Below are 57671 nucleotides of genomic sequence, written 5' to 3' on the forward strand. Positions count from 1 at the left end.
CATTAAAGGAAGCTTTAACATTACTGCTTTAAAGCCAGAATTAATTTTAAATGAAGCGAGTTGGACTGCAGATACCTTAGTTTTTAATAAAGAGAAGTTAGTTGATTTAGTGCTGAGGTTAGAAAAGAAGTACGATTTGAAGATTGAAATCCGCAGCGAGAAATTAAAAGAAAGGCGTTTTAGTGGTACTTTCACAACAGAAACCATTCACCAAGCTCTGGAAGCATTGAAACTATCCTATCCTTTAACCTACACCATTACTAACCGTTTGGTAATTATCAAGGATCAAGGATGAAGAAAATATTACTCTTTACTTTCGTGTTTTTGGGTTGTTTTACGGTGTTAGCACAAGATCGAAAGTTCACTTTACAAAAGGAAAATATTCCTATACAATCGTTATTTAAGGAAATTCAAAAGCAGTGCGGTTACACCTTTGTTTACAGCGATGACGTTGTTTCTGATACGATGAACGTTGCGGTAAATGCCAATCGTTTACCAGTTTCTGAGGTGCTGAAAATGATACTTCCAAGCAAAAAACTCTTCTATCAGTTACTCTCTGAACGTATGATTGTAATTGGCGGTGAACGTGTTTTGGTTAAAGAAGACGGAGTTTCGAAAAGCTATTTAACAGGAGAAATTATAGGTGCCGATGGAGAAATTGTGCCATTTGCAACTGTTACACTTTTAGAAAATGAAGTGCAGGTAAATGGTGCAATCGCTAACGAAAAAGGGGTGTTCCAATTTTATCATCCGCTTCAGCTCAATGCTACCTATGTGTTAAAAATATCATCTATGGGTTACGAAAATGCTCAGGTTAACTTTGTCCAAACAGCAAATCAGCCGCTGCAAAAATCATTTGGGAAGTTAAAATTAAAGCATAAGGCAAGAACTTTAAAAGAAGTAAATGTAAGCGGGGCACAAAAGGTAATTGAGATGGATGGCAGCAATATTATCTTTAACGTAGCCAGAAGTTTAACGGCACAGGGTACCAACGCTTTGGATTTATTGGGCCGAGCACCTGGTGTAACCGTAGGAACCGACAATAATATTTCTCTGAACGGAAAAGGTGGAGCGGCAATTTTAATAGATGGCAAACAAACCTATCTTTCCAATCGGGAGGTTGCAGAATTGTTGAAATCTATGTCGGCTTCCGAGATAAAAGCCATAGAAATTATCAGCAGTCCAAGTGCCAAATATGACGCTGCGGGTACGGCTGGCGTAATTAACGTAAAAACGTTAAAGTCTAATGTTCAAGGCTTTTCGGCAGCGTTAACCAGTGGTTTAAGCTATGGCGTTTATCTCAGAAACAATCAGGATGTGGCATTAAACTACAGAAAAAATAGGCTCAACGTTTTCGGCAATTACAGCCATTTTATTGGTTACTACTCGTATTTATATGGTGGCGATAGAATTCAGGCTGGCAAGTTCTACAACAGTTTTACCGATGATGTAGATAAAAGGAACAAGATGGGTTCTCGCTTAGGTGCTGATTTTGCCATCGACAAGAAAAACACCATCGGTATTTTGCTGAACGGAAACTTTATTTTTGGAGGCGGAATTACTGATACCCAAACCGACATCGGCATTGCCCAAACCAACCAGATAGACCAAACACTAACCGCCATTAACGATTATTATCAGCAAAAAACACAGCGATACAATGTTAATTTAAACTATAAATACGAAGATACTTTAGGAAGGATTATCAATTTTGATGCAGATTACGGTGACTTTACCAAACGTGCTGGCAACTTGCAGACCAATAAATACACAGCAAGTGATGGAATGGTTTTAAGCGATAATTTGTATCGGTCGTTAAACGCCATTGATATTGGTTTGCGAGCCATCAAGGCTGATTATACCACCAAACTTTGGAAAGGAAAATTGGAAACTGGACTTAAGTTTTCTTCTATATCTGCAGATAACGACTCTAGATTTTTGGAGGTTTTGCCAACTGGCGAATTTCGAGATCCAGACCGTTCTAATAGGTTTGTTTACCAGGAGGAGATTGCAAATGCTTATGTGAACTATCAGAAAGCTGTAGGCAAATGGCAATTACAAGGTGGCTTAAGGGTAGAAAATACGGCTTCGAAAGGTGAATTGGATGAAATTTCTATTGTAGCAGGAAACATGAAAATGACCGAAAGAAATTACACCAATTGGTTTCCATTTTTTTCTGCAACCGTAAAACCATCAGCAAATCATAACTATTCGTTAAGTTATTCTAGAAGGATTGACCGACCAGCGTATCAAAACCTCAATCCGTTTATTTATTTGTTAGATGAGCTTTCGTTTTGGCAGGGAAATCCGTTTTTGGCACCACAGCTAAGCCATCGTTTGCTACTACAATACGTTTATAAAAGCTCGACAATTATTGGCTTAAGCTACACCCATACCGATAAGTTTAGTGTGGAAGTAACAGACAAGGTTGATGATAGCAAAATTGTGATGACACCCCGAAATTTGGGCGTGCAACAGCATTTGGCTTTAACGCTAACCCAAACATTAAGTCCTGCAAAGTGGTGGAATATCACTTTTAATGGCGTTTTATTTGGGCTTAATAATGACATTGATTTTGGAGGAGGAAGAAAGTTGGATTTGCAACAATTTGCAGGTCGACTAAATTTACAGCAAAGCTTTAAACTGCCTTACCGATTTAATGCCGAATTGGTTGGTATATACAATTCGAGGAAATTAGCTGGGGCAAACCAATTCCATAGAGCTACGGGGCAAATAGATTTGGGCTTGCAGCGTAATTTGATGAACGATAAGGCCACGATTAGATTGATATTTGCAGATATCTATAAAGGTATCCAAGGTAATTCAGTACAATCTGTTGGCGATTTGTACATTCGTAACTTTAGCTATTTCGAAACTCGACAGGTAAGGCTTAATTTTAGTTACAGGTTTAGCAGCGGCAATTCTAAAGGGCCGAGAACCCGAAGTTCGGCATTGGAGAATGAGCAGGGTAGGATTAAGTAATACTCTTTATAATTCTTGGGTTTTAAACCAAGGGGATAACTAATAGAATAAATTTAGACACGGAAAGACCTCGTGGAGGTTAAATGTTTATAGTGCAAGTTTTTAGTCGTGTTCGACCTCGACGGGGTCGTATTATGTCAAGGTTTCATGCTTTTTTTCTGTTTTTATTTTAAAGCGTATCGTCATTGCGAGGTACGAAGCACCTGCGAAGCAAGCTTGAATACCTCTGAAAACAATATATTGAGAAATGAAAAATCTTAAAGCGTAAGTTTTGTTGCCATGCCATAGTTGTAGGATTGCCTCGTTCCTGTAATGACGTATTAACGTCCATAACTTAATTTGGTTAACATACTTGGTATAGATTTTAGATGTATTTCATATAAATTAAAACTTTTTGTGGCTTTAGATGATTAGGTAATTGATAACTAATCATCATAAAAATGGAAAATCAAGATCAATATAATTCAGAACAACAAGGGGATCACGTAGATAAGCAAATCGAAAATGCGAAAGCTGAGATGGACCAAACGAAGGAAGCAACACCGAGAGTTGAAATCAGATCTCAAGAAAATGTGCTTTCGGGTTTAAGTGATAAGGAACGTGAACAAGCGGCAGAATTAGATCTCCAAGCTTTAGATCATTCAGGGAATGACATGGACACCTCGGCAAGTGGTACGGTGAGCGGTGGTTTGTCTGAAAAAGAAAGAGCAGACGCCGCAGAAGCAGATGGCAAGATAGGCGACGAAAACAAGGGCGGTTTAAGCGAAAGAGAACGTAGAGATGCTGCCGATGAAAGTTGGTAGTTTAGCCTAACTATGCTAATTGTCAGTCTGAGCTTCTCGAAGACTCTTTGAATGATGTTTCGACAAGCTCAACATGACAAGGCGCATAAGACTTACGAAGTTTTCAAAACTTCGTAAGTCTAAATCTTATAAAAACCTCTCTGCCTTTCAGGCATCTATTAATAGTTGTTTATTGATTTTTGTATTAATGAACTCGCTGTGCTTCGGTTCTCCTTAAAAAGGAGAGAGTAGCGAAACGCTAAGCTAATAGTACCTTATCTGGTGTAATTGGTAAATCTCTTAACCTTTTACCAGTAGCATTGTAAATGGCATTAGCAATTGCCGCTGCAGTGCCAATAATTCCAACTTCGCCTAAACCCTTAGAACCTTGCGGATTGATATTTGGGTCTGGTTTGTTAATGAATGCTACTTCAATAATTGGTGCATCTGCGTTAACTGGGAAGTGGTAACCTGCAAAATCATTGCCTACTAAAGTGCCCAAACGTTCATCCGTAAGTTGTTCTTCCATTAAAGCCATACCAATACCGCCAACTGCTGCGCCCGACATTTGGTTAGCGGCAGCTTTTTCGCTAATAATTTTACCGCCATCAGAAACCGTTACCAACCTTTCAATCTTCACTTTTCCAGTTTTTCGGTTAACCCTCACTTTGCAGAAATGTGCTGCCGAAGAACAGAAAGCAAATTTTTGTCGCTCTGCACCTGGGCCAGAACTGGCTTCTACTTCTAAAATATTCAGGTTGTTTTTCTCCCAAAGGGAAGTGTAACTGATGAAATGATTATTTGTCGTTTTAAATGAAACTCCGGTATCAGATAACAAAATATCAGCTGCTGCTGCATTTTTAAAAGCTTCGTTTTGCATAGTGGCGTATTCGGCTATTTTTAATTTTAATGCACTAACGGCTGCCACTACAGCACCACCAATAGAAGATAAACCATTACTTCCACCCTGACTAGGAGCTGGAGGAAGGTTCGAATTACCCAACTCAATTTTGATTTTACTTTTAGAAATACCTGTACTTTCGTGGGCTATATTCTGCATCGAGATACCAGTTCCAGTTCCAATGTCCGTCATCGCCGTTTGTACGGTAATGGTGCCATCTTTCTGCATTTGAATGCCTGCACTTGCCGTTCCTCTACCTGCGTTCCAGGCACCAACCGCCATACCGTAGCCAATGCTCCAATCGCCTTCAATAGTTTGCGAATGTGTTGCCTTTCTATCTTTCCAATTAATCATCTGCGCACCTTTCTCAATGCACTCGTTAATGTAGTTGGTAGACCAAGGCAAACCATTGTCAGGATGTTTTTCTAGTGCCAAGTTCTTCATCCTTAAAGCCACAGGGTCCATTTTAAGTTTGTAGCTTAACTCGTCGATGGCACTTTCTATGGCAAAATCACCCGTACAGTCACCCGGCCCACGCATCCATGTTGGTGTAGATAAGTTTAATGGAACTGTTGCTGCTTCTGCCTTTAGATTATTGAAATGATAAATCAGTCGGGTTACGCGGGTAATGCCTTCGTTGAAGTTTTCGTAAACAGAAGTACCGTTTTTAGCTTGATGATGGATGCCTACAAACTTGCCATCGGCATTGGCGCCTAATTTTATTTTTTGCCAAGCCGCAGGGCGATAACCCACCGAATGAAACATCTGCGGTCTGGTCAACATCAGTTTTACTGGACGTTTAACCAATTTTGCAGCCATGATACAGGCCAACGCATGAGGCCAAACTCGTAAACCAGAGCCAAAACCACCACCTACAAACTCGCTAATTACCTCGATGTTATCTACAGGAATATTAAAAAGTTTGGCAAAAGTGCGCTGTACGTTGTTTACGCCTTGGTTTTTATCGAAGAGTTTAAGTTTGTCATCAGCTTTCCATTCGGCAATGGTAGCGTGCATTTCCATAGGGTTGTGCACCTCTGCTTTAATGTTGTATTCTGCTTCTACCGAATGAGGAGCACTGTTTAACGCCTCAATATTTCCTCTGTCTTTTCCGGCCGGAGTAAGTTGGATATTTTTAAGCGCAAGTTCGAAATCTAGCTTTGCAGGTTCTTTTTCATATTCGGCAGTCACTAACGATGCCGCATAAGTGGCGTCTTCCAAAGTATCGGCAATCACCAAAGCAATGGGTTGTCCTTTAAAAAAGATTTTATCCGTATGGAAAACGGCTAAACCCAAGCGAGCTTCCTTAATTTTGGCTTCATCGGCAAGCCCGGGAACGAGCGGCTTCTCTAGATGAGTAATGATGCCCAACACGCCTGCTACTTGCTTTGCGTTATCTAAATTAAAACTTTTGATCTTGCCAGCGGCGATGGTGCTGCCCACTAAAACAGCATGGCAAAGTCCGTCAACTTTATATTCTGCTGCGTATTTGCCGCCACCAGTTACTTTGGCAACACCTTCTACACGGCCATCAGCGGCGGTCGGTAAATCATACGGTTCGTCAAAAAATCCCATATCTTTTTAATTATGGATTTAAACATTGTTGTAATGCGGTTTCAATGGCACCTTTTAGCATCAGTACTTTAAAACCATTGTGCGATAGGGGTTTTAATCCTTTAATGGCGATGTTGGCCGCAGCTTCAAAATTTGCTGCATTGGCGGTTTTGCCTTTCAAGAATTGTTCTGCTTCAAACCAACGCCAAGGCTTGTGCGCTACACCACCTGATGCCAATCTGGCTTCTACAATCTGATTTCCTTTTAGGTTAAGCGCTGCTGCTACAGAAACCAATGCAAAAGCATAACTATCTCTGTCGCGAACTTTCACATAAGCACAGTTCTTTGCAAAAGAATTTTCGGTTAACTCTATGGAATGGATGAGCGCATTTGCTGGAAGGTTATTGTCTTTTTCGGGCGTAGTTCCTGGTAGGCGATGAAAACCTTTAAATGCAATGGATTGAGTTTTGCCGCTTTTATCTTGGGTTTTTACCGTAGCATCTAGCGCAGCCAAAGCCACACATAAATCTGAAGGATGTACCGCCACGCATTGTTCGCTGTAACCTACAATGGCATTCATCCTGTTTTCACCATGAATAGCACTACATCCCGAGTCGGGTTTGCGCTTGTTGCAAGGAGTGGTTACATCGTAAAAGTACGGACAACGAGTGCGCTGCAATAAATTACCGCCAGTAGAGGCCATGTTGCGTATCTGAGGAGATGCTCCCGCTAAAATGGCTTTGGACACCAAGGGAAATTTTGCCATTACTGTTGCATCATTTGCTAATGCCGTGTTGCGCACCATTGCCCCAATTTGCAAGCCTTTGGCTGTAGGTTCAATCTTAGCAGACAAAGTCGATGTAATATCTACCAAGCTTTCTGGTTCGGCGATATTTTTCTTCATCAAATCTACCAAGTTGGTGCCGCCTGCAATGTATTGCGTAGTATTGTTTTTCTTCGCTAATGCCTGATTAATGGCCGATGATTTTGAAAATAGAAATGGTCTCATTGTGCAGCAACTTTTTGAATAGATTCTACAATTCCGTTATAAGCACCACAACGACAGAGGTTGCCACTCATAAACTCCTTTATTTCTGCTACCGATTTGGTATGACCTTCTTTTACGCAAGCCACTGCCGACATGATTTGCCCCGGCGTACAGTAACCGCACTGAAAACCATCACATTCTATAAAAGCCTGTTGCATGGGGTGAAGTTGATCGCCATTGGCCAAACCTTCTATAGTAGTTACTTCTTTCCCCGGAACGGTTGCAGCTAAAGTTAAGCAACTCAATACACGTTCGCCATCTATGTGCACGGTGCAAGCGCCACATTGCCCATGATCGCAACCTTTTTTAGCTCCCGTGAGGTTCAAATCTTCTCTAAGCAAATCCAATAGGGTTGTACGGGTATCCGCCTTGATGGCGTAACTTTTTTTATTGATGGAAATGGTTAAGGGCAATTGCTCCTTTTTAGGAACAATAAAGTTTTTGACCTCTTCATAAAATGCTTTTACACCTTTCGGGATGAAAGCCAAGGCACCAAGTGCCGACGAGGTTTTAAGGAAAAACCGTCGAGAAAAATTGTATTCCTGCTTCATAAATGATGGCTATCGTTTAAGGCAACGGATTTATTAATGAAATTGTTTTGTTTATAAAAGATGATGTTCAGGTCATCTTCTAAATAAAAGTAGTAAAAATAGTGGATTGGTTAAGATGGTTTCTTTTTGAAGGCAGAAATGTTACACTTAGCACGTCAGCTGAAAGCTGTTTTTGCTTCTTATGCTTCAAGGTTGTATCTTTCCAATGAAGGAAATCCAAAATGACAACCAAAGCTCTAGAAAAGGAAATATCAACAAAAGATAGGATCAAAGCCATAGTAGGAGGTTCTATCGGTAATTTGGTAGAATGGTACGACTGGTATGCCTACGCAGCTTTTGCTATTTATTTCTCGGGCTCATTTTTTCCAAATGATAATCAAACGGCTCAGTTACTTAATACAGCAGGCATTTTTGCAGTTGGTTTTTTAATGCGCCCCATTGGCGGCTGGCTTTTCGGTACAGTTGCAGATCGTATTGGTAGAAAAAAAGCAATGACAGTTTCCGTTTTGTTAATGTCTTTCGGTTCGTTACTTATTGCTTTAACCCCAACTTATGAAACTGTAGGTATTTTTGCTCCCGCGATGTTGCTTTTAGCCCGCTTGTTGCAAGGCTTAAGTGTAGGTGGCGAATACGGTGTTTCTGCAACCTATTTAAGTGAAATGGCCACCAAAGATAAAAGAGGTTTCTACTCTAGTTTTCAATATGTAACGTTAATTGGCGGGCAGCTTACAGCACTTGGTATACAACTCATTTTACAGAAACTTTTTTTAACCGAAGCCCAGCTACACGAGTGGGGATGGCGCATTCCTTTTGTTATTGGCGCTGCCTTATCTGTTATTGCACTCTATTTAAGGTCTAGCTTGCATGAAACAGAATCTTTCGAAAAAACTACAGCAAAAACAAGTACAGAGCAACGTAAAAAAGGTTCTATTAAAGAGCTGTTGAAACATCCGAAAGCCTTAATTACGGTTATAGGTTTAACATTGGGAGGTACTTTGGCATTTTATACCTACACCACTTACATGCAGAAGTTTTTGGTAAACACTGTGAATTTAACGAAGCAAGAAGCTACTTTAATTTCCTTTTTATCGCTATTAATCTTCGCAATTATACAGCCACTTTTTGGACTGTTGTCTGATAAAATTGGTCGCCGACCACTGTTGCTAGGCTTCGGTATTACTGGTACATTATTTACCGTTCCTTTATTGAATGGTCTTAGCGGGGCATCTAGCATGTGGGAGGCATTTGTTTACTTGATAATTGCCTTGCTTATTGTTTCGGGCTACACATCCATCAACGCTGTTGTAAAAGCCGAACTATTTCCAACGCATATTAGGGCTTTGGGCGTGGGTTTGCCTTATGCTATAACCGTAGCTGTTTTTGGTGGCTCGGCAGAGTATGTTGCGCTGCTATTTAAAAAGCAAGATGTAGAGCACTATTATTATTGGTACATCACCGCTTGTATTGCTTTTTCGCTTGTAGTTTACATCTTTATGAAGGATACAAAAAAGACTTCGATGTTAAACAAAGATTGATGTTTATTGGCAAAATAAGGCTGAAATTTAAGGTTGAGATAATATTAATTGTAAATTAGTGCAAGCTAAATTAACATGGAAGATCAATCACTAATTGCCGAAGATATAAATATTGAAAAAGACGAGCAGGTCGAAGTACAATATATTATCAGTGAAAACAAATTTATATTCTTATCCATAATCTCTGTAGGTCTATATCCGGTATGGTGGTCATTTAAAGCCTGGCGATTTTACCAACAGAAACAACGGCTAGATATTTTTCCTGCATTGAGGGCAATATTTGGCATCTTATTTTTGATTTCTCTCTTTGAAAGAATACTAAAGTTTGCAAAAACTAAAGGCTACAAATCTAGTTATTCTCCTATACTATTATTTTTAGGGATTATTGCTTTTAGCTTGTTATCATATCTTCCTGATCCGATGTGGTTAGTCTCGGTTTTAATCGTGGCTTTTTTTATACCACCGTTTAATGCGTTTAATTTTGCCAGACGTAACTCGACAGACTTAGTGGTAGTTGAACAAAAAGCATTTAATGCAAAGCAATATATCCTCATTGTAGTTGGGACAATAATATGGGGTTTGTTTCTGGTAGGAATATATCTAGAAAGATCGGGGTATTATTTAACATATTAAACTAACCATAATAAGTAAACTTAAATTGAGCGATACAGAACAAAATATCACCTTAACGAAAAAACTACTGCCCATAATTTTGGCAACCTCAATTTTTATGCAAATGTTGGATTCTACCATCCTCAATACATCATTGCCAACTATTGCCGAAGATTTGAACGAATCGCCGCTGAATATGCAAAATGCGATTATCAGCTATGTGCTTACCTTGGCGCTGTTTATGCCGGTTAGTGGTTTTTTGGCAGATAAATTCGGTACTAAAAAAATCTTCATCGCATCGTTGGTCTTGTTTGCCTTGGGATCTTTGTTCTGTTCCCTTTCGCAAAATTTAACCCAGTTGGTGTTTGCGAGAGTTTTACAAGGTATAGGTGGTAGTTTAATGACGCCGGTAGGGAAGTTGGCGCTTATTAGAACTTTCCCGAAAAACGAATTGCTCAAAGCGATGAATTTCGCTATTATTCCGGCATTGATTGGTCCAGTTTTGGGGCCTTTGGTGGGCGGTTACATGGTAGATTATTTGTCTTGGCACTGGATATTTTTAATCAACATCCCGATAGGACTATTAGGTATTATTTTGAGCATAAAGTTTATGCCCGATTATAAGTCTACCATCATAGATTTTGATTTGAAAGGTTTTCTGATTTTTGCTGCGGCATCATTGCTTTTGTCCATTGCTTTGGAGATGTTTGGTAACACAGCCCATGTGACACCGGTGCTGTTGGCATTTTTTCTAGGCTTTTTAATGCTGTACTTTTATTATCGTCATGCAAGCAGAGACAGAAACCCGATTTTTCCATTAAACCTGTTTCAGGTACGAACTTTTAGGGTAGGTATTGTGGGGAGTTTGGCCACGAGGTTGGGAATTAGCTCGGTTCCATTATTGTTGCCTATGATGATTCAAATTGCATTTGGGCAGTCGGCAGTAACTTCTGGGTGGATTGTTGCTCCGATGGCACTTACGGCAATGTTGGCTAAATCTAACGTCATCAAAATACTAAATAGGTTTGGCTATAGGCGTACACTGATGTTCAATACTTTTATGATTGGTTTGCTGATTTGTTGCATGGCTATTCCAGTAATTGACACTTCTATTTATTGGTATATGCCAATCATCGCCATGCTAGGTTTCTTTAACTCGATACAGTTTACTGCAATGAATTCTATTTCTATAGCCGATTTGCGCCATTACCATACCAGTAGTGGCAATTCGTTAGCGTCGGTAAACCAACAATTGGCTATTGGCTTTGGTGTGGCTTTTGGTCTAATAGTTTTAAAGGTTTTTCAGGGCGATGTAAAGCTGATACACAACGAAATACACAATGCTTTTCGCTACACTTTCTTGGTTATTGGCGGTTTAACCATTCTATCGGGATTTGTTTTCCGCAGGTTACACTTTAAGGATGGGGAAAATATGAGGACGACGGATTAGTTTAGCCACACATGCACAGATGATTTTAAGATTAGATATTATAGCTTTCTCTATCTGTGCATCTGTGGCAAAAAAACCTTAGCTGTTTTTCAATGAAGCCATGTCAATTACAAAACGGTAACGCACATCGCTTTTTAGGTTACACTTTAAGGATGGGGAAAATATGAGGACGACGGATTAGTTTAGCCACAGATGCACAGATGATTTTAAGATTAGATATTATAGCTTTCTCCATCTGTGCATCTGTGGCAAAAAAAAACTTAGCTGTTTTTCAACGAAGCCATGTCAATTACAAAACGGTAACGCACATCACTTTTTAGCATACGTTCATACGCTTCGTTAATTTCCTGCATCTTGATGATTTCGATCTCAGAAACAATACCTTTTTCTCCACAGAAATCTAACATTTCCTGAGTTTCGGCAATACCGCCAATAACAGAACCAGCTACCGATTTACGTCCTAAGATCATTGGAACAGTATTCAAAATTGGTTCTAAACCTCCTAAGTAACCTACCAAAACTAAAGTTCCGTTAATGTTCAACGTAGCTACATAAGGATTTACATCGTGTACATAAGGCACAGTGTCAATAATTACATCGAACTGTCCACGTACCGCTTTCATTTGTGCTTCGTCTGTAGAAATGACTACATGGTCAGCACCCAATGCTTTTGCGTCTTCAGTTTTGTCTGGTGTTCTAGAAAACAAAGTTACATCAGCACCTAAGCCTTTAGCTAATTTGATGGCCATGTGACCAAGACCACCTAAACCAATTATTGCTACTTTGCTGCCTTCTTTTACGTTCCAGTGTTTTAATGGCGACCAAGTGGTAATACCGGCACATAACAAAGGAGCTACCGCTGCTAAATCAAGGTTTGTTGGTATAGCTAATACAAAATCCTCCTTCACCACTACTTTCTCAGAGTAACCTCCAAAGGTTTGTCCACCTAATTGTAAATCTTGCCCGTTGTAAGTGCCAGTAAAGCCGTTTAAGCAGTATTGTTCTAAATCTTGCTGACAACTGCTACAAGTTTTGCAAGAATCTACAATACAGCCAACACCTGCTAAATCGCCGACTTTAAATTTAGAAACCGCACTACCAACTGCAGTAACTTTTCCTACAATTTCGTGGCCCGGTACAGCAGGGTAAATAGAGCCGCCCCAATCGTTGCGGGCCGTATGTAAATCTGAATGGCAAACGCCACAGTATAAAATCTCGATTTCTACATCGTTTGGTTGTACTGCTCTACGGTTAATGCTCAAAGGAGCTAAATCTGCTTCGGGCGCCGTAGTACCGAAAGCTTTAACACTTGTTGTTTGCATATTATGATATCTAATAGTAATTCGAAGTAAAGGTATTTGTTATCGTAGGAATTCTACAAATTCACGTATCTTGTTTACAATAAATAAATAAACTTGGCAATGAAACAACACTTTATAATGCTTTTTGTCGTGCTCACAATTTTGATGTCGTGCAAAGAAAAATCAACTCCTCAAACAAATGCAGCAGAAGTTCCGCAAGCACTTTCTGATAAAGATACTGGAATTGAATATAGTTTGAAGAAAGGCAGATACGATTTGTTAGAGATGCTATATGATGAGTTGTTGCAGAAAGATGCCAATCTTAAGAACATAGAAGATGAAATAACGAAAGTTAAAAGCAGTAAGTTCGATTCGTTGAATAAATTTCAAGGTTTTAATGGAAAAAATGAAGCTTACTTCAGTGCTGCAAAATTCCAGGCAGATCAAATCACAGATTCGGTGCTGAAAAAGCGAGTTCAGCAACTCATCACGGAAAAACAAGCGGCGTATGAGACAAAAATAGCAGGGCATTTAGTATTGGTGGATACCATCGATGTTAAAGATAAAAAGATTTCCGACTTGCACCGTTTGTTGAAGATCACCAAAACTTTGCCGTTAATTGAGCAATATCAAAACAAATTGCCAAGTACAAAAGCGATAGAGAGCTATATAAAGAACCAGGAGAGAGTAATACAATTGCAAAACGGGGCTATCAAATAGTAATGTATGTTGAGAGAAACCTTCTTTGTGCTGGCAAATAGTTATTCCGATAATTTGTTATTGATTGAAGAACTTTGGCATGAAATTGAGCAGTCGTACAGCGGAAAAGATAGGCACTACCATAATCTGCAGCATCTTTCTCATTTGCTCACACAAATTACTGAGGTAAAAGAACAGTTTCTACAATGGAATGTGGTTTTGTTTTCGCTATACTATCATGATGTCGTTTACAAGGCGACAAAATCAGACAATGAAGCTAAAAGTGCTGCGCTGGCGGTAAAAAGGATGGGGAAATTAGGTGTGCCCAACGAAATGATCGAAAGCTGTGAGAAGCAAATATTAGCTACCAAATCGCATCAACTTAGTGACAATAGCGATACCAATTTATTTACAGATGCCGATCTATCTATCTTAGGTACGAATTGGGAAGACTATGTTACGTATTACCAGTCTGTGAGAAAAGAGTATGCGGTTTATCCAGATTTTATGTATCGTCCAGGACGAAAAAAGGTGTTAGCACATTTTTTGAAAATGCCGAAGATTTATAAAACTGATTATTTCTGTGAAAAGTTTGAATTACAGGCTCGGCAAAATATGGAAAGAGAAATAGCTGTGCTTGCGTAATGCAATTATTCGGATATTTAGAAGCTATTTAAATGATAATAATAAGGCGGGTGAGGACACCCGCCTATAATTGAAAACTTAAGTTTGGTGTACAAGGAAACTCAACCTTAACCAACGCCTAGTTGTGCCTTCGCACCAATGATATGGTTTTCATCTTGCGTTTCAATGGCGAAGAAACCATAAGCCAAAGGAGCGGCGGCGGCACGTTCTAACGTTTGCTCAAATAGTTTGTCCCAAACCTGTCCACCTTGTGTTTGATATTCCAAGATGAGTTTTTTCAAACTGTCTTCACCAAAAATGGATACGTGACCAGAAAAATCTTGGGAAATGTCGCTCACTTGTGCCGTTGACCAATCGATTAAGCCAGTAACATTACCTTCTCCGTTGGTAATAACATGACCAGCATATAAATCGCCGTGAATAAAGCGGGTGAAGTTGGGCCAAAGCAAATCGTTGTCGAGCCATTTTTGGTAGCGGTTTTCGAGCTCTTTGCTAATTCCCAATTCTGATTTTACCAATTGCAGCCTGTCGGCAATTTCACTTCTTAGATCTATTGGCTTCATCACCTTCAAATTGTTTTGTGCCGCTTGGCTCTCTGGTATACTATGTAATTGAACCAAAACTTTGGCAAGAGAAGAAACGTAGTTGGGATTATTTTTGTTCATGTTCCAAGTCACTTCGTATGTTTTTGCATCGAATGTAAGTGTAGGTTTGCCATTTAACAAAGGATAAGCGACCAGTTTTTCAGTAGCGATCTTCCAGTTTGGAACTTCTACGGAAAGATGCTTGCTAACGAGATCTAAAATACGTTTCTCCGTCGCAATTTGTTCTCCTAAATTGTCACGGCGTGGAATGCGTAAAAGCCATTGGTTTCCGTCTAAGTCGGTAGCAAAGCCAACTTTAAAATCTATACCCATTTCATTGAATTGCATTTCTTCGCTAAGCAGCAAGCCATGATCTTTGGCAAGCTGTTGAATATCTTTAATTTTCATTTTAATCTTTTTAATGTAAACATTTAACTAATTGTTTTTAATCTGCGTTTTTGTTTTTCCAAGTCGCTTTAACGAGGGGGTGCAGAAAGAGATAATGCCGATAGCGATTACTAAGCCTCCACAGATTAAGAAGGCATTATTAACGCCTATCTTCTCTGCAATTAATCCAGTAAAGAGCAGTCCGACTACGCTTGGCAAAACTGCCACGCTGAAGTAGAGAGAGAATACGCGACCTAGCATATTGGGACTTACTTCTATTTGCAATACAGTGGTAAAGCAGGCAGAAAAAATAGATAATGCAAGCCCACCAAAAGTGGTTGCCAAAACAAAACCTATAAACCATTCTGATGGGAATGCACCACATAACACGAATGTTAGCCCTAATACCAAGTGCATTGAATTGATCAGCACAATTTTTGATAATTTAACTTTAAATATCCCTAAAACACTGCCGCCAACTAGCATTCCAATTCCCCAAACTATTTCTATTAAACTCATTTCCCATTTTCCGCCTTGGTAATGCCCTATGGTAAGCAAGGGGAACATAATTGCTGCTGGCATAATGAAAAAAGTGATCAGCATAGCGTAAAGGAACAAGAAACTTAAGCCTCTGTTTTTTAGAACTGCATTACATCCATCTTTAAGTTCTTGTAAAACAACGCTAATTGAAGATTTTGTTGTTGCCTTGAGATGAGGAATGCTGACAAATAGTAAGGATGAAATTGCTACCACAGCTCCAATGATATCTAGATACAGCACATTTGAAATAGAAAGGTAGGTAATGGCTAATGTGCCAACTGCTGGTCCGCCGATGCTGCTTACCGATTGCAAAACCTGATTAATGCCTGAAAGCCTAAGCAATTGGTCTTCTGGAACGATGAGTGGGGCCACAGCTTGGAGGGCAGGTGCATGAAACGCGTTACCTACCGAGCGTAAAGCTAGCATTACATAGATCCATACGAGGTTAACTGTCTCATTTCGAAGAATAAATATCATCGCTAAAGCGCATGTGGCTATAAACGCATCAGAAAAAATCATTACTTTTTTTCTGTTCCAGCGATCTATAAATACACCTGCAAAAGGGCCAATTAGGGCTTGAGGTAGCATTCCAGCAATGCCAGCGTAAGCCAAAACCTGTGCAGATTCGTATTTTAAGCTAAGCCAAATTATAATTGCAAACTGTACAGCATAGCTGGTAAGCATTGATACGAACTGCCCAGTCCATATATACAAATAGGTTTTTAACCATTTGTTATTATCCATAAAATTTGATTGAAAAAATTATACAACAAACAAGAAGAGCAATTGAAAAATTGTCTTCGAAAAGGATGTGGAAACTATGAAGTTGCCCTTATAAGGTGAACCAAGGCTTTGCCATGTTGTACTTATTTTGATTAGTGTATGGAATAAAAGTAGCAAATTATGTTTCGTTTAAAGAATTTTGTTTTCATTTTCTAGCTGTGATACGCTCTTTTTTTGCGCCATGCTTGTTGGTTGATCGCAGTGATTTAGGTTGAATAGCCCTGATTGAACGGAATAGCCAATTGGCCTGTGCGTGGAAACTATGGAGAGAAAGCAGGACTATCGGAACTTAAAAGCTTGTGCAACTGCGCTTCAAATGCTAAGCAATGAAATGACAAAACAAAAATTACAAAACAGAAGTTATCTATAAAAAACAAATGTATTATGGATAATCGAAAACCAGCTAAAGACAAATTGCACGCTAGCGATTTGGGAGAAACCAAAGATTTTAACGAATTGTCTTACGATAAGGATAAAAATAGTTTCGAGTTTGATGTAAAGGGCGAGGAAAAGGATTACGATCATCCGCTACCTTATGATACTTCGGCGCCAAATGGCGAAGACAGCATATCTACTTACGATGAGGCCAACCGCTATGCGGGCAAGGATTATAGTGATGATGAAGAGGTTGACGAGCAGTTGGAAAGCAACGCCATGCATATTGATGAAAGTGGCGAAAGTGTGTTGCTAGACCCAGCAGATAAATTATTGGCGCAAACCGAAGAAGATTTAAGGGACGATTTGGATGAGGAAGGGTATCCGAAAAATGATTTGCCGCGTTAAGGCAGTAAATCCAAATTAAAGCGTTTGCGGAACTCTTCTAGCTGCGGATTTTTTTCTACCAAATAGGCATACTTGTCTTTGTTGGTGTAAATTCGGTCGCTTAGCTTAGGTTCTATACGTTTGGTCACAATCTGTATGTCGAAATTTTTGAGTTGCGACCTGATAAAGTTAAGCAACTCAATTTTTTCATCTTGCAAAGTACTTTCGAGTGCTATATTTTCTATAGAAACAATAATATCGAAGCCATCTAAAACAGGTTCGTTGCTGCTTAACAAGGTAAATAAATGAATTTTATCTTCATTACTTGCCTTTTGAATACACTGTTTCCAAACAGCCATAAACTGTTCTTGCGTAAAAGCTTGCTTATCGCTTCCACTAACATATTGCGGACCTTTATCGTCGCCGTCTAAATTGCCATTATTGCTAAAATCTGTTAACGAAGGAATTAACGAGCCTCCAATATTCTTAGCTAAGGGCTGTATCTTAATAGGGGAGGTAGGTGGTGCGCTAGCTGTTGGTGCTTCTACTTTGGGAGGCGCTACTTGTGTAGCTTGTGGGGCTACCACTGCTGACTTTTCTACAGGCGCTGGGCTACTAACTTTCGGGCTTTCAACTTTTGTTTCGCTTTGGTCTTTAGTCTTTAAGCTTTCAGCTTCTCCAGAACTAACTAAAGTTTTTTTTTTATCCTGATCTTGGTCAGTTGCTGTGTTGGCGAGTTGAATTACAGATGGGATGTGGCACATTTTAATGAGTGCCAACTCTACTTGCAACCGTTGATTTTTGCTGTTCTTGTAATTAAGATCGCATTGGTTGGCTAAATTCAACGCAGTTAAAATGAAACCTAAATTGGCACCGTTACTTTGTGCCAGGTATTTCTGCTTAATGTTTTCGCTTACTTCTAATAATTGTATAGTCTGGTTGTCTTTTCCAACCAATAAATTCCTAAAGTGACCAGCTAATCCGTTAATAAAGTTATTGCCATCAAATCCGTTATTCAATATTTCATTGAAAAGTAGGAGAGTATTGCTTACATCGCCGCTGGTTAAAAAATCGGTCAGCTTAAAGTAGTAATCGTAATCTAAAATATTCAGATTTGCAATTACCGCTTTGTAAGTTACATTTCTATTGGTATAGCTAACAATCTGGTCAAACATCGATAGCGCATCACGCAAACCACCATCAGCTTTTTGTGCAATGATATGCAAGCCATCGTTATCTGTAGCAATGCTTTCCCTCTCGGCAATTTTAGCCAAGTGATTAGAAATATCATCAACCTGAATTCTGTTAAAATCAAATATCTGACAACGAGATAAAATAGTAGGTAATATTTTATGTTTCTCTGTAGTTGCTAAAATGAAAATAGCGTACGGAGGTGGTTCTTCCAATGTTTTCAAAAATGCGTTAAAAGCACTTGTAGATAACATGTGAACCTCATCTATGATATAGATTTTATATTTTCCAGCTTGTGGCGGTATCCTAACTTGCTCAATCAAACTTCTGATGTCATCAACAGAGTTGTTAGATGCCGCATCTAGTTCGTGAAAGTTAAAAGAATGTCCCGATTGGAAAGATTGGCAGCTTTCACAAGTGCCGCAGGCTTCCTGTTCTGGTGTTAAGCTGGTGCAGTTAATGGTTTTCGCCAAAATACGGGCGCAGGTAGTTTTACCCACACCTCGCGGTCCGCAAAATAGAAAAGCTTGCGCCAGCTGGTTGTTTTTAATGGCATTTTTTAAAGTTCCGGTAATATGCTGCTGACCAACCACGGTTTCAAACGTAGCTGGGCGATATTTACGGGCAGAAACAATAAAATTTTCCATCGGCACGAAAATAAGGAAATTTTATGGAGTTGAAATGTGGGAAAGCTGGAATGTTGAAAAAATGGGTTAATGTGCTGTACACTAGTTTTATAGCTTATTGAAAATAAAACGCTAAATTAGTTTTACTACTTATTTGAAATAAACCCCCTATGATTTACAGAAAGTTTAATCCCTGTGATAAACTGCATTCATTTATAGAATGTTATTACCTCTGGGAAATAGATTTACCTAAAGGAGAAAGCATGGTAATCGAGTCGCCACCGAACGGATTTTGTTCTGTAGTATTTAATTTAGGCGATTGCTATTCAATTGAGAACAAAAAGTATGACAGGCTCAAGGTACCTCAGCAATTTATTGCCGGCCAATCTATTTATAGCTACAAACTTCATATTTCTGGGCATTTAAATGTAGCTGGAATTGTGTTTAAGCCTGCTGCATTGGCTTCGTTGTATCATTTGCCAATTTATGAATATACAGAAGAGCGGATGCCACTTTCAAATGTATTTGAAGAGGCCTTTTTAAAAAATTATGTTGATGGGTTGCAACAGGCAGAAACCGCAGTGCAAAAGGTAGAGCTTTTGGAGAAATTCGTTTTAGCAGAGATTAATCTTAAAGATATAAAGCCAGATATTATAGATGCCGCTGCAAACAAAATTGTTGAAGCTAATGGTATTATACAAATTAACGACTTGATGAAAACAGTTTGTATGTCTAAACGGAGTTTTGAGCGTAATTTCTTCAAGAAAGTTGGCTTAAGTCCTAAATATTTTGCCCGAATTAGACGCTTAAGTTTTTTAGCCAATTTAGTTGCGGGCAAGAAAAAAGTAGATTGGCAGCAGGTACTAACAGAATGCGATTATTATGACCAATCTCATTTTATTAAAGATTTTATTGAATTTACAGGCCGAAGTCCAGAAAAATATTTGCAGGATAATGTAGAACTGGCAAATTTCATTAGTAAACCAAAACCAGAAAATTTAACATAGATGTAATTGACGTTTTTTTACAATTAGCGCATACCTCTTTTTGCAATATTTGGTTATAAATAAATCTCTTATGGAAACAAACATTAAACAACAGCAGACCATTAGTTTTAAGAACATTTGCGTACAATTTATGCTTTCTTACCAGCAACAAAACATAGCGAAAATGCTAAATTGTTGTGATGCGGAAGGTTTGATAGATTTTATCCCTTTGGGCGAGAGTGGTAAGGGTAAAATTCATGAGCTTGGTAAAGCAATTTGGTCTATGTTGCTAGATAGTTTTCCCGATTTAGATAATACACTTGATGCAGCAGTTGCCGATGATAAAAATACAGTTCGTTGCCAGGTTGTTATTCGTGGTACGCAGGCCAAGGATTTTGCAGGTATCGAAAACAAAGGAGAAAAATTCGATAGTGACCACATTTTTATCTTTCGGATTAGTCAAAATAATCTCATCGATTACATCTCCGTAAATTGGAACCATGCAGATTTTGCAAAGCAACTAGGAACTGTCATCTAATAAAATATCTACTGATGTTTAAAAAGGCATTTATTGTGTTGGTCAATATCTTTTTGGTGTTGGCGCCAACTTTTCCAATTTTGGAAAACTTCTACTTGATTGTAGATAACACTAATTTTTCTGGTTATTTAATAGGCTGTGCTGTTATTTCTGTAATCCTTTTGTTGGGTGCTTTGGTTGTCAATGCTCAAAATCAGAAATCAGGAGTATATGATTCTGCTGTTGAACGAGCTGCCTGGCTACTATTTGCATTAGGCATTTTGGTAATGATTCCTTTGCACATGGGGCCGCCTAAAGAAGGTGCAGTGTTGTTGCAGGCTGCAGCGTTAGAGAAATTTAGATATGTGATTTTACTTGTTGCAGTAATGGTTTTTGCTGTAGGAGTAATTACATTGATCAAATCATTTTGGGCGAAGATGAGTGTGCTACAGAAAGGTATAATAGTTCCTTTATTGATAGCCATACCTATTGCAATTTGGGATTATTATGACTCTTTCACTTTCAGTGCGCAACTCAATCAATGGGTAAATGATGGCAACAATGTGAACGATTTTTTTTCTAATTATAATTTTTACCATCACTGGAGAGCAGTTGGCCGTATTTTACCCTATATAATTGCGGCTTGGCTAGGTATTGTTTTGTATCAACAGGCTATAATTAAAAAGTGGGTTGCAGTAGCATTAAGTCTGTTTTGCTTAATCGGTATCGGTTTTTGTGTGGCATGTATGGTTAAAGGCTTTCAATTCTATTTTCCTTTTATGGTTCCCGCTATTGCCTTATCGCCTGCTTATTGGTTGGGTATAGCCTTATTAAATAAATCAGTAATCACTACTAAAAAGTAATAAAATGAAAAAAATAATCATCGGAATTCTTGTATTTCTTTGTCTAGTAGGTACATCTGTTTCAGCTCAAAATAAATTATTCGAAACCCATACCGACTCTGCAAAATTAGTTGATAATGCAAACTTGTTAATTAAACAGTTTATTGTTGATGTAAATAAAATAAAGCCAGATTTAAAACTGAAAACTACAGGTGTTTTAAATACCAAACCTTTCTTAATTTTTTACAATTCAAGGCAGGATGTGGTAAATCTACCACTTTGGAGCCAAGTTATTGCCCCGCAAAAAGATTTCTTTTACAAATTAGCAGGAAGCGAAAATGAAGGCGTAAAGGTATTTGGCTTGCTATTTAATGGCTTTTATTTAGCTCACGAATTAGGTCATGCAGCCCAAACATCTGCTCAAAAAACTATAGCAGATAAATATGATAATGAGTATTTTGCTAATGTAGTTGCTGTATTGTATTGGAAAAAAATAGGGAAACGCAAAGAACTTGATGCCTGTTATAAATACGCTAAAATTATCCTCAAGCAGCTAAGCAACCCTGTACCAACTGGCGAAGATGAACGAACTTATTTTACTGCAAACTATGCTAAACTAAGTGTCGATCCTTATAAGTACGGCTACTTCCAATTTAGTCAACTGGTAAAAATTTATGAAGATAAAACGCTGCCAGATTTCGACACGTTTATAAAGGAAAAAATGTAATTGTTGTTTTTTTTGTTCGCTTTTTGTAAATGTGGTGGTGCTTGCGCAGCATGACCATGGAAACAAGCCTTCTAGTGTACAATGTGCATAGCCATAGTTTATATCAGGTTTACAAAGAAAAGGGAAATACCGCCAAAGCCAAAGAATATGCCGAAGCCTTAAATAAAACCACAGCTTTTGGAGATAAGGGGCTTTACAAGTTGTAAACTGTCAACTGAAAACTGTCTACTATATAATCGATTTCAACTCCTTCCTGTACTGCGAAGCACTCTTCCCTGTAAACTCCTTAAATATCTTATTAAAATGACTGAAATTGTGGAAGCCGCTTTCGTAGCTAATATTGGATATGCTGGTAGGTTTTTCGGCCAAAAGTTTCGAAGCATGAACCACTCTATATTCATTCACAAACTTGGTAAAAGTCTTTTTGGTCATCTTTTTAAAGTACCTACAAAAGGCAGGCACAGTCATGCTGGCCATTTCAGCAATCTGGTCTAAGCTAATTTCTTCTGTAAAATGATCTTTAACGTAATTGAAAACCATGTTAATCCTATCATTGTCTTGCGCCTGCATTTCCAAAGAAAAGTTTTGGGCATTTAAAAGTTTGTAGTCTGGCGCTTGCTCCAGTTCACGGAGCACACCTAGCAGTGCCATTAACTTTTCAAAGGGCCACATATTATTCATTTTCTCTAAAATAGGACCAACAAGTTTAATGGTGTCAGCACCAAAGGCAATTCCATACTTTGCTTTCTCAAATAAATTAGCAATGCCCTTGGTTTCTTTCAGTTTCAAAAATGAACTGCCTAAAAAATCAGGCTTCATCTGTATTACCACTTCATTAATGTTGCCTGTGGTTTCATCGGTAAATCCGCAATGCGGTAAATCGCTACCTATTAATATCAAATCACCTTCGGTAAAATAAGAGATATGACTGCCTATTTGCCTTTTGCCAGTACCTCCATTTACAAACACCATTTCAATTTCTGGATGGTAATGCCACACGTGGGCTTTGTTGTTGGCATTTTGCTGGTATTTTGAATAATAAAACGAACTGCCAAAAGACGGTTCAATTATCTCGAAACTAGGTTTAATCTTTTTCATTTGATAACGCTAAGTTAATAATAAAAATATGTGTTTTTAACTTATGTTATTATTTGTTGCTATTATTTGGTTAAAATAGCATATGTTTTAGTGAATTTGCAACATAAATATCATGAAATACTGGCTTAAATTTGCTATTGTTAAAAAGGTACTAACATTAAATACATATAATGATGAAAAATTTATTAAAATTAAGCCTAGTTGTCCTTGCTGTTTTAACAGCGAATTTTGCAAAAGCAGACGATAGCGAATTATTGGTAAAGGTTGCAAAAGAGAATAGCAAATGGGTGAGCTTTATCACCGCTGATGTCAAAGAGTTCGATGTAGTTTTATATAATGCAGATGGCGATGTGATCTATGAAGATCATATCAAAACGGTTGGTAATAAATTCCAAACTTACGACCTAAGCTCTCTTCCAGAAGGAGCTTACATGTTAAAGATGGAGTCTGACGCTAAATTGGTTGCCTATCAGATAAAAATTAATGCATTTAATGCAGTGCTTTCGCAACCAACGGTAACCGAAATCAAACGTCCTAAACTTACTAAAGAAAAGGAAATGTTAACGTTAGATTTAAATGGTACTTGCAAAGGCGAGGTGGCTATTACCATCTATAACGAGTATAACGAAAAACTTCATGATGATGTTTACAGCAGCGATGCTAAAACAATCAAAAAATTTGATGTGAGTAGAACTACATCAAAAGAGTTGACTTTTGTAATTTCTTCTAAAGGACAAGAGTTTTCTGAAACGATTAAGCTCTAAAAAGGGCAATTTGTAAGAGAGAGTAAAAGCACCGTCATTTGGCGGTGCTTTTTTTTATAAAATACCCTATTATGGGTATTTAAAATTAAAAGTTTTAAATCGTTCTTTGCACAATGAAAACGCTCCAAAATCTTTTAGTTTGTGCCAGGCTGTCTTTTGGCTTTGTAGTTTATCTTTATAAAATGGTGAGATAAGAAATAAACTTCCTTCTAAATCAAAACAACGCTTTGATTTATAGAAATATATTGCTACATTTGCAGCCCGTTTTAAGACGGAAAAATTAAAAAATTAATTAAAATACAACAATGAATCAGTACGAAACTGTTATCGTTCTTACCCCGTTGTTGTCAGAAGATGCTGCAAAAGAGGCAATTGCTAAATTTACAAGCATTCTTACTGATGGCGGAGCCGAAATTATCGCAGAAGATAATTGGGGTTTGAGAAAATTAGCGTATCCAATCGAAAAGAAAGGAAACGGATTCTTTCACCTTACAGAATATAAATCTGGTGGTGAGGTAATTAGCAAGTTAGAGTTAGAGCTTAAACGCGATGAGCGTGTTTTACGTTTCTTAACTGTAAGATTAGACCGTCACGCGGTTGCTTACAACGAGAAAAAACGTAGTGGAGCTTTTAACAAAACTAAGAAAGAGGAGGCTACAGCGTAATGGCAAGAGATCAAATCCAATATGTTACTGCTCCAAAAGTGGAGGATAACAGAAAAAAATATTGCCGTTTTAAGAAAAATGGTATTAAATATATCGATTACAAAGACGCAAACTTCTTATTGAAATTCGTTAATGAGCAAGGTAAAATTCTACCTCGTCGTTTAACTGGTACTTCTTTGAAGTTTCAACGTAAAGTGGCTCAAGCAGTAAAACGTGCTCGTCACATAGGTTTGTTGCCTTTCGTTACTGACCAATTAAAATAGGAGCTGAGCAATGGAAATTATTTTAAAGCAAGATATCAAATCACTAGGTGAAAAAGATGATATCGTTACGGTAAAACCTGGTTTTGGTCGTAACTACTTAATTCCACAAGGTTTTGCAATTTTAGCAACTCCTTCTGCGAAAAAAGTATTAGCAGAGAACTTAAAGCAAGCTGCTTTTAAACAAGAAAAAATTAAGAGAGATGCTGAAGGCATAGCTGCTCAATTAGCTGATGTTAAATTAAGCATCGGTGCTAAAGCAGGTGAAACTGGTAAAATCTTTGGTGCTGTAAACACTATCCAGGTGGCTGACGCATTAAAAGCTAAAGGTTTTGAAGTTGATCGTCGTCGTATTACTTTTGAAACTGAGCCTAAAACCTTAGGTGAATACGTAGCTAACTTAAACTTACATAAAGAAGTTAAAGTAAAAGTTCCTTTCGAAGTAGTAGCTGAGTAATTTTAGCTAAACAAAATTTAAAGCCCTCTGATGAAAATCGGAGGGCTTTGTTTTTTATAGGAGACTAAGTTTTTACAAATCAGGTCTTTTGTTATATTTGTTGCCCAATTCATTAGATTGAGTGGCTGGTCTTAAATAGTATATTGATGAAATATCTTAAACCGATAAGATTAATATTGCTTTTATGTTTGTTGGCTTTTGCGGCGCAAGCGCAGGAGATTACTGCCAAGCCTGCGGATACAATCAAAAAAACCATCTTCACTACTTACTACGCTAAGAAATTCGAAGGGAGAAAAACAACCAGTGGCGAGCGTTATCGTGCTGCTAAATTTACAGCTGCACATCGTACATTGCCTTTCGGTACCATCATTAAAGTAAAAAACCTGCGTACTGGAAAAACTGTAGAAGTGAGGGTAAACGACAGAGGACCTTTCAGTAAGAAATTTTCTTTGGATATTTCTAAGGCTGCAGCGCAAGAATTAGGTATTTATCGCTTAGGTTATGCCCGTGTAGAAATTGCTTATGTGCTCGATTAAAAGTGTATGTAATTTATACACTTTCTAAAATTATTAACACTTGTTTTGATTCTCTAAGTGCTTAAAAAGAAATAATTAGCTTTTTTTCTCCATGTTTCTGACGGAAATCTGATGAGAAATCCCCACAGATTTGGGAGCATGTTAACAACTTTAAGCCCCAAAAAATCCCTCAACTTCTATATTTGTTATACGAAGTTCTTTAATAGAAAACACCCAAATTATTGTTTAACTAATTGTTATTTAGTTTATTAAAAAGGACGGATTTTTTAAGTCTTTCCAAGCTTTAAACTAAGTGCTGCTTTTTGGGCTGTTAATCTGTATAAGAACTGAATAAAGTATTTGCTGTAAAGAATTTTTAAGAAAAAAGCGATTATGGAAGACGAATTATTACTAAGAGAAAACAAAGACCGTTTTGTGCTGTTGCCAATCAAGTTTCCCGCAATTTGGGAAATGTACAAAAAAGCTGAAGCTAGTTTTTGGACGGCAGAAGAGATTGACCTTTCTGATGATATCAAACACTGGGAGAATTTGAACAGTGGCGAACGTCATTTCATCTCACACATCTTAGCTTTCTTTGCTGCTAGTGATGGTATCGTAAATGAAAACCTAGCGGTGAATTTCATGAGCGAAGTTCAAATTCCAGAGGCACGTTGCTATTATGGTTTCCAGATCATGATGGAAAACATCCACTCGGAAACCTATGCTTTGTTAATTGATACTTACGTTAAAGATCCTGAGGAGAAAGACAGATTGTTCCACGCTATTGAAACTGTGCCAGCTGTAAAAAGGAAAGCAGAATGGGCATTACGTTGGATAGATAACGGAACCTTTGCTGAACGATTAGTGGCTTTTGCTGCTGTAGAAGGTATCTTCTTTAGCGGTAGTTTCTGCTCAATCTTTTGGTTGAAGAAACGTGGTTTAATGCCTGGTTTAACTTTCAGTAACGAGTTAATTTCTAGAGATGAAGGTTCGCACTGCGAATTTGCTTGTTTGCTTTACAGTATGTTGCAAAACAAATTGAGCGAAGAACAAGTACATACCATCATTAAAGATGCAGTAGAAATTGAGAAAGATTTCATTACTGATGCTTTGCCAGTTAAATTAATTGGTATGAATGCAGATTTGATGAAACAATACATCGAGTTTGTAGCCGACAGATGGTTAGCTGAACTTGGTTACTCGAAAGTTTATAACGCTACCAATCCATTCGATTTCATGGAGATGATTTCGCTGCAAGGCAAAACCAATTTCTTCGAAAAACGTGTGGGCGATTACCAAAAAAGCGGTGTATTGACTTCTTCGGAAGACAAAGCACAAGCTTTTTCACTTGATGAGGATTTTTAAAGGTATACGGTAGACGGGTTGAAGGTGGAAGGTTTAGGAACCCAGTCTTGATACTTGATACTAATTACTTGATACAATAAAATAGTTTGAAACCAGGTGCCGCTGTGTAAATATGCACCTAAAATTTTGTAAAGGATGTTTGTAATAAAAAGAGATGGCCGTAAAGAACCGGTAAAATTTGACAAGATTACAGCTCGTATCGAGAAGCTGTGCTATGGTTTTAATGCTGAATTAGTAGATCCTATTGATGTTGCCAGAAAGGTAATTGAAGGATTGTATGATGGTGTAACTACTTCAGAATTAGATAACTTAGCGGCAGAAACAGCAGCTTCGTTAACTACAAAACATCCAGATTATGCTTTGTTAGCTTCACGTATTGCCGTGTCTAACCTGCACAAAAACACTTTAAAATCTTTTTCTAAAACAATGGAGTTGTTGTATAAATACATCGATCCAAAAACAGGAAAAGATTCTGCTTTAATTGCTGATGATATTTGGCAAGTAATTCAAGACAACGCTGATGTTTTAGACAGTACAATTATTTATGATAGAGATTTCGGTTTCGATTACTTCGGTTTCAAAACTTTAGAAAAATCTTATCTATTAAAAGTTAATGGTGTAATTGTAGAACGTCCTCAGCATTTGTTTATGCGTGTGGCAGTTGGTATCCACAAAGAAGATATCGAAAGCGCAATTGCAACTTATAACTTAATGAGCGAGCGCTGGTTTACTCACGCAACGCCTACATTATTCAATGCGGCTACACCTAAACCTCAAATGTCGTCATGTTTCTTGTTAACTATGCAAGATGACAGCATTGAAGGTATTTATGATACCTTAAAGCAAACTGCTAAAATCTCTCAAAGCGCTGGCGGTATTGGTTTAAGCATCCACAACATCCGTGCTACGGGAGCATACATTGGCGGAACTAACGGAACAAGTAACGGTATTGTGCCGATGCTACGTGTATTTAACGATACAGCCCGTTATGTAGACCAAGGTGGTGGTAAACGTAAAGGTGCTTTTGCAATTTATTTAGAGCCTTGGCATGCCGATGTTTTCGAGTTTTTAGATTTACGTAAAAACCACGGTAAAGAAGAAATGCGTGCCCGTGATTTGTTCTATGCACTTTGGATCAATGATTTGTTTATGCAACGTGTGGAAGAAAATGGCGATTGGAGCTTATTCTCTCCTGACGAAGCACCAGGTTTAGCAGATTGCCATAGCGAAGAATTTAACAAGCTTTATGTGAAATATGAGCAAGAAGGTAGAGCTCGTAAAGTTGTAAAAGCACAAGAACTTTGGTTTGCTATTTTAGATTCACAAATTGAAACTGGTACACCTTATTTGTTGTACAAAGATGCGGCTAATGCGAAATCAAACCAACAAAATTTAGGTACAATTAAGTCATCTAACTTATGTACTGAAATTATCGAGTACACTTCTAAAGACGAAGTAGCGGTTTGTAACTTAGCTTCATTAGCATTACCTCGTTTTGTAATCAACGGTGAGTTTGATCACCAAAAATTATACGATGTAACTTATCAAGCGGCATTAAACTTGAACAAGATCATCGACTATAACTACTACCCGGTTAAAGAAGCGGAAAACTCGAACTTGCGTCATCGTCCAATTGGTTTAGGTGTACAAGGTTTGGCAGATGCGTTTATCTTGATGCGTTATCCATTCGAAAGTGATGCAGCTAAACAATTGAACAAAGATATTTTCGAAACCATCTATTTCGCTGCAATGACTGCTTCGGCTGATTTGGCAGAGAAACACGGTGCCTACAAAACTTTCAAAGGTTCGCCATTATCAAAAGGTCAGTTCCAATTTGATTTATGGAATGTAACGCCAGATAGCAACCGTTGGGATTGGGAAAGCTTGAGAAAACGTGTGGTGAAAAAAGGTGTTTACAACTCGTTATTGGTTGCACCAATGCCTACAGCTTCAACTTCTCAAATTTTGGGTAACAACGAATGTTTCGAACCATATACTTCGAATATTTACACTCGTAGAGTATTAAGTGGTGAGTTTATTGTGGTAAACAAACACTTGTTGAAAGACTTGGTAGCTTTAGGTTTGTGGTCTCCACAAATGAAAGATAGAATTATCTTAGCTAACGGGTCTATCCAAGACATCGCTGAAATTCCTGATTACATCAAAGAATTGTACAAAACAGTTTGGGAGATTAAGATGAAGAACATCATCGATATGTCGGCTGATAGAGGTGCATACATTTGTCAATCTCAATCGTTGAACTTGTTTATCAATGCACCGAATACTTCAAAACTTACTTCAATGCACTTCTATGCTTGGAAAAAAGGATTGAAAACTGGTATGTACTACCTACGTACGCAAGCAGCTTCGCAAGCGGTTAAATTCACTGTAGAAAATCAAGGTGGTAAAGCTATTGAGGCTGTAATTCCAGCAAATATTCCTCAAAACCAAGTTGCAGAGGAAATTATCGATGGACCAGTTTGTACCATGGAAGAAGGTTGTATTAGCTGTTCTGGATAATATTGGTTCAATAGTTCACTAGTCATTGGTTCATTAGTTTTGAGAAGAACTTCATGATAAAGCAATAATAATAAGGTTCTGGACATAAAGTTCAGAACCTTATTTTTTTGTCCGTACTTTTGCTCTTAGCTCAATAGTTCATTAGCCATTGGTAGATTAGTCTTAATTGCTAAGTAAAAGTGAACTAGTGAACGCGATAAACTAATGAACAAATCACTAATCCATAGCAAACACGAAATTATTGCCTGCGAGCGATGTGGAACTGCTATTGAATGCAAAGCAAATGCTTATACCAAATGTCAATGCAGCGTGGTTCAGTTGACTATTAATGAGGTGCAATACGTTAGCGAGCTTTTTGATGGCTGTTTATGTGCTAAATGTTTAATGGAGCTGCAGCAAGAATATCGAGAAGAAATAGGGATTTAGTTTATTATATGAAATCCTCCCCTGCCCCCTCAAAGAGGGGGATAAGTATATCGTATAGGCGCCAAATATCTCCCTTTGGAGGGAGAATCAAAGAGGGAGGTATAAAACCGTAATTTTAAAATTAAGGCAGATGTATCGCCACTAAAGTTCCTTTGCCTTCAGTCGAATCAATATCCACAGTACCTTTCAAAAATTCTACCCTAGAATAGATATTGCTTAGTCCAATGCCAGCTTTTATATCAACTTTGTTTTTGTCGAAACCTTTACCATTATCTTCTATGGTAACCGAAATTCCTTCTTCATCCTTGATGATTTGAATATCAAGCTTGGAAGCTTCGGCATGTTTAACCACATTGTTCACCGTTTCTTGAATAACACGATAGATTACGGTTTCTGTTTGTTCGTCCAGTCTTTCGTTTAAGCCAACCGTTTCTAAGGTAACTTTGAGTTTGTCTTGATCTAGTTTCCCAATAAATTCTTTCACTGCCGATGCTAGCCCCGATTTAATCAATGCATTTGGCATCATCTGGTGCGAGATGGAACGCATTTCATCATAACTTTCGTTTACAAGTGCTAAAGCTTGTTCTGCTTGCAGATTAATATCGGTTTGCAGCTTAAGTTTATCGAAAAGTCCATTGAGGTTCATTAACGCTGCAGATAACATTTGGCCAACGCCATCGTGTAAATCTCCGGCAATACGCCTGCGTTCCCTTTCTTCAGCATCCAAAACGGCTTTAGAGGCAATATCTTGCTGTTTAATAATTTCTGCTTGCAAATCGGCTTTTGCTTTTAGCTTGCGACGATTAATGATGAGATAAGCAAATCCTCCTCCCAAAAGTAATATGCCCAAAGCGATACCTAATCCTAAATTTCGTTGTTTAATTTCTAATTGCTGGATGGTATTTTGCTGATGTAGGGATCTTATTTGTTGTTCTTTTTTTTCGGTTTGATAACGTACTTGATAATCAGAAATCAGCGCTGTTTTATCTTTTTGAAATAACGAGTCCTTAATTTTTGTAGATGCAAGATGAAGTGCATAAGCTTCCTTAAATTTTCCTTGTTCTTGCGATATCAGTGCTAAGGTTTCTTTGGCATCCATCACTTGCTTGCTTGCACCTATCTCTTCTGCAATTGTTATAGCTTTTTTAGCATTTTCACTGGCTTCGGTAAGCTTTTTTATTTTTAGCATCAGCTTTGCTAAATGGATATAGGTAAAAGCGAGTTCCTTTCGGTTGTTGTACTTTTGATTTAAACCAACTGCTGTATTTAGCAATTCGAGGGCTTTTTGATCATCGCCTTTGGCTGCATAACCTATACCCGCATTAGTATAGGTAAGTGGTAAAAACTGTAAAATATTAAGTTCCTTAAACGCCTTTTGTGCTTTTAGTGAATAGTAAATGCAACTATCGTACTGCTTGGTATAATAATAAACTGAGCCTAAGTTGGCTTCTGTAAAAGCTGTTTCTCTAGCCTTATTTAGTTTTTTATAAATGCTGTTTGCTTCCTGGTAGTACTTGATCACATTTTTATAGTCTTCATGCGCTTTAAATAAAATGCCCAAATTGGAACTTACCATGGCAATGCCTTCAATGTGCTTCTTCTTTTTATAAGTTCGATAGGCTTCGTTGTAATACTTTAAAGACAGCGAAAAATTTCCCAATTCATCGTAAGCTACACCAATATTGTTTAATGTATTAGCAGTTTTGATCTCATCATTAAGCTGTTTCCTTAACTTGAGTGCATCTAAATTGTAAGCCAGAGATTTTTTATAATCGCCCTGCGCTTCGTAGGTAACAGCCAAATTATGTAAAGCTTCTACTTCAAAAGTGTTTTCTTTCTTTTCCCGAGCTATTTTTAGTGCTTGATAACCGAATATCCTAGCCGAATCTGGATGGTGGTAACGATATTCCCAACAAAGTTCTAGTAGTGCTTTGATATCTTTTTCATTAGCTTTTAAGGCTTTTGTGAGGCTATCTACCCTCGATTGGGCAAAGATTGATGTAGAAGTGAGAGTTATTAGCCCCAAAAAGAAGGCTTTTTTAAAAAGAGAGTTGCTTAGTGGCATATATTCAATTACTTAGCTCTAAGCTACGCATAAAAAGTTTTAAAAATCTAAGGGTTATTACTGATATTGATAAATTGAAACCGAGATGTAAGGTGGTATGTTGCAGAAGGCAGTGATTATTTACATCGAGCTTCCATCATCAATTTAAAACAAAACCGAGTTTACGAGTTCATTGATACAAAAGGAAGAAATAAACAAAGCATTAATAAAATAAATAGATGAAATAAAAATTCATCTGAATAAATAATATCACTACATTTAGCTCTATAAACTAAATTAATGAAGCTGCTACTTGTTGATGATCACGCTATTGTAACCGATGGACTGCAGGTTTTACTGCAAAATGAGGAAGGATTTAGCATTGTGGAAAAACTGGTGTCTGGAAATTTTGCCTTAGCGTATTTAAAACAAAATGAAGTGGATTTAATGATCACCGATTATTCCATGCCCGATATGGATGGGTTGACTTTGGTGAAACAAGCAAAGGCTTTACGTCCAGATTTAAAGATTATAGTTTTGAGCATGCACGATGAAGCGGCAATGATTAAAGATATGCTGAGTGCGGGGGTAGATGGTTATGTGCTTAAAAAATATGCACAACAAGAATTGTTAAACGCTATACAGGCAGTTGGCAACGGAAGGCAATTTTGGAGTGCCGAAGTAAATAGAGCTTTATTAACAGCCCTGCAGCCACAAGAAACCAATGAAAATCATATCACAGAAAGGGAGCTCGAAGTATTAAAGCTTTTGGCGCAAGAACTGACCAGTAAACAAATTGCTGAAAAACTGTTCATCAGCGAACGTACGGTAGAAACCCATAGAAAAAACTTGATGAGAAAAACAGGTGCCAACAACGCTATTGGGCTGGTTCGGTACGCTTACTCACATAAACTGCTCTAAATACCCAAAAATACGTAGCTACTTTCAGTAGAAATGCTGAAATGTTTGGCAAAGGTTCGAACTTAATTTTGGTATATAAATCTTAAAATAACCAAAATGAAAAAATTATTTACCATCGCTTTGCTTTTGACTATAATGAGCGCTAGCGCCAATGCTCAAAAAATAGTTTATTATTCTACTGTTATTAACACTCCTGATAAAACGATAGATTTCGATTTCGGGTTTTACCCAAAAACAATGCAATATGTTGAGCCGGCAGATGGGAAGGGCTATACGGTAATTAGGTGTGCGGTGATCAATCAGAAAACGGCAAAGCCCTTCGAATGGAGAGATGAAAAAGTAAACATCTATCTTAAATCGGGTAAATTAATTAGGAATTATACCACTAGAGCAGAAACCGGAGATTATGCTGTTAAATACACGGTAGATCCTGGTGTAACTCGCTATCAAGAATACTGCTTTAGCCACAAATTTGCGGTTGATGAGATAGAAAAAGTATGGCTGGTGATGGGTGATAACCAGATTTTTGAGTTGTATAAAAAAGAGGTTGATCCTAAACCAGCAACGGCAGCAAACGCAGCTAAGCAGTAGTTTTGGTTAATTGTTTGAACCGGTTAACTGATTATTAGACTAATCGCTAACTGAAAACTGTTAACTGCTAACTGAAAACTTACTTCTTAACCACGCCTTTCAATATCATTAAACTTAGCGGATTGATATTATATCCGCTAATGTTGTTTTGTAGCATAACTACAGATTGGTCGTACAAAATAGGAACCACAGAGGCGTGTTCTAGTACCATGTTATCCATTTTATGGTAAAGCTCGAAACGTTTTTCCTGATTACTTTCGTAGTAGCTCTGCTCAAAAAGTTTGTCGAATTCTTTATTGAAATAGCCAGTATAGTTAGGCCCAAAAGGAACTTTGTTTTTCGAGTAAAATACCGATAAGTAATTTTCTCCGTCTGGATAATCGGCAATCCAAGAACCCCTAAAAAAGCCTACTTCGTTTTTAGACATTAAATCTCTTAAGCTTGTACTTGGGCTTACGTCTACCTTCGCTTTAATACCAATATTGGTCAATTCACCTTGTATAAATTCAATGAGATCTTTGTAAGTGGTAGATGTACTCAGTTTAATTTCTGGCATTCCTTTGCCATTAGGGAAACCAGCTTCTGCAAGTAATTTAGCAGCTAAAACTGGATTGTAATCATAGCCTTTCACTTTTACACTGTCAAATCCGGGCATCCCTCTGGGAATAAAACCTGAAGTTGCCGGCGTACCAATGCTATTACGTAGGTATTTGATCAATTTTTTCCTATCAATAGCGTAGTTAATGGCTTGACGAACTTTTTTAAATCTCAAAGGCGAGTTCTTTACCAGTTCTTTATCTGGATCAACTAAGATGCCCACATATTCTGTACAAAGATATGCACCTTTAATGAGCTGAAACTCGCCTTTGTATTTGCTTGTCATCTGGCCGCTTTTAGTCAAGATATCATCACGATAGCTACCATCAACACTGTAAAAGAAATCTAATTCCTTTTTTAGGAAATTCATGAAGGCACTCTGTTTATCGTTGATGAACGAAACCTTAACCGCATCTAGGTGAGGTAAGGTGTTTCCTATGCTATCTTTCTCGAAGTAGTTCTCATTTTTGAGCAATACCAAAACTTCATCCTCTTTCCAGTATTTAAACTTAAAAGGGCCAGTACCAACGGGATTGTTCCTAAAATCTTTTCCATAATGTTCTACCACTTCCTTCGGTACAACAGAGCAATACTGAGCCGTTAATAGGTTCATGAAAGCAGGAAAAGGTTTTACGAGTTGAACTTGAAAAGTACTATCATTTAAAGCTTTGAAACTACCAGCATCCTTAACTTTATCACTAAAAATCCAGCCGCCAGAAGAAGCAACCTTCGGATCAATTAATCGGTTAAAACTATAAGCAAAATCTTCTGCAATTACTTTTCGCCCTTTTCCATTTTTGAAGAGGCTGTTATCATGAAAGAAAACATCATTTCGGAGGTGAAAGGTATAGGTAAGCCCATCCTCAGTGGTTTCCCAAGTTTTGGCAATACAAGGTACGGTGTTTAAATCCTTATCTACTTGTACCAAGCCGTTGAAAATTTGGTTAATCATCCAAACTGCATTTTGGTTGCGGGCAAAAGCCGGATCTAGTGAAGTAAGATTTTGATCTAGGTTAATGTTAAATACTTTCTTATCGCTATGCTGATTGTTTTTACAAGAAAACAAGATGGTTAACAGGAAAAGGCAAAATATATTGATTTTAATGGTACGCATCGCTAGCGGAAATAGTATTTTTGTGGAATTGGAAACATTAAGGAGTTAAGGTACATTAAGTTTTTGAGCTAACAAAAAGCTTTCAGCTAATATTACTTAAAGCGCTAATGTTTAATAGCATTTTATCACATACCCATAACGAAAATTTAGATGTCGTATTTTAATGAGCTTTTAAATACTGAAAATGATATCGCTTTACGTGAAGAATTACAAGAGCGTTTAGATATAGTGGAACACAAAATTAAGTTCATAGATAAGGTGCCAGTTTGTTTTTTAAATACTGATGGACAGCCTAATGTTGAACTTTCTGCAATTGCCGAGCTGGGTGGTGCCACTATCACAACAGAACCGATGGATGCAGTATATGTGATTTTTCACGAAGAAGGTAGGCTTTTAGGTGATTTGATGCGCAAAGCTCCTGTTTTGTTGGGGGAAGATTGGCCTGCTGTGAAATTTAGTAGAGTGTGCCTTTTGTCAGATGACTACCGTTTGGCTAAAGCTGAAGATGCTGTAGCTTTGGTAGAGGATATTGCCGAGATGATACATCCAGGGCATTTCATATTTGGTCATGAGGGAGATAAGTGGATTAGGTTTACAGTTTAACGATTAATTGGCTTAACATCATGAAGAGAATTTTACTGTTGCTTTTAACGATAACTTCTTTGGCTTTTGCCCAAACAGCACCAAAGTTAGACAAGGATATTGCCGAAAAACTTTCTGTGCTTCCGTTGCACTGTATGGATAAAGAATATCCAAATAAAACTGCCCACACTATCAATTCGGCGACAGATGCAAAACTTACGCCGTCAGAATTACATCCAGGTTTTTATGGTTGTTTCGATTGGCATAGCTCTGTACACGGGCATTGGATGTTGGTTCATCTTTTAAAAACTTTTCCAGATATTAAGAATAAAGCGGAAATCATCCGTAAGTTAAATGCGACTTTTACTGTTGCAAATATGCAGGCAGAAGCCGATTATTTCAAAAAGTTTGAACTGGCTAAAACTTTTGAGCGCACCTACGGTTGGGCTTGGTTATTGAAATTGGATCAAGAGCTTTTGGAGTGGAATGATCCTGTAGCAAAAAAATGGCATGCAGCTTTACAGCCATTGACTAAGCAGATTTTGGAATTATGGAAAGTGTATTTACCTAAACAAACCTATCCGAATAGGACGGGTGTACATGGCAATACGGCTTTTGCACTAGTTTTTGCTTTAGATTGGGCCAGAGCTACGAATGATAAAACCTTTGAGGCGCAGTTGTTAGAAAAAGCCAAATATTTTTATGCTGATAACGAGAAAACACCTGCGTATATGGAGCCAGATGGTTCAGATTTCTTTTCGCCGAGTTTAGAAATTGCTGATTTGATGCGTAGGGTTTTGACAAAGGAGGATTTCGTAAAATGGTTGGATAAATTCTATGAAGAGAGAAGTATCAAACGGATTAGCGATATGCCAATTGTAAGCGATTTGAACGATTACCAAACTGTGCATTTAGTAGGGCTTTCTTTTACCAGAGCTTGGTGTATGAAAGGTGTTGCTGCTCAGTTGCCCCAAAATCATCGGTTAAAAAAGCATTTTGAAACTACCGCAGATCATTTTCTGTCAAACGCACTTCCTTTAATTTTTAAAGGTAATTATGGTGGCGACCACTGGTTGGCCTCATTTGCGGTTTATGCGCTGGCGCAATGATCGAATTTTGAATGATTAGATAGTCGAATTTTGAATGATTAAATGACTAGATGATTAAATTTTGAATAGACACTTGATCTATAATTCGCCAAATAGCTCCAGAGGAGCTCGCTTTTGGTAGCCTTATGCAATATTCTAGAGAAGCTCTGTAGGTGCGACCTTTATTCTATCTATCATCGGGTTTATACCTATGGGATTTTGTTGTCATTTAATCGCTGATTTTACCTAATGGTCATCCCTACGGGATTTTATTGGTGCTAATCGCTGTTTCTAGTATAATTTGCAAATAGCTCAAATGGAGCTCACTTTTGGTAGCCTTATGCAACATTCTCGGCAAAGCTCCGTAGGTGCGACCTTTGAGTTTCCTTTGCGCATTTTCTAAATGGTCGTCCTTGTGGAAATTCGTAATTGCTGATTTTTACCATAAGTGTATCCCTAATGGATATTTATTAGAAATCACACTACTCGATTAAACAATTAACCTAATAAGCAATAAACTTACGCATTTGCTGGTCAGTAAACTTCAAAGTGTCTTCCAAATAAAGCTCGCCATTTTCGTTAAGTTCGTTTTTAATGTAAGAAATATGCAAACGTAAAGGCATCACATTAAGGTGTAGATATGCACAAACACCGTTGAAATGTTCTATACCTCTAATATTGCCATACTTTCCAGAAGAAACACCGACCAAACAAGCTTTTTTATCGTAGAAACTTTCTGGAAAAGCACAAGCATCAATCAAGGTTTTTAAAACGCCAGGGTAACTACCGTTGTATTCTGGAATAACAAATAAAAACTTACTGGTTTGGGTAAATAATTGTTGTATTTTTTCGAATGCTTCAGATTTTTTTCCGTACAAATCTTCGGCTACAAAATTAGGAGGCAAATCTTGCAGATCAAACAAAGTGGTTTGTAAGCCCTTTTTAGCCAGTTCGTTTTGATAATATTTAGCAACTTTTAGCGTATTGCTATGAGGTCTGTTAGTTCCGGCTATGATGGTTACCATTTAAAAATTGTTGATAAGATGTGTAAAACACAATTAGCCGCGATACTATTATTTAGTTTTAGTTCGTATCTTAGCTAATTGTTAAAAAATGCCTATACATCACAAAAATAGCATTTTTTAGAGATTTTTAGTTTAAAAATAAGCCCATTACATTTGTGGCGTTTTCAAGGAGAATAAATGAGTAAGATTATTGCTTTAGCAAACCAAAAAGGAGGAGTGGGAAAAACCACATCGTCTATTAATTTAGCAGCTAGTTTGGCAGTTTTAGAATATAGAACGCTTTTGGTTGATGCAGACCCTCAGGCTAACTCTACTTCGGGTATTGGTTTTGATCCTAGAAACATCAAGAACAGTATTTACGAATGCATCATCAACGATGTTGAACCAACTGATGCGATTGTAAAAACAGAAACTCCGAATTTGGACCTACTTCCTGCACATATTGATTTAGTGGGTGCCGAAATAGAAATGATCAACCTGACTAACCGCGAGTACAAAATGAAAGCGGTATTGGAAAAAGTAAAAGATCAATACGATTTTATTATCATCGATTGTTCGCCATCTTTGGGTTTAATTACCATTAACTCCCTAACTGCTGCAGATTCTGTAATTATTCCGGTACAGTGCGAGTATTTTGCGCTAGAAGGATTGGGTAAATTGTTAAATACTATCAAAATTGTACAAAACAGGTTAAATCCGGCTTTAGAAATTGAGGGTATTTTGCTAACCATGTACGATGTAAGATTACGTTTATCTAACCAAGTGGTAGAAGAGGTGAAAACGCACTTCCAAGATCTGGTTTTCGAAACCATTATACAGCGTAATACACGTTTAAGCGAGGCTCCAAGCTATGGTGTTTCGGTAATTATGCACGATGCAAACAGCAAGGGCGCAATTAACTATTTAAATTTAGCAAGAGAAATTGTTCGTAAAAACGGATTGCTTGCAGCAGAGCAGGAAGAAAAAACAGCAACTATTTAAGATATATAGATGACATCTTTTCAAAGAAAAACCGGATTAGGTAAAGGATTAAGTGCACTTTTGGATGATAACGAAACGGTTAATCCCGCTAAATCTGCCGTAGAAAATATACCAGCAACGCCTCAAATTGGAAGTATCAGCCATATTAAATTGGTTGATATTGAAACTAACCCGTACCAACCACGTACCGAGTTTGATCAAGTAGCTTTAGACGAATTGTCTGAATCGATCAAGGTACAAGGTTTAATACAACCCATCACTGTTCGTAAAAACGGAGAAAAATATCAGTTAATTTCTGGTGAACGTAGGTTTAGGGCTTCTAAACTTGCTGGTCTTACCGAAATTCCGGCTTACATTCGTACCGCCGATAACCAACAGATGTTGGAAATGGCGTTGATCGAAAATATACAACGTGAAAACTTAAATGCTATTGAAGTTGCTTTGAGTTTCCAACAAATGATAGACGAGTGTAACTTAAAAGCAGAGCAACTGGGCGAGCGTGTAGGCAAAAATAGAACTACTGTAGCCAACTATTTAAGGTTGTTAAAACTTCCACCAGCTATACAGGCTTCCATTCGCGATAACAAAATCTCGATGGGCCACGCCCGTGCTTTAATTTCTGTAGACGATGAAGCCAAACAGCTCTTCATCCACCAAGAAATTCTAGACAAAGGACTTTCGGTGCGTAAGGTAGAGGAGTTGGTGAGAGGGATCCACCATGTGCAGGTAAAAACGCCAGTTAAACAAGAAGCAGTTTCTTTCGAATATCAAAAGTTACAAAATGACTTAGCTTCTAAGTTTGCAACTAAGGTAAAATTGAAGGTGAAAGATAATGGAAAAGGAGCTATCGAAATTCCTTTTGTAAATAACGAAGATCTTAACCGTATTTTAGAACTTTTAGATTGGTAATGCGGGCATTTCTGCTTTCTGTTGTACTGTGTTTCGTTTTTACGTTGGTAAAAGCGCAAATTCCTACAATCCCAATTAGACAAGATACAACTGCCAAGTTAGATACGCTTGCACCTGCTAAATATGTTAATCAGGGCAGAATTGCAGGTAAAAAAGCAGTTTATCGTTCATTAATTTTCCCAGGTTTAGGACAAGTGTACAACTACGGTTTAGTGGTTGACGATGTTAAAGCTGGAAGAACACAAGGAAAACGCATTGGGCAAAAGCTATATCTTATCGGTAAAATTGGCGCTATTTATGCAGGTGGTACTATGTTGGTGATGTCGTACATAGATAACAACAACAATTACAATCGTTTTTTACGGGAACTGCAATATCGCCAAGTAAACGGTGTGCCAGATCCTGATAATGGTTTAACACAATATCCAGATGCAAATGCACTTACAGTAGCCAAAAATATTTACAAACGTAACCGAGAGGTGGTAATTATTTCTTTAGTTGGTTTGTACGGATTGAACGTTTTAGATGCTTATGTAACTGCCCGTTTAAAATACTTCAACGTAGACGAAACTTTGTCGTTTAAAATATCGCCAACAACTATAAATTCAAACACAATGTTCGGTTTTAATAATATTGCACCGGCATTAAAACTTACGCTTAGATTATGAGGATAGCACTTTTAGGCTATGGCAAAATGGGGCAAATTATCGAACGTTTTGCTACCGATCGTGGGCACGAAATTGTGCTTAAAATAGGAATTGAAAACTTAGAAGATTTTAACGTAGATAACTTAAAGAAGGCTGATGTTGCAATAGATTTTAGTGCGCCAGCTGCTGCGGTAGATAATATCTATAAGTGTTTTGAAGCGAAATTGCCAGTGGTTGTAGGCACTACAGGTTGGTATGGTGAGCTGCAAAAAATAAAAAACGACTGCGAGGCAAGTAACAATACCTTGCTTTATGGCTCTAACTTTAGCATTGGGGTAAATATCTTTTTCCACTTAAATAAGGTATTAGCAAAGCTGATGAATAACTATCCGGCTTATGACGTTCAGGTAGAAGAGATACACCACACACAGAAATTGGATGCGCCAAGCGGTACTGCAATGACTATTGCCGAAGGAATTATTGAGCAATTGGATGGCAAAAACGAGTGGGTTAACGAATTGGAAGGAACTCCAATGGTAGATAAGTTGAAAAACGATCAACTTTTAATCGAATCGCTTCGAATTGAAAATGTACCTGGAACACACACGGTAGTTTACAGCTCTGAAGTAGATGACATTGAAATCAAACATACTGCACATAGCAGGGCAGGTTTTGCTTTGGGTGCAGTAGTAGCTGCAGAGTGGCTGCAAAATAAAAGAGGTTTTTACAGCATAGCTGATATATTTAATTTTAAAGATTAACAATGAATTGGAAATTCTGGCAAAAGAAAACAGATTCTGATAAGCCAAAAAAGAAGAAATCTAAAACAAGAGAATGGGTTGATGCGATTGTTTTTGCGGTAGTTGCAGCAACAATTATTCGTGTATTCTTTATCGAGGCCTACACTATTCCTTCGGGTTCAATGGAGCGCTCGCTTTTAGTTGGCGATTTTCTTTTTGTAAGTAAAGTGAATTACGGTGCTCGTGTTCCTATGACACCTGTAGCTTTCCCTTTTGCACATCATACCATGCCATTCATTAATACGAAAGCTTATTGGGATGGCGTACAATGGAAATACAGAAGATTGCCTGGATTGCAAGATATTAAGCGTAATGACGTTGTGGTTTTCAATTTTCCGGAGGGAGATACCGTAGTGCTAGAAAGGCAAGACGATAACTATTACCAAATGCAGTTGCGTGGTGAAAGTAGGGAATCAATTTGGTCGGGTTACAATGTGGTAAGCAGACCTGTTGATAAGCGTGAGAATTTTATTAAACGTTGTATTGCCATTGCTGGCGACACTATTAGTATGAGAAAAGGACTAGCAGTAGTAAATGGTAAACCAGAACCATTAGTTGGTACCGGTGGTTTTACTTATAGTGTGGAGTTTACAACGGCAGATATCAACCTTAACTTATTTGTACAGATGGGCTGTAAAGGCCTAAATCCAACGGCAATTCCTACTGTTTACACATTTGAGGCTACACCAGATGTGGTTAAAGAACTTAGCAAATCAGAATATGTGAAATCTGTAAAAGAAGAAACGCTCGAGCCAGAAGATTTTGATGTAACCATCTTTCCTCATGATAAAAATAGAAAGTGGAACTTAGATAATTACGGTCCCTTTGTTGTACCTAAAAAAGGCTGGACAGTTACTTTGGATAGTTTAAATATGCCTTTGTATGAAAGAGCAATCCGCATTTACGAGGGTAATAAATTAGAGAAAGTTGGTAACGATTGGATACTGAATGGTAAAAAAGCAACTAGCTATACCTTTAAAATGAATTATTATTGGATGATGGGTGATAACCGTCATTCATCTGCAGACTCTCGTTATTGGGGTTTTGTGCCTGAAGATCATATCGTTGGTAAGGCATTGTTCATTTGGTTAAGTATCGATGGCGAAGGTTCATTCTTGAACAAAATAAGATGGAACCGAATTTTTAAAGGGATACATTAATAGCACATCTTAGTCGTCATTTCGAACGCAGAGAGAAATCTAACAGTATGCTTATGCGGTTGCTGGATTTCTCCTCATTCTTCGTCGAAATGACGAGAGCCTAAAAAAGCATCACTCAAAAAAGTGATGCTTTTTTTATTGTCTGTTTATGCAAAATGGCTTAGCCTTGCATCATAAGGTTATAAACTCAATCCACATGTATAGAAAACTACTTTTCGCTTTATTATTCTTTATAAAAGCGACTGCTTTTGCACAAGAAAATCAAATTAGCGTTAACTCCAAAATTAGCGATGTTACCGTATTTATGAATGGCGCACAGGTACAGCGCCTATCCGATAATGTGGATTTGCCACAAGGTGTTAGCCTTCTAGTTTTCTCTGGACTTTCGTCGAGTATAGAAACGCAAAGTTTACAGGCGAAAGGAGAGGGGAATTTTACTATTCTATCAGTTGCCAAACAGAACAATTTCTTGTTGGATAAGAAAAAGTCTGAACAGAAGGCTGAGCTGTTAGCTAAATCCGAAGATATTTCTGATAAGATTGTAGTGTTGAACAACGAAATGGCGGTTTACAAAGCAGAAGAAGAAATGCTAATGAAAAATCAAACCGTAATGGGACCAAATGTAAATTACGATTTGACGAAGCTGAAAGCTGCTTTAGATTTTCAGAAACTTCGTTTAAATGAAGCAAAGAATAAACAAGCTACTTTGCAAAAAGAAGTTGCTAAGTTGTATGAAGAAATCAATAAACTGAATAGACAAGCTGCGGAAGTAGACGGAAAACCCATTGGTAATTCTAATGATGTAGTGGTAAAGGTTTCGGCAAAATCAGCTACCAGAGGTAAATTTACGTTAACTTATTTAGTGAAAAATGCCAGCTGGTACCCAAGTTATGATATTAGAGCGAAAGATGTTGCCAGCCCAATTCAGTTAGTTTATAAAGCTAATGTTAGCCAAAACTCTGGCGAAGAATGGAAAAATGTAAAGTTGATTTTATCTTCTGGTAATCCATCGAATAACAATGAAAAACCAATATTGCCAACTTATAATTTAGGTTATTTAAGCGCAGGTTATTCTTTTTTTAATCCGATAGCGGCTACTTCAAATATTGTTAAGGGAAAAGTAGTTGGTGCAAGCGATAATTTAGCTTTGCCAGGTGCTTCGGTAAGAGTTAAAAATTCATCTATAGCTACAGTGACAGACGCGGATGGGAATTATTCAATACAATTGCCGGCAGGATCAAATGTGCTGGAATTTAATTTTATTGGATTTGAACCTCAAGAGTTAGTTGCTTCTTCTGGACGACAGCTAAATGTGAGGTTGAATGAAAGTATGAATGCTTTAAACGAAGTGGTGGTTACGGGTTATGGCGTTGCTAAAAAGGAAGTTACCAGCTCGTCTTCTACCATTAGAATTAGAGGTGCAAGTTCATTATCTTCTGTGCCATTAGAAGTGAAAAACATAGAAAAGCAAACCAATGTTACATTTGAAATAAGAACTCCATACACTATTTTAAGCGATGGCAAACAAGCTACGGTAGATATTGGTAATTATGATTTTAAAGCTGACTATGAATATTATGCTGTGCCGAAAGTAACCAGCGATGCCTTTTTAACAGCTAAGATTACTGACTTCAATGAGGTGAACTTCATTAGTGGCGAGGCTAGTATTTTCTTTGAGGGAACTTATTTGGGTAAATCACTATTAGATATTAGCAATACAGATACCTTGACGATTTCTTTAGGCGTGGATAAAAATGTTTCGGTTAAGCGTGAAAAGCAAAAGGGCTATACCGAAAGACAGTTTATTGGTTCATCGCAAAAAGATACCAGACATTTTGTAATTGATATAAAGAACAGGAAAAGCCAAGCAGTTAATTTAATTATTGAAGACCAATTGCCTATACCTAGCAATAATGATATTACGGTAGAAAAACAAGAGCTTTCTAAAGCTAAGCTAGATGAAACTAATGGAAAGTTGACTTGGCAATTTGTATTACAGCCGAACGAACAGAAGAAGATTGATTTAAAATATCAGGTGAAATATCCTAAGAACAGACCGATTAATATTGAGTAGTGGAAGGCTTTAATAGTCCGTCACGAACTGAAGCATTCGATTAAGCAGGAAGAGTATAAGCAATCTATACAGTCTTAGCTCTTCCGAACATTCGTAATAATTAATTGCTAACTTTTACTATAATTTCGCAAATAGCTCCAGAGGAGCTCACATTTGGTAAGCTTATGCAGCATATCGGCAAAGCGCCGTAGGTGCGACCTTTAAATCTAAATCAACCAAATGGTCGTCCCGACGGGACTTGTTGACGTTTTATAATCTTCTACCATAAGTTCATCCCTACGAGATTTGCTGGTATTTAATTACGAGTATTCTGAAGATTAAAAGGTTTGGCATGATAGATTGCCACATGGCTACTCTCTCCGGAACATCGGAGCAATCTAACGAGATGCTTAATGCATTGCTAGATTTGGCTTGGCTTTCTTTCAGTTCTCTCTGCGTTTGTGACGCGAAGAACTTAAGACTTACGAAGTTTTCGAAACTTCGTAAGTCTTTAACTAAAGCTAGAATTACTCTTCAACAACTGTAGCCTCTGGCGCATTGGTTTTAACAGATGCAATTCCGTTGTCACGTCCAGCTTCGGCTTCGTACATTTGGCTGCTGCCAATTACTTGTCCGTTAGTAGCTTTTAAATTGAAAAAGAATTTTCCGTTTGAGGCAGTTTTCTTCTCAAATTTGGTATCGTCTTGAGAGTTTTTACGTACAGACTCAATTCCATTTTCGCAGTTCGCTTTTGAGGAATAACCTTCGCTTGTTAAAATTACTTGTCCGTTTCCAGCTTTTAAGTTAAACTGAAATTCTCCATTTGTTCTTTTACTGATTACAAATTTGCTCATTGTAGTAGATATATTTATTTAATTAATTTTCAATAGGTCTTAGTTCGAGTTGCCTAAAGTTAAATAAAAGTGAGGTGAAATTGCAATAGCTTATTTTATACGTTTGGTAATTTATGCAGAGGTTGTTGTTGTCTAAACCTGATAGGAGTGGCTATACTTTTGCTTGCGTCATTTCGACGAGGAACGAGGAGAAACCTGTTAGATAGTAGTACTTAGCTGATAGATTTCTCTCTGCGTTCGAAATGACGGTGAAGAGCAAAAGATAGCAACGGATAGCAGGGCTGAAATAACCGAAGAACGACTATCTTTGCTTTTCAAAATTTCAGAGAACAAATCTGAAAATCTGCACTATTTAAAACATCTGATAAAAATTTAAAAATATTTAAAGAGGCTTGCAACCTTTGGGTACGATTGTGCATCTACCCTATACAAGCAAACAAATGAAGGTGGCAAAAACATATACGTTAAATGAGCTGATGGAAGGCTGTAAGGCCGGCAACAGGCAGATGCAGGAATTGCTGTATAGGCAAACGGCATCGAAAATGTTGGCGGTTTGTATGCGATATGCCAAAGATAGGATGGAGGCCGAAGATGTATTGCAGATGGGGTATGTGAAGATTTTTCAGAAGGTGAAGGAGTTTAAGGGAGAGGGTTCTTTTGAGGGATGGATACGCCGCATTATGGTAAATACTGCGATTGAAAGTTATAGAAAAAACCTGCGCTCGTTAAACGTAGTGCCTATTGAGGATGCTTACGAGCAACCATCGACAGGTTTTGACTTTGGTACTTTAGGTATGCAGGATTTGATGAAAGTGATACAGAAACTGGCTGATGGCTATAGAATGGTATTTAATATGTATGCGATTGAGGGATATTCGCACAAGGAAATTGCCGAAACGTTAGGAATTACAGAAGGAGCGAGCAAATCGCAGCTTTCGAGAGCGAGAGCTATTTTACAACAAGAAATTTTAAAATTGGAGGGCTTTGGTTATGCAACACATGCCGGATAAAGATTTTGATAAGCTGTTTAAAGACAGTTTTATGGATGCAGAAATTGAACCATCTGCGGATTTATGGGGCAATATTGCCGAGCAATTAGAACCTAAGAAAAAACGTTTGTTCCCAGTGATGTGGATGGCGGCTGCAAGTGTAGCGGTGGTGGCATCGGTATTACTTTTTACGCAGGGCGGAGATAAAGTTTACTTGCAAGGTGCTGCGGTAGAAACTGCTGCGGTTATACCTACTGCAGTGACTGAAACTGTGCCGGTAGCAGTTACTGAAGAGCCAACTGCGGTTACGACCTTGCCTGTCACTAAATCTGCGCATAGCGGCAAAAAATCGTCTGTGCAGAGTGTGGGTGTGGTAGAAAATTTGGAGACGCAAAAAAATATTATTGCAAGCTTGCAACCGTCTGAAAAGAATGAGCGTCTAGAATTTAAAAGAGCAGGAGTAAAACCATTGGATGTTACGCCTGTAGAAGAAGTGATTGCTGATAATCAGACTGCTACAGTTATCGCAGCAATTCCTCAGAAAGTTGAATATACCGAAGAAATAGAAGACGTTAACAACAACAAAAAGGGAATACGTAACATGGGCGATTTGATTAATTACGTGGTAGATAAGGTAGATAAGAGAGATAAGAAAATCATCAAATTTGATACGGATGATGATGATAATTCATCGATAATAGGATTGAACATTGGGTTCTTGAAATTGAATAAGAAAAATAAATAGGAACAGGATTTTAGGATTTGCAGGATTGACAGGATTATATCAGGAGCGTGATTTTTAATACCAAATAATACAAAGAACATAAATATACACCAGCACTTACCGAAGCATTTTCTCTCCCTTTTGGGGAGAACCGAAGTGAAACGGAGCTCATTGATACAAAATATAATATAAAAAATAGCCATCAATAGATGCCAAAGGCAGAGAGGGCTTATAAACACAAACACACAAATGAAACATCTAATTTTAAAAGCAGTATTGGTAAGTGGACTTACTTTTCTGGCAGCAGGAGCTTTAAAAGCACAAGAAGAAACTAAAGAGGTAAAAGATAGCGTTAAACGCAAGAAATTTGAAATTAACTATGGTGTAGGTATCACCATTGGCGAGAAAAAAGATAGCACAGGTAAGGTAGACCAAAATAAAGGCCGTTTTATTGGAGGTATCACTTTTACCCGCTTGGATATTGGTTTTACTAAATTGGTAGACAACGGTAGCTTTTCATTGTCGCCGGTTAACGATTTCTTAGACTACAAACCTTGGAAAACCAGCACTGTATCTTTTGACGTTTTGCAAATTGGCTACAGATTTAACAACCACTTTAAGGTTTATTTAGCTGGAGGTTTCGATTGGACGCTTATCCGTTTGGACAGAAACATTACCATTAAAAAAGATGCGCCTATTTTAGATTATGATGTAACTACAGATGCTACTTTCAGCAAAAACCGTTTTTCTGCTAGCTATGTGCACTTTCCTTTAAACTTCGAGTTTAGAACTAAAGAAAACGATCACGGCAAACGTTTTAGATTTATCATCGGTCCAGAGGTAGCTTTCTTGTTAGATGGAAAAGTGAAGCAAATTAGTCCAGAAAAGGGTAAAGTAAAAGTTAATGACGATTATCACTTTACTCCATTCCGTTACGGTGGTACAGTTAGAATTGGCTACGGTGGTTTAGGTTTATTCGCTAAATATAGTGCTAGCGATTTATTCGATACCGATGCCCAAAAAGGCTTAAAAACAATGTCGTTTGGTTTAACCTTTGGATTGAATTAAGCTAAAAGCATAAAGACCAAAGACTAAAGACCAAAGCTGAATTTAAGTCGGAAAATCGGGTAAGTCTGGAAGCTTTTAGAGCAGACGAATGAACCAATGAACTATTGAATAATTCACATACACAAATAAAACCAATCCTGTTTCTGTAAAAAGAGACAGGATTTTTTTTTGACCCTCTCTCCCTATCGGGTGTCTCTCCCCAAAAGGGAGAGAAGCACATTTGGAAAAGTGCAGTGGTTCGTGTCAACAATCAAACAATTCGGCAATTGGGTTTAAATCGTAAATCTAAAATCGTACTTCGTAAATCAAAAGCCTTATCTTTACCTCCGTGAGTGAACAAATCTTAAGTATCCAGCATTTAACCAAGCAGCACGTAGCCGAGCAACTATCAGGTATTTCTAATGTTAGCTTTACTATTAATAAAGGCGAAATTGTAGCCATTATTGGAGAAAGCGGAAGTGGAAAATCAACCCTGTTAAAATCTATTTACGGATTGTTAAAAGTTGATGAAGGGGAGATTGTCTTTAATGGTAAACGTGTAAAAGGACCAGACGAACAACTTATTCCTGGCCATGCGGAAATGAAAATGGTAACGCAAGATTTTTCATTGAACATTTATGCTAAAGTTTACGATAACATTGCTTCGCAGCTTTCTAATACAAACGTTGCTTTAAAACAGCAAAAAACCATAGAAGTGATGGAACATTTGCGAATTACTGCACTGAAAGATAAAAAAATTATTGCTTTAAGCGGTGGCGAGCAGCAACGTGTGGCTATTGCAAAGGCTTTAGTAAGCGATACTAAAGTTTTGTTGTTGGATGAACCTTTCTCACAAGTAGATGCCATTTTAAAAAATCAATTACGTGCCGATATTAAACGTTTGGCGAAGGAAACCGGCTTAACCATTATCATGGTATCTCACGATGCTACGGACGGTTTGTTTATGGCAGACCGTTTAGTGATTTTGAAAGAAGGTAAATTATTGCAAGAGGGAAAGCCTAGAGAGGTTTACAATCACCCAAGTAGTACCTATACCGCAAAAATGCTAGGTAATGCTGTGGTGCTTTCTAAAAAAGAAGCACAGCAATTAGATTTAAAAGTTACTCAAGAGCAAGTTTGTTTTTATCCAGAATGGGTTGAGTTGAAAGCAAGCTGGTCGGCTAAGAAATTTAATGTGAGAGATATTTATTATAAAGGTTTTTATGATGAATTGTTGTTAGAAAGAAATGGTGTTCATATTAGAGCATTGCAGTTGAATAGCGGTGAGCATAAAAAAAACGACCAAGTTTATGTAAACATTGGTCGTTTCTTGGAGTTTTAATTGTTCTGTTTTATTGAGTAGGATTTTGAGTTAGTTTTCCCGGGTACGAATTAATGGCACTTTGAGGGGTAACTCTATAATCGTTGGCTAATACCGGTGCAGTTTGATTTTGCGGTCCAGGATAAGCACGAGTAAGTGCCTTGCCGTTACGAAACACATCAAAACTGCGCTCAGCCTGATAGGCTAATTCCAATTGTCTTTCTTTATCAATTCTAGTACCTGCATTGCTAGCATCTAAAGAGGCATATCCACCATTGACAATAGAACGGTTCCTTATCACATTAAGATCAGCAAGTGCAAGTGGGTAGTTTTGTAATTTGGCATAGGCTTCGGCTCTATTAAGGTATACTTCTCCCAATCTGCTGATTACAGGAGAATGCAGTTGAGAATTTTCTCCCTCTTTAGAACATTTTACGATATAAAATTGAGGATAAACTCGGTTTAAGGTAATGAAGTAATCAATATATCCTGTGTATGTTTTACCATCTTTGTAATTGATAGAGTAGATACCTTGTGTAGCGTCAACAGCAGTTAATGTGTAAACGTCTGTACCTTCTGTACAGGTAATTGTACTTCCGTTGCGGGTGGTGTTGGCTTGTACGTAGTTTTGTACATTTCCTGCATCATCCTTAATAAATCTAAAGACCTCTGTATAGGCACCTGCGGTATTTTTAGAGTAGGTGGGTTCAATAAAAGCCGCCCTAGCATCAACTATTTTGTAGTTGTCTGGTCTCCAATCGTTTCTTCCAGTTTCATTTAATAAACTAATGTATTTGGCACTCGCATACATTTCACCCCAGCCCATACCACCAATATTAGAATACATACCGCCAACTCCATAATAATGGTCGAAACCAGAAAACTCTGATGCTACCCTTTTAATAGCAAAAATAGTTTCCTTGTTATTTTCTGGAGTAAAGGTATTGTATTTCATAAAGTCTGCTCTAGATAACAAGCTGTAGGTACTAGCAGTGTTAATTACCTTAGTAGCATAATCTACAGCTAATTGAGCATAAGTCTGATTAGGAGTTTCGTAAGTTCCACTCATGTAAAGATACACTCTTGAAAGCATGGCTTGAGCTGCGGCTTTAGAGGCAAAAACAGGTCCTCTATTCGCTGAGATTAACTCTTCCGCTTTTTTTAAGTCGGCAATAGCTTGCTCATAAGTGGCTTTAACTGTAGCTCTATCTGGAAAAGTAGCATTTTTAACATCTTCTGGTGTTCCATTTACAATTGGTACACCCAAATTTGTCTCAGGATTTTGATAATATGGGCGACCAAAAGCTCGCACTAAATAAAAATACATCATTCCGCGAACGTAGTAGCATTCTCCTAGTTTGCTATCAAGTGTTGCATTTTTACCTTGTGGTATCATATTTAAAATATTGGATGCTTGGGCTATTGCCTTATATCCACTATCCCAAAATGTAGTTAATCGTCCGTTATTTGGAGTTCTAGAGAACGAAATGAATTCATAAAAAGCATCTGTAGAAGAACCTCTTATCATCATGTTGTCGCCAGCATATTCGCCTAAGCGGTGCATAGGGTCAGACCAAGCCTTAAGCTGTGCATATACTCCATTTAATAGTGCATCTATAGATTCTTCCGGATTTCCAGTAATCTTTTCCGATCTCATCGAACCAAAAGGTTCCCTATCTACTTTACATGCCGACAGAGCGGTAATAGTAAATAATATAGCTAATATCTTTTTCATTTTTATTTTATTTAGAATGAAACATTAATTCCTAACATAAATCTCCGGGTCATCGGATAAACAGATGGTCCAGCAGAAAATAGTATCGTTCCATCATCGCTAGTAGGTATTTCTGGATCTACACCCGAATATTTTGTAATTACAAATAGATTTTCTCCCGATAAGTAGGCTCTCAGGTTTTTGATTTTGTATTTTTTCAGGTCGAAGTTATATCCTAAAGCTAGTGAACGCATTCTGAAAAAATCATTGCTTTCCAAATAACGAGAAGACATAGCGTTACCATTATTGGTATTGTTGTATCTTGCTACCGGATGGGTTGCAACATCTCCAGCTTTTTGCCACCTACTCCAACCATCCATTAGTTTCATTTGGTTACGATCGGTGTATGCACCATCAGAGTCGTATTCTCTACGCGAATAGTTGAAAAGCTTTCCTCCAATAGAATAACCAAATACTGCATTCATGTCAAAACTTTTCCATCTTAAAGAGGTACTAATTCCACCAAACAAATCAGGCGATGCCTTACCCATTTTTTCTTGGGTGGCTTGTGCATAGGTTGATGTGGTTGTTCTGCCCGTTTCATTTCCATTAGCGTCTCTGGTTACTCTGTACCACATTGGTAATCCATTGTCTGGGTTAACGCCAGCCCATTCAGGCATATAATACGTGTCTACAGGTAAGCCAATTTGTAAAAGCCTACTTGCAGATCCGGCTACGCCTAGGCGGTCGCCAATAATGATTGGTTTAGCAGTGTAAGAACCATCAACGTTTCTGGTTTTGTAGATATCGGTTAGTTTATTTCTGTTATGTCCAAGATTTATATCTAAGCTCCACGTTAAATCGTTACTACGTATAATATCTCCGCCAATGGCAACTTCGATACCCTTGTTTCTCATTTTACCAACATTTTGCCACATGCTTGTTACGCCTGTTAATCCAGAAATTGGCACATCGTATAAAATGTTATCTGTGTTTTTGATATAGTAATCAAGGTTTAATCTTAACCTATTGTTAAAAGCATTTACATCTAAGCCCAAACCTGTGGTATAAGTTTCTTCCCAGGTTAGGTCTTTGTTTCCTACTTGGCCAATTAAAAGTCCCGGAACACCGTTGTAGCCTGCAGCTGGGTTTACTGCATATAAATCGTATTGGGGATATAGAGAGCTAGGACGATTACCTACCGTACCGTAAGCTGCTCGAAGTTTAAGATTGTTAATGTAATTAGCCTTGAACCAATCTTCTTTGTGGATATTCCAGCCAGCACTAATAGAGAAGAAATCTCCATATTTTTTACCAAAATTTGAAGCACCATCTCTACGTAAGGATAATTGTGCTAGGTATTTATCCGCGTAAGCATAATTTGCGTTGAACAGATAAGATTGTACTGCCCATTCGCTTATTCCTCCTTTGGTTCGTTCTGGTAAAGATACTACATCTAATACCTGAAACCCTCTTGATAGACCTGTACCGTAAACATCTAATGTTTTAGCTCTGTAGTCGTTAAATTCATAACCTGCCAAGGCATTTACGTTATGTTTGCCCCAGGTATTGTTGTAACGTAAAATCTGATTGGTATAACGGCGGGCGTATTCCGATCTATATTCCGTAATACGTCCGTTTACACTTTGAGCGGCACTCGAAAGAGGATCTGAGTAACTGTTAGACGTGTATGTGTTAAATCTGTAATTGTTAACTGATGAAAATGTGAAATTTTTGTTGATTTTGATATCAAAATCAAGATTTCCCATAAACTCGTAATTGGTATTGGCAGAATGGTTCCATTGCAAATCGTACAAATAGTTGGTGCCAACGCTGTTTACCCATGTACTAGACCTATGCCCAACTAGGTTTCCATTGGTGTCGTAAGGACTATCCCATGGTAGGTTAGAATACATCGAGGTTACAGAATATTGCTTATCAACAACACCCCTGCGAGAGCCAACTAGGGCAGGTTTGATGCTCAGCCATTCGAAAGGTTTGTATGTTGTGTTCAATCTAAAATTGTAACGCTCATAGTCGTAACCTTTTACAGTTCCAGCTTCATCGTAAAATCCAACAGAAAAAAATGACTGCAGCTTTTCAGTTCCACTCTGTATAGAAATGTTATGGTTTTGATTAAAGCCAGTTCTTGTAGCTAAATCCCACCAGCTAAAATTACTGTTACGTAGTTCTGGTTTCCAGCGAGGGAAGGCAATTGTGTTAGCGTTAGCAAAAGATGCATAGTAGTCGTACAGTTCTGCGCCATTCATTACCTGTAAATTACCATTAGTTAGTGTGGTAAAACCAGTTCTCGAAGCAATATCTAATGTTGTTTGACCAGTTTTGGCTCTTTTGGTAGTAACAATAACTTACAATGCCCAGAGGAGGAGATTTCTAAGTCGTACAGAAGACGTTGGGAGATAAAAATCTTTCTCCACTTCATCGACGGAACACAATACAAATCCTCTTGTTTCGCTTAACAAAAACGAGTTACGAACAGTACTGTGAATGATACTGACAGATACAATGATGATGTATAAGAAAGTAAATCACATCGGTTAAAGGACTGCTAAAAGACGTTTCTCTTTGGAGAAATAAGAGACCTAGCAATTGCAATGATTGTCATGTAATCTGGTGGAGACACAAGCTTATTTTTAAAACATAAAAAATGGCCGGAATTTTTTCCGACCATGACTAGTCTCGATACAGACTCTTTTCTGCTTATTTTTGTTAGTGCCTTGATTTTCCACAATCAATGCAAATTGAAGTACTTGTTGAATTAATCATGTGACAACCCTTACAGACCCAATGATAACTACTACTTCCAGCCATTTCTTGTAGTTCACTTTGAGCCTGTATAATTAAGTCAACAAAACCGATTTCATTTCCTGAAGTAACTCCATCTATTTGGTCGATTTTTAGCCCCGCATACCCGAACTGAGAAGCTCCGTTAAAATTTAAAATTACACTGAAGTGATTTACTCCAGGACTTAGGTTCATTGTAACCTTTCTGACTGCTCGCCCATTCGTAATAAACAAATTTGTATTGCTCCCAGGAGTAATAACTGTATAACTCCCACCATTACCATCATAAACGAAATCAAAGGTGTAAACTGAACTGTTAATACAGTAGATTTCCCCCTCAATTGTAGCACTAGCGGGTGTAATGTAGGTTTGAACATTTTGAAACAAAGTATTTCCACTACGGAATTGGAAAAATGGTTTCAAGGTATCTTTAAAAAAGATAGGTTTAGGATTATAAGCAGTAGATGCAAAAGAATAATTTATTTGGGACGAAATGCAAACGTAAACCAAATAAAACAAAAAGATTTTAAAATTAAATTTCATAGTTAAGTGTTTAAGGTAAGATTTATTAACGTTTATATAAATATTTTTATAATAGTAAATATATTAACTGCTAGGGTAAGATTTTTGGTAGAACTTAGCGCAAACGCTTGCGTGGACTATACCATTTATATTGGTAGATTACCAACTAACATGTTGTTTTGCAGGATTATAAAAGAAAGGCAAACGTTAAAATGGTTTTTTCATTTATGTTTTATAGCGCAAACGTTTGACGTGGTTGAGAAAGCCGATTTTTGAGGTAAGGACTTCCTGTAAGATATCGGATTGAAGTATAGGAAAGTGGGATAATCAGTATTAGTTTTTAAAGGAAATATATTAAAATAGGGAGGCAGAAAAAAGGAAATAGGGTTATGATAGCACAAAAAAAACGACCATTGTATGTGAACATTGGTCGTTTCTTGGAGTTTTAAATTTTTTTACGTTACGTTCTCTGCAGCTATCAAAACTACCTTGACACGAATTGTCGTAGTTGGACGGTAAGCACAACTAATTGAAATTCCACCAATGTGGGCTTCGTAGTCAAAATCTCCGTATGGCAATTGATAGTAGCTTGTGAAATTTGGAGTAGCTGTGTATACTAATACACCTTCGTCGTAAAAATTGATATCATCAAGTTCAGGAATATTTAAATCTAAGAAATACTCGCCATTACTTAATACCCATTGATTTGGCGCCATATCAAATACGATTGTTCTATTGGGTGTTGTTTGGTTAATAATAGTGTCTTTCTGGCATGATACCAAACCTAGTGTGGTAATGCAAAGTAGGAGTAGGGTTAGTCTTTTCATCTTGTGTTGGTTTAAATGTTTTGCGAAACTCCTTCTTATGTTATTAAGGATATTTCAAATTCAGGTTTCATTTTGTGTGTTGTTAAGCATATATCAAAACCGTTGCCAAAAAATCATAAAATTTATTCGCTGAATAAAAAAATGATAAACAAAATTTAAAATGTTTTGTTGTTAGCTTTTTAAGGCGGTTTTTTAATCGTTTGTAACAAAAAAATGCTCCAATATTTTTTTGATGTTAGCACTTTTTGGTTTGAAAATGAATAGTTTTTTGGAGAGCATATTTATTGTAAAACAAAATAGGAGACAATTTCTTGCCTCCTATTTACGTAGTATATAATTATGGAAAAGTTTTGTTATTTTTCTCGTCATTGCGAGGCACGAAGCAATCTTAAAGCGATTAGTTTTTTTGTTAACAAAAGTTGTAAGATTGCTTCGTCGTTCCTCCTCGCAATGACGATATAATGCTTAAACCAAATACTCAAACAGCGTTGCATCTTGGTTTAGTTCAATCACATCAAACTTAAAATCCTTCATACGTTGTAAAATACCTGCATAATCTTCCTTCTTCGTAAGCTCAATACCTACTAAAGCTGGTCCGTTTTCTTTATTCGTTTTTTTAATGAACTCAAAACGAGTAATATCATCATGTGGACCTAAAACTTCGTTCACAAATAACTTTAAAGCTCCTGGACGCTGCGGGAAACGCACAATAAAGTAATGCTTCAATCCTTCGAAAAGTAAAGACTTCTCTTTGATTTCTTGCATACGTTCGATATCATTATTGCCACCACTCACCACACAAACTACGGTTTTACCAACAATTTGGTCTTTCACTTGCTCTAACGCAGCTACAGACAAAGCACCAGCAGGCTCAACTACAATGGCGTCCTCATTGTACAGTTTTAAGATAGTCGTACAAATTTGTCCCTCTGGTATTAAATACGTGGAGCTCAATAAATCGCTGCAATATTTGTAGGTAATCCATCCCATTCTTTTTACAGCGGCACCATCTACAAAACGTTCGATATTTTCTACCGTTACCGGACTGCCATGTTTTAAAGCTTCTGTTAAAGACGGCGCTCCCATAGGTTCCACACCAAAAACTTTAACACTAGGTTTTACCGTTTGCAGGTAAGCCGTAACACCAGAAGCCAAACCACCGCCACCAATAGGCACTACAATCGCATCTAAATCAGGTAAATCCTGATAGATTTCCATCATTACCGTAGCCTGTCCTTCAATTACTTTTTCGTCATCAAAAGGAGGAATAAAAGTAGCCGATTTTTCCTCGCTGTAGGCCAGTGCTTCTTTCAAACAATCGTCAAAAGTATCACCAACAAGAATAACTTCTACGTTATCGCCACCAAACATATTTACCTGCGTAATTTTTTGTTTAGGGGTAATCTCAGGCATGAAAATGACACCTTTAATACCTAATTTCTTACACGAAAAAGCCACGCCTTGCGCATGATTGCCGGCACTAGCACACACTACGCCATTCTTTAATTGGTCGGTAGTTAAGCCGCTTATTTTGTTGTAAGCACCACGTAATTTGTAAGAACGTACAATTTGTAAATCCTCTCGTTTCAAATAAATATTGGCATTGTACTTTAATGAAAGTCCTGCGTTAAACTCTAGCGGAGTTCGTTTTACAACCCCTTGTAAGGTTGCAAATGCCTGTTCAAAATCGAAAGTATATTCTGTTGTTGTTTCCATACCCCAAACCCCTAAAGGGGCTTTTATCTTTTATAATTTTATTTTTTTGAAAAGCAGTTGCAGCTTTCCATCGCTTGCGATAGCCCTGCTATTCGTTTCTCCCGATAAAATCGGGATCCACTGCTATCAGGTTTAGTTAACTTAAACCAATTTTTCTATACACGTTTTGCTTTCCCTCGCTTTAAGATTGCTTCGTCGTTCCTCCTCGCAATGACGGAGTAGTTAAAGAGCTGCGAGCAATCAAAAATTAACTCAATTTCGTAGCTAAATGCACCGCTACTAATTGGTTTAAATCATCATCATTAATGCCTTGTTTGCTATCTGCTAAATCTAAAAATGCAGTGTAAGCAATAGCCAAATTTTCTTTATCTAAATTATGACCTAATCTATCTAAGTGGTGTTTCAACGCATGTCTGCCACTTCTTGCCGTTAATACAATAGTTGCATCAGGGAAACCCACATCAGAAGGCTTAATAATTTCGTAGTTTTCACGGTTTTTCAAGAAACCATCTTGGTGTATGCCCGAACTATGTGCAAATGCATTGGCACCAACAATAGCTTTGTT

54 protein-coding genes (2 of these 54 cut by a window edge) are annotated in these 57671 nt (G+C 37.7%); 36 read left to right on the forward strand and 18 right to left on the reverse strand.

Translation table 11 applies throughout. The annotated features are described in order from the left end of the window. From REI64_RS13935 to REI64_RS13945, 3 genes are all read left to right on the forward strand, one after another. Positions 1-295, forward strand: partial view of a FecR domain-containing protein gene (locus REI64_RS13935; RefSeq protein WP_308850749.1) — the final stretch only. It extends 713 nt beyond the left edge of the window; only the last 295 of its 1008 coding nucleotides appear in the window; its start codon lies beyond the left edge, outside the window; the stop codon is at positions 293-295. Further along, entirely contained in the window at positions 292-2982 is a 2691-nt protein-coding gene (locus REI64_RS13940; RefSeq protein ID WP_308850750.1) for an outer membrane beta-barrel family protein, read from the forward strand. The genes REI64_RS13935 and REI64_RS13940 overlap by 4 nt, the downstream gene beginning before the upstream one ends. Before the next feature lie 440 nt (positions 2983-3422). Further along, positions 3423-3785: a hypothetical protein gene (locus REI64_RS13945; RefSeq protein ID WP_308850751.1), complete on the forward strand. Its 363-nt coding sequence runs from the start codon at positions 3423-3425 to the stop codon at positions 3783-3785. A gap of 238 nt (positions 3786-4023) precedes the next feature. Here the strand turns inward: REI64_RS13945 and REI64_RS13950 are convergent, their stop codons facing one another. The 3 genes from REI64_RS13950 to REI64_RS13960 are packed head-to-tail and all read right to left on the reverse strand — an operon-like array spanning position 4024 to position 7818. Next, complete coding sequence (locus REI64_RS13950; RefSeq protein WP_308850752.1) at positions 4024-6240, reverse strand: xanthine dehydrogenase family protein molybdopterin-binding subunit; 2217 nt, start codon at positions 6238-6240, stop codon at positions 4024-4026. Positions 6241-6250: 10 nt separating this feature from the next. Then, positions 6251-7228, reverse strand: a complete 978-nt coding sequence (locus REI64_RS13955) for a xanthine dehydrogenase family protein subunit M (protein WP_308850753.1) — start codon at positions 7226-7228, stop codon at positions 6251-6253. Next, complete coding sequence (locus tag REI64_RS13960; RefSeq protein ID WP_308850754.1) at positions 7225-7818, reverse strand: 2Fe-2S iron-sulfur cluster-binding protein; 594 nt, start codon at positions 7816-7818, stop codon at positions 7225-7227. The genes REI64_RS13955 and REI64_RS13960 overlap by 4 nt, the downstream gene beginning before the upstream one ends. 221 nt (positions 7819-8039) lie before the next feature. Between REI64_RS13960 and REI64_RS13965 the strand changes: the two genes are divergently transcribed. The 3 genes from REI64_RS13965 to REI64_RS13975 all read left to right on the forward strand — a co-directional run bounded on the left by REI64_RS13965 (position 8040) and on the right by REI64_RS13975 (position 11415). Continuing rightward, on the forward strand, positions 8040-9353 hold the full coding sequence (locus tag REI64_RS13965; RefSeq protein ID WP_308850755.1) for an MFS transporter: 1314 nt from the start codon (positions 8040-8042) through the stop codon (positions 9351-9353). A gap of 75 nt (positions 9354-9428) precedes the next feature. Next, positions 9429-9986 carry a hypothetical protein gene (locus REI64_RS13970; RefSeq protein WP_308850756.1) on the forward strand — a complete coding sequence of 186 codons (558 nt, stop codon included), beginning with the start codon at positions 9429-9431 and terminating at the stop codon, positions 9984-9986. Between the two features lie 25 nt (positions 9987-10011). After that, positions 10012-11415, forward strand: coding sequence for an MFS transporter (locus REI64_RS13975; RefSeq protein ID WP_308850757.1), 1404 nt, complete (start codon positions 10012-10014; stop codon positions 11413-11415). A 260-nt stretch (positions 11416-11675) separates the two neighbouring features. Here the strand turns inward: REI64_RS13975 and REI64_RS13980 are convergent, their stop codons facing one another. Further along, positions 11676-12737: an NAD(P)-dependent alcohol dehydrogenase gene (locus REI64_RS13980; protein ID WP_308850758.1), complete on the reverse strand. Its 1062-nt coding sequence runs from the start codon at positions 12735-12737 to the stop codon at positions 11676-11678. A 144-nt stretch (positions 12738-12881) separates the two neighbouring features. Between REI64_RS13980 and REI64_RS13985 the strand changes: the two genes are divergently transcribed. Beyond that, complete coding sequence (locus REI64_RS13985; protein WP_308850759.1) at positions 12882-13436, forward strand: hypothetical protein; 555 nt, start codon at positions 12882-12884, stop codon at positions 13434-13436. A 6-nt stretch (positions 13437-13442) separates the two neighbouring features. After that, positions 13443-14060 (forward strand): hypothetical protein, encoded by a 618-nt coding sequence (locus REI64_RS13990; protein ID WP_308850760.1) that lies wholly within the window; start codon positions 13443-13445, stop codon positions 14058-14060. 107 nt (positions 14061-14167) lie between these two features. On the opposite strand, the gene mph is transcribed toward REI64_RS13990, so the two are convergent. Continuing rightward, complete coding sequence (gene mph, locus REI64_RS13995; RefSeq protein WP_308850761.1) at positions 14168-15052, reverse strand: Mph(E)/Mph(G) family macrolide 2'-phosphotransferase; 885 nt, start codon at positions 15050-15052, stop codon at positions 14168-14170. 27 nt (positions 15053-15079) lie between these two features. Next, on the reverse strand, positions 15080-16315 hold the full coding sequence (locus tag REI64_RS14000) for an MFS transporter (RefSeq protein ID WP_308850762.1): 1236 nt from the start codon (positions 16313-16315) through the stop codon (positions 15080-15082). A 423-nt stretch (positions 16316-16738) separates the two neighbouring features. Between REI64_RS14000 and REI64_RS14005 the strand changes: the two genes are divergently transcribed. Continuing rightward, complete coding sequence (locus REI64_RS14005; protein ID WP_308850763.1) at positions 16739-17137, forward strand: hypothetical protein; 399 nt, start codon at positions 16739-16741, stop codon at positions 17135-17137. Here the strand turns inward: REI64_RS14005 and REI64_RS14010 are convergent. Further along, positions 17134-18954: a DNA polymerase III subunit gamma/tau gene (locus tag REI64_RS14010; RefSeq protein ID WP_308850764.1), complete on the reverse strand. Its 1821-nt coding sequence runs from the start codon at positions 18952-18954 to the stop codon at positions 17134-17136. The two genes, REI64_RS14005 and REI64_RS14010, sit on opposite strands and share 4 nt — an antisense overlap. A gap of 149 nt (positions 18955-19103) precedes the next feature. On the opposite strand from REI64_RS14010, the gene REI64_RS14015 reads away from it, so the two are divergent. From REI64_RS14015 to REI64_RS14035, 5 genes are all read left to right on the forward strand, one after another. After that, entirely contained in the window at positions 19104-19940 is an 837-nt protein-coding gene (locus tag REI64_RS14015; protein ID WP_308850765.1) for a helix-turn-helix domain-containing protein, read from the forward strand. Between the two features lie 70 nt (positions 19941-20010). Further along, positions 20011-20457, forward strand: a complete 447-nt coding sequence (locus REI64_RS14020) for a hypothetical protein (RefSeq protein WP_308850766.1) — start codon at positions 20011-20013, stop codon at positions 20455-20457. A 14-nt stretch (positions 20458-20471) separates the two neighbouring features. Continuing rightward, positions 20472-21299, forward strand: a complete 828-nt coding sequence (locus tag REI64_RS14025; RefSeq protein ID WP_308850767.1) for a hypothetical protein — start codon at positions 20472-20474, stop codon at positions 21297-21299. A gap of 4 nt (positions 21300-21303) precedes the next feature. Further along, positions 21304-22005 (forward strand): hypothetical protein, encoded by a 702-nt coding sequence (locus tag REI64_RS14030; protein ID WP_308850768.1) that lies wholly within the window; start codon positions 21304-21306, stop codon positions 22003-22005. Between the two features lie 56 nt (positions 22006-22061). Further along, complete coding sequence (locus REI64_RS14035) at positions 22062-22211, forward strand: hypothetical protein (RefSeq protein WP_308850769.1); 150 nt, start codon at positions 22062-22064, stop codon at positions 22209-22211. A gap of 22 nt (positions 22212-22233) precedes the next feature. On the opposite strand, the gene REI64_RS14040 is transcribed toward REI64_RS14035, so the two are convergent. Then, positions 22234-23103 (reverse strand): AraC family transcriptional regulator, encoded by an 870-nt coding sequence (locus tag REI64_RS14040; protein WP_308850770.1) that lies wholly within the window; start codon positions 23101-23103, stop codon positions 22234-22236. 173 nt (positions 23104-23276) lie between these two features. On the opposite strand from REI64_RS14040, the gene REI64_RS14045 reads away from it, so the two are divergent. From REI64_RS14045 to REI64_RS14080, 8 genes are all read left to right on the forward strand, one after another. After that, a complete protein-coding gene (locus tag REI64_RS14045; protein ID WP_308850771.1) occupies positions 23277-23867 on the forward strand; it encodes a hypothetical protein in 591 nt (196 codons plus the stop codon). Positions 23868-24172: 305 nt separating this feature from the next. Further along, complete coding sequence (gene rpsF / locus REI64_RS14050) at positions 24173-24532, forward strand: 30S ribosomal protein S6 (RefSeq protein WP_308850772.1); 360 nt, start codon at positions 24173-24175, stop codon at positions 24530-24532. Then, a complete protein-coding gene (gene rpsR / locus REI64_RS14055) occupies positions 24532-24795 on the forward strand; it encodes a 30S ribosomal protein S18 (protein ID WP_097132857.1) in 264 nt (87 codons plus the stop codon). The genes rpsF and rpsR overlap by 1 nt, the downstream gene beginning before the upstream one ends. Before the next feature lie 10 nt (positions 24796-24805). Further along, the gene (rplI, locus tag REI64_RS14060; RefSeq protein WP_308850773.1) at positions 24806-25249 is read left to right on the forward strand and encodes a 50S ribosomal protein L9; all 444 of its coding nucleotides are present in this window, start codon (positions 24806-24808) and stop codon (positions 25247-25249) included. A 146-nt stretch (positions 25250-25395) separates the two neighbouring features. Then, positions 25396-25785, forward strand: a complete 390-nt coding sequence (locus tag REI64_RS14065) for a septal ring lytic transglycosylase RlpA family protein (protein ID WP_308850774.1) — start codon at positions 25396-25398, stop codon at positions 25783-25785. A 372-nt stretch (positions 25786-26157) separates the two neighbouring features. Beyond that, entirely contained in the window at positions 26158-27129 is a 972-nt protein-coding gene (locus tag REI64_RS14070; RefSeq protein ID WP_308850775.1) for a ribonucleoside-diphosphate reductase small subunit, read from the forward strand. A 135-nt stretch (positions 27130-27264) separates the two neighbouring features. Continuing rightward, positions 27265-29649, forward strand: coding sequence for a ribonucleoside-diphosphate reductase subunit alpha (locus REI64_RS14075; protein ID WP_308850776.1), 2385 nt, complete (start codon positions 27265-27267; stop codon positions 29647-29649). 204 nt (positions 29650-29853) lie between these two features. Continuing rightward, positions 29854-30075, forward strand: coding sequence for a cysteine-rich CWC family protein (locus tag REI64_RS14080; RefSeq protein ID WP_308850777.1), 222 nt, complete (start codon positions 29854-29856; stop codon positions 30073-30075). Between the two features lie 121 nt (positions 30076-30196). On the opposite strand, the gene REI64_RS14085 is transcribed toward REI64_RS14080, so the two are convergent. Next, entirely contained in the window at positions 30197-32101 is a 1905-nt protein-coding gene (locus tag REI64_RS14085; RefSeq protein WP_308850778.1) for a sensor histidine kinase, read from the reverse strand. 318 nt (positions 32102-32419) lie between these two features. On the opposite strand from REI64_RS14085, the gene REI64_RS14090 reads away from it, so the two are divergent. Both REI64_RS14090 and REI64_RS14095 read left to right on the forward strand, forming a co-directional pair. Beyond that, entirely contained in the window at positions 32420-33040 is a 621-nt protein-coding gene (locus tag REI64_RS14090; RefSeq protein ID WP_308850779.1) for a response regulator transcription factor, read from the forward strand. A gap of 96 nt (positions 33041-33136) precedes the next feature. Then, complete coding sequence (locus REI64_RS14095) at positions 33137-33631, forward strand: hypothetical protein (protein ID WP_308850780.1); 495 nt, start codon at positions 33137-33139, stop codon at positions 33629-33631. Positions 33632-33710: 79 nt separating this feature from the next. Here the strand turns inward: REI64_RS14095 and REI64_RS14100 are convergent, their stop codons facing one another. Then, positions 33711-35342 carry an ABC transporter substrate-binding protein gene (locus REI64_RS14100; RefSeq protein ID WP_308850781.1) on the reverse strand — a complete coding sequence of 544 codons (1632 nt, stop codon included), beginning with the start codon at positions 35340-35342 and terminating at the stop codon, positions 33711-33713. Between the two features lie 150 nt (positions 35343-35492). Between REI64_RS14100 and REI64_RS14105 the strand changes: the two genes are divergently transcribed. Both REI64_RS14105 and REI64_RS14110 read left to right on the forward strand, forming a co-directional pair. Next, positions 35493-35945 carry a hypothetical protein gene (locus REI64_RS14105; RefSeq protein WP_308850782.1) on the forward strand — a complete coding sequence of 151 codons (453 nt, stop codon included), beginning with the start codon at positions 35493-35495 and terminating at the stop codon, positions 35943-35945. A 20-nt stretch (positions 35946-35965) separates the two neighbouring features. After that, on the forward strand, positions 35966-37033 hold the full coding sequence (locus tag REI64_RS14110) for a DUF2891 domain-containing protein (RefSeq protein ID WP_308850783.1): 1068 nt from the start codon (positions 35966-35968) through the stop codon (positions 37031-37033). 482 nt (positions 37034-37515) lie between these two features. Here REI64_RS14110 and REI64_RS14115 read toward each other — a convergent pair whose 3' ends face one another. Further along, positions 37516-38037 carry an NAD(P)H-dependent oxidoreductase gene (locus REI64_RS14115; protein WP_308850784.1) on the reverse strand — a complete coding sequence of 174 codons (522 nt, stop codon included), beginning with the start codon at positions 38035-38037 and terminating at the stop codon, positions 37516-37518. 177 nt (positions 38038-38214) lie between these two features. On the opposite strand from REI64_RS14115, the gene REI64_RS14120 reads away from it, so the two are divergent. The 6 genes from REI64_RS14120 (at position 38215) to REI64_RS14145 (ending at position 44608) form a co-directional block, all read left to right on the forward strand. Beyond that, complete coding sequence (locus REI64_RS14120; protein ID WP_308850785.1) at positions 38215-39018, forward strand: AAA family ATPase; 804 nt, start codon at positions 38215-38217, stop codon at positions 39016-39018. A 9-nt stretch (positions 39019-39027) separates the two neighbouring features. Continuing rightward, entirely contained in the window at positions 39028-39927 is a 900-nt protein-coding gene (locus REI64_RS14125) for a ParB/RepB/Spo0J family partition protein (protein ID WP_308850786.1), read from the forward strand. Continuing rightward, on the forward strand, positions 39927-40595 hold the full coding sequence (locus tag REI64_RS14130) for a DUF5683 domain-containing protein (RefSeq protein WP_308850787.1): 669 nt from the start codon (positions 39927-39929) through the stop codon (positions 40593-40595). The genes REI64_RS14125 and REI64_RS14130 overlap by 1 nt, the downstream gene beginning before the upstream one ends. Further along, positions 40592-41335, forward strand: coding sequence for a 4-hydroxy-tetrahydrodipicolinate reductase (dapB, locus tag REI64_RS14135; RefSeq protein WP_308850788.1), 744 nt, complete (start codon positions 40592-40594; stop codon positions 41333-41335). Before REI64_RS14130 ends, dapB begins: the two co-directional genes overlap by 4 nt. 2 nt (positions 41336-41337) lie before the next feature. Continuing rightward, positions 41338-42534, forward strand: coding sequence for a signal peptidase I (gene lepB, locus REI64_RS14140; protein ID WP_308850789.1), 1197 nt, complete (start codon positions 41338-41340; stop codon positions 42532-42534). 196 nt (positions 42535-42730) lie between these two features. Continuing rightward, positions 42731-44608, forward strand: a complete 1878-nt coding sequence (locus REI64_RS14145; protein WP_308850790.1) for a mucoidy inhibitor MuiA family protein — start codon at positions 42731-42733, stop codon at positions 44606-44608. A gap of 506 nt (positions 44609-45114) precedes the next feature. On the opposite strand, the gene REI64_RS14150 is transcribed toward REI64_RS14145, so the two are convergent. Next, positions 45115-45441: a YegP family protein gene (locus REI64_RS14150; RefSeq protein ID WP_308850791.1), complete on the reverse strand. Its 327-nt coding sequence runs from the start codon at positions 45439-45441 to the stop codon at positions 45115-45117. A gap of 440 nt (positions 45442-45881) precedes the next feature. Between REI64_RS14150 and REI64_RS14155 the strand changes: the two genes are divergently transcribed. The 4 genes from REI64_RS14155 (at position 45882) to REI64_RS14170 (ending at position 49543) form a co-directional block, all read left to right on the forward strand. Beyond that, complete coding sequence (locus tag REI64_RS14155) at positions 45882-46451, forward strand: RNA polymerase sigma factor (RefSeq protein ID WP_308850792.1); 570 nt, start codon at positions 45882-45884, stop codon at positions 46449-46451. Continuing rightward, complete coding sequence (locus REI64_RS14160) at positions 46441-47175, forward strand: hypothetical protein (protein WP_308850793.1); 735 nt, start codon at positions 46441-46443, stop codon at positions 47173-47175. Before REI64_RS14155 ends, REI64_RS14160 begins: the two co-directional genes overlap by 11 nt. Positions 47176-47403: 228 nt before the next feature. Further along, entirely contained in the window at positions 47404-48222 is an 819-nt protein-coding gene (locus tag REI64_RS14165; RefSeq protein ID WP_308850794.1) for an outer membrane beta-barrel protein, read from the forward strand. 328 nt (positions 48223-48550) lie between these two features. Then, entirely contained in the window at positions 48551-49543 is a 993-nt protein-coding gene (locus tag REI64_RS14170) for an ABC transporter ATP-binding protein (RefSeq protein WP_308850795.1), read from the forward strand. Between the two features lie 10 nt (positions 49544-49553). On the opposite strand, the gene REI64_RS14175 is transcribed toward REI64_RS14170, so the two are convergent. The 6 genes from REI64_RS14175 to REI64_RS14200 all read right to left on the reverse strand — a co-directional run. Then, positions 49554-51257 (reverse strand): RagB/SusD family nutrient uptake outer membrane protein, encoded by a 1704-nt coding sequence (locus tag REI64_RS14175; protein WP_308850796.1) that lies wholly within the window; start codon positions 51255-51257, stop codon positions 49554-49556. A gap of 11 nt (positions 51258-51268) precedes the next feature. Next, the gene (locus REI64_RS14180) at positions 51269-53602 is read right to left on the reverse strand and encodes a SusC/RagA family TonB-linked outer membrane protein (protein ID WP_308850823.1); all 2334 of its coding nucleotides are present in this window, start codon (positions 53600-53602) and stop codon (positions 51269-51271) included. A 364-nt stretch (positions 53603-53966) separates the two neighbouring features. Continuing rightward, a complete protein-coding gene (locus REI64_RS14185) occupies positions 53967-54584 on the reverse strand; it encodes a hypothetical protein (protein WP_308850797.1) in 618 nt (205 codons plus the stop codon). Positions 54585-55018: 434 nt separating this feature from the next. Next, a complete protein-coding gene (locus REI64_RS14190; RefSeq protein ID WP_308850798.1) occupies positions 55019-55390 on the reverse strand; it encodes a hypothetical protein in 372 nt (123 codons plus the stop codon). Between the two features lie 465 nt (positions 55391-55855). Next, positions 55856-57106: a threonine ammonia-lyase IlvA gene (gene ilvA / locus REI64_RS14195; RefSeq protein ID WP_308850799.1), complete on the reverse strand. Its 1251-nt coding sequence runs from the start codon at positions 57104-57106 to the stop codon at positions 55856-55858. Between the two features lie 247 nt (positions 57107-57353). Then, positions 57354-57671, reverse strand: the 3' portion of a protein-coding gene (locus REI64_RS14200) for a 2-isopropylmalate synthase (protein WP_308850800.1). 855 nt of this gene lie beyond the right edge of the window; only the last 318 of its 1173 coding nucleotides appear in the window; the start codon falls outside the window, past its right edge — the gene reads right to left on this strand; it ends in the stop codon at positions 57354-57356.

This window comes from Pedobacter sp. (genome assembly GCF_031119335.1).
In the GTDB taxonomy this organism is placed as follows: Bacteria; Bacteroidota; Bacteroidia; order Sphingobacteriales; family Sphingobacteriaceae; genus Pedobacter.

Excerpts from the sequence above, each read along its gene's own strand:
- REI64_RS13940 (WP_308850750.1), top strand. The coding sequence starts at position 292 with ATGAAGAAAATATTACTCTTTACTTTCGTGTTTTTGGGTTGTTTTACG.
- REI64_RS13945 (WP_308850751.1), top strand. The coding sequence starts at position 3,423 with ATGGAAAATCAAGATCAATATAATTCAGAACAACAAGGGGATCACGTA.
- REI64_RS13950 (WP_308850752.1), bottom strand. The coding sequence starts at position 6,240 with ATGGGATTTTTTGACGAACCGTATGATTTACCGACCGCCGCTGATGGC.
- REI64_RS13955 (WP_308850753.1), bottom strand. The coding sequence starts at position 7,228 with ATGAGACCATTTCTATTTTCAAAATCATCGGCCATTAATCAGGCATTA.
- REI64_RS13960 (WP_308850754.1), bottom strand. The coding sequence starts at position 7,818 with ATGAAGCAGGAATACAATTTTTCTCGACGGTTTTTCCTTAAAACCTCG.
- REI64_RS13965 (WP_308850755.1), top strand. The coding sequence starts at position 8,040 with ATGACAACCAAAGCTCTAGAAAAGGAAATATCAACAAAAGATAGGATC.
- REI64_RS13970 (WP_308850756.1), top strand. The coding sequence starts at position 9,429 with ATGGAAGATCAATCACTAATTGCCGAAGATATAAATATTGAAAAAGAC.
- REI64_RS13980 (WP_308850758.1), bottom strand. The coding sequence starts at position 12,737 with ATGCAAACAACAAGTGTTAAAGCTTTCGGTACTACGGCGCCCGAAGCA.
- REI64_RS13985 (WP_308850759.1), top strand. The coding sequence starts at position 12,882 with ATGTCGTGCAAAGAAAAATCAACTCCTCAAACAAATGCAGCAGAAGTT.
- REI64_RS13990 (WP_308850760.1), top strand. The coding sequence starts at position 13,443 with ATGTTGAGAGAAACCTTCTTTGTGCTGGCAAATAGTTATTCCGATAAT.
- mph (WP_308850761.1), bottom strand. The coding sequence starts at position 15,052 with ATGAAAATTAAAGATATTCAACAGCTTGCCAAAGATCATGGCTTGCTG.
- REI64_RS14000 (WP_308850762.1), bottom strand. The coding sequence starts at position 16,315 with ATGGATAATAACAAATGGTTAAAAACCTATTTGTATATATGGACTGGG.
- REI64_RS14005 (WP_308850763.1), top strand. The coding sequence starts at position 16,739 with ATGGATAATCGAAAACCAGCTAAAGACAAATTGCACGCTAGCGATTTG.
- REI64_RS14010 (WP_308850764.1), bottom strand. The coding sequence starts at position 18,954 with ATGGAAAATTTTATTGTTTCTGCCCGTAAATATCGCCCAGCTACGTTT.
- REI64_RS14015 (WP_308850765.1), top strand. The coding sequence starts at position 19,104 with ATGATTTACAGAAAGTTTAATCCCTGTGATAAACTGCATTCATTTATA.
- REI64_RS14020 (WP_308850766.1), top strand. The coding sequence starts at position 20,011 with ATGGAAACAAACATTAAACAACAGCAGACCATTAGTTTTAAGAACATT.
- REI64_RS14025 (WP_308850767.1), top strand. The coding sequence starts at position 20,472 with ATGTTTAAAAAGGCATTTATTGTGTTGGTCAATATCTTTTTGGTGTTG.
- REI64_RS14030 (WP_308850768.1), top strand. The coding sequence starts at position 21,304 with ATGAAAAAAATAATCATCGGAATTCTTGTATTTCTTTGTCTAGTAGGT.
- REI64_RS14035 (WP_308850769.1), top strand. The coding sequence starts at position 22,062 with ATGGAAACAAGCCTTCTAGTGTACAATGTGCATAGCCATAGTTTATAT.
- REI64_RS14040 (WP_308850770.1), bottom strand. The coding sequence starts at position 23,103 with ATGAAAAAGATTAAACCTAGTTTCGAGATAATTGAACCGTCTTTTGGC.
- REI64_RS14045 (WP_308850771.1), top strand. The coding sequence starts at position 23,277 with ATGAAAAATTTATTAAAATTAAGCCTAGTTGTCCTTGCTGTTTTAACA.
- rpsF (WP_308850772.1), top strand. The coding sequence starts at position 24,173 with ATGAATCAGTACGAAACTGTTATCGTTCTTACCCCGTTGTTGTCAGAA.
- rpsR (WP_097132857.1), top strand. The coding sequence starts at position 24,532 with ATGGCAAGAGATCAAATCCAATATGTTACTGCTCCAAAAGTGGAGGAT.
- rplI (WP_308850773.1), top strand. The coding sequence starts at position 24,806 with ATGGAAATTATTTTAAAGCAAGATATCAAATCACTAGGTGAAAAAGAT.
- REI64_RS14065 (WP_308850774.1), top strand. The coding sequence starts at position 25,396 with ATGAAATATCTTAAACCGATAAGATTAATATTGCTTTTATGTTTGTTG.
- REI64_RS14070 (WP_308850775.1), top strand. The coding sequence starts at position 26,158 with ATGGAAGACGAATTATTACTAAGAGAAAACAAAGACCGTTTTGTGCTG.
- REI64_RS14075 (WP_308850776.1), top strand. The coding sequence starts at position 27,265 with ATGTTTGTAATAAAAAGAGATGGCCGTAAAGAACCGGTAAAATTTGAC.
- REI64_RS14080 (WP_308850777.1), top strand. The coding sequence starts at position 29,854 with ATGAACAAATCACTAATCCATAGCAAACACGAAATTATTGCCTGCGAG.
- REI64_RS14090 (WP_308850779.1), top strand. The coding sequence starts at position 32,420 with ATGAAGCTGCTACTTGTTGATGATCACGCTATTGTAACCGATGGACTG.
- REI64_RS14095 (WP_308850780.1), top strand. The coding sequence starts at position 33,137 with ATGAAAAAATTATTTACCATCGCTTTGCTTTTGACTATAATGAGCGCT.
- REI64_RS14100 (WP_308850781.1), bottom strand. The coding sequence starts at position 35,342 with ATGCGTACCATTAAAATCAATATATTTTGCCTTTTCCTGTTAACCATC.
- REI64_RS14105 (WP_308850782.1), top strand. The coding sequence starts at position 35,493 with ATGTCGTATTTTAATGAGCTTTTAAATACTGAAAATGATATCGCTTTA.
- REI64_RS14110 (WP_308850783.1), top strand. The coding sequence starts at position 35,966 with ATGAAGAGAATTTTACTGTTGCTTTTAACGATAACTTCTTTGGCTTTT.
- REI64_RS14115 (WP_308850784.1), bottom strand. The coding sequence starts at position 38,037 with ATGGTAACCATCATAGCCGGAACTAACAGACCTCATAGCAATACGCTA.
- REI64_RS14120 (WP_308850785.1), top strand. The coding sequence starts at position 38,215 with ATGAGTAAGATTATTGCTTTAGCAAACCAAAAAGGAGGAGTGGGAAAA.
- REI64_RS14125 (WP_308850786.1), top strand. The coding sequence starts at position 39,028 with ATGACATCTTTTCAAAGAAAAACCGGATTAGGTAAAGGATTAAGTGCA.
- REI64_RS14130 (WP_308850787.1), top strand. The coding sequence starts at position 39,927 with ATGCGGGCATTTCTGCTTTCTGTTGTACTGTGTTTCGTTTTTACGTTG.
- dapB (WP_308850788.1), top strand. The coding sequence starts at position 40,592 with ATGAGGATAGCACTTTTAGGCTATGGCAAAATGGGGCAAATTATCGAA.
- lepB (WP_308850789.1), top strand. The coding sequence starts at position 41,338 with ATGAATTGGAAATTCTGGCAAAAGAAAACAGATTCTGATAAGCCAAAA.
- REI64_RS14145 (WP_308850790.1), top strand. The coding sequence starts at position 42,731 with ATGTATAGAAAACTACTTTTCGCTTTATTATTCTTTATAAAAGCGACT.
- REI64_RS14150 (WP_308850791.1), bottom strand. The coding sequence starts at position 45,441 with ATGAGCAAATTTGTAATCAGTAAAAGAACAAATGGAGAATTTCAGTTT.
- REI64_RS14155 (WP_308850792.1), top strand. The coding sequence starts at position 45,882 with ATGAAGGTGGCAAAAACATATACGTTAAATGAGCTGATGGAAGGCTGT.
- REI64_RS14160 (WP_308850793.1), top strand. The coding sequence starts at position 46,441 with ATGCCGGATAAAGATTTTGATAAGCTGTTTAAAGACAGTTTTATGGAT.
- REI64_RS14165 (WP_308850794.1), top strand. The coding sequence starts at position 47,404 with ATGAAACATCTAATTTTAAAAGCAGTATTGGTAAGTGGACTTACTTTT.
- REI64_RS14175 (WP_308850796.1), bottom strand. The coding sequence starts at position 51,257 with ATGAAAAAGATATTAGCTATATTATTTACTATTACCGCTCTGTCGGCA.
- REI64_RS14185 (WP_308850797.1), bottom strand. The coding sequence starts at position 54,584 with ATGAAATTTAATTTTAAAATCTTTTTGTTTTATTTGGTTTACGTTTGC.
- REI64_RS14190 (WP_308850798.1), bottom strand. The coding sequence starts at position 55,390 with ATGAAAAGACTAACCCTACTCCTACTTTGCATTACCACACTAGGTTTG.
- ilvA (WP_308850799.1), bottom strand. The coding sequence starts at position 57,106 with ATGGAAACAACAACAGAATATACTTTCGATTTTGAACAGGCATTTGCA.